We start from the raw sequence: 56,893 nt of genomic DNA on the forward strand, positions 1-56,893 counted from the left end.
CATCAGGCCGCACATTCCCCGGCAATATCACATCAAAAATCCGCTTTCAACACCACGCGGTAACGGGCTTTACCGTCACGAACGTGCTGGATAGCTTCATTGATTTTCGACATCGGATACAGCTCAGTGGTTGGTGCCACTTTGGTGCGTCCGGCAAACTTCATCAGCTTGCGCAACTCGAATGGTGTACCGGTGGCCGAGCCAGACACGCTACGATCCCCGCCGATCAGTGTAAACGCCGGAACCGGCAGTGGCTTCATCACGGCACCGACGGTGTGGAAGTTACCGCCGTAGGCCAGCGCTTCGAAGTACGGCTGCCAGTCAAGATCGACGTTGACGGTGTTGATGATCAAATCAAACTGACCCGCGAGCGCTTTCAGTGCCTCAGGATCGCGGCTGTTCACCACTTTGTCGGCACCCATCGCCAGCACTTCTTTCTCTTTCGCCGGGTTAGAGCTAAATGCCGTGACCTCGCAGCCCATCGCGTGCAGCAGCTTGATAGCAATATGGCCCAGACCGCCAATACCGATCACGCCGACGCGGCTGGTGGCGGTGATATGGTGCATCAGCAGTGGTTTGAACACCGTGATGCCGCCGCACAGCAGCGGGCCTGCGGATTCGATATCAATACTGTCCGGCAGTGGAATAACCCATTGCCAGTCGGCGCGCAGTTTATCGGCGAAACCGCCTTTGTTCAGGATGGTAGGCGTAGCGCCTTCGAGGCAGTTGATCTGATTGCCGCTGATACAGGCATCACAGTGACCACAGCTGCGTGCCGTCCAGCCAATGCCCACGCGCTGGCCGATCTTCAGGCCTTTATCCTGCGCAGCGGTTCCGAGGGCGACGACGCGTCCGATCACTTCGTGGCCGGCAACCAGCGGATAGCTGGAGAAGCCCCATTCATTGTCGATCATGGAGAGATCTGAATGGCAGACACCGCAGTAATCAACCTGCACTTCGACGTCTTCAGCTCTTAAATCGCCTGCATCATACTCGTACAGTTCAAGCTCAGCACCTGCCTGCGGTGCGGCGTAGCTTTTTATCTTCGACATCGTTTTTCCCCCGTTATGGTGTGAACTGAGAGTGTAGAGCATTCAGTTTACAGTCGCTTAACAGAAGACGGCCGGAACGAAATTTACAGAGCTTTCAGCATTCTGACTTCGCAATCAACATGGCCGGTGCAGCCAAGCGGCGCATCAATATGCTCAAAGCCCAGATGTTCATACAGGGCGATAGCTTCCTTGAGGAAGGCAGTTGTTTCGAGGTAGCAGCGTTTAAAACCCTGAGCACGCGCGTGTTCAAAGGCCATCAGCGCCAGTTTCTTTGCCAGGCCTTGTCCACGGACCGCAGGCAAAAAATACATTTTCTGTAGCTCACAGATATCCGGCTCACTACAGCTGAGTGGTGCAACTCCGCCACCGCCCACGACCTTGCCATCCTGCTCGATAACCCAGTAGGCATGGCCCGGCTGGCTGTATAGCTGGAACAACTCGTCCAGGTTGGGGTCGGCAACCGTATAGCCTTTATCGGCGGTCAGTCCGTACTCTGCCGAAACTTCACGGATAACCGAGGCGATGGCCGGGTTGTCCTGCTCAGTGATCCGACGCATGTTGGTCGCGACGGGGATAATCACGCTCATAGCATTACTCATGACAAAAATTGACACTCATCTGCTGTTAATAGCACCGCATAAAGGTGAGTGCAAGCGAGGATATTTCAGGAAGGAAACCCCTTACGCCCTGAAGCGTAAGGGGTAAAAGCATTACAGAGCTGCGATAACAGCCTGCTGCTCAATCAGCTTGGTCTTGGCATCAGCGAAGGCAACCAGACGCTCACGCTCTTTGGCAATGACCGCCTCCGGTGCGCGGGCAACAAAGCCTTCGTTCGCCAGTTTGCTTTCGATTTTGCCAATTTCCACATCGACCTTCGCCACTTCTTTCGCCAGACGAGCCAGCTCAGCGTCTTTGTCGATAAGGCCAGCCATCGGGATCAGCAGCTCTGCGCCGTCGATGATTTTGGTCACGGATACCGGACCTTTGTCATCAGCAGGCAGCACGGTGATGCTTTCCAGACGCGCCATGGTTTGCAGGAAGGTGTTGTTCTCGGTGACACGACGAACGGCAGCTTCGCTGCAACCGCGCAACAGCAGCTCAAGCGGTTTACCTGGCGCGATGTTCATTTCTGCACGGATGTTACGCACAGCAACGATCGCCTGTTTCAGCCATTCGGTATCGGCCGCTGCGGCTTCATCAACACGGGCTGCATCGAATTCCGGGAATGGCTGGAGCATGATGGTGTCTGCGTTGATGCCAGCAATAACCTTCACACGCTGCCAGATGGTTTCGGTGATGAATGGAATGACCGGATGCGCAAGACGCAGCAGACCTTCCAGTACGGTAATCAGCGTATTACGCGTACCGCGCAGTTCCGCCTCAGTACCGCCGTTCATGACCGGTTTCGCCAGCTCCAGATACCAGTCACAGAACTGGTTCCAGGTGAATTCGTACAGGATGCCCGCAGCGATATCGAAGCGGTAGCTGTCCAGCGCGTCGCGGAACGCTTTCACCGTCTGGTTGAACTCGGCCAGGATCCAGCGATCGGCCAGAGACAGGGTCATCTCGCCGCCGTTGAAGCCGCAATCCTGATCTTCGGTGTTCATCAGCACGAAGCGGCTGGCGTTCCACAGTTTGTTACAGAAGTTACGGTAACCTTCCAGACGCTTCATGTCCCAGTTGATGTCACGGCCAGTTGAAGCCAGTGCCGCCAGGGTGAAACGCAGGGCGTCGGTACCGTGAGGTTCAATCCCGTTCGGGAATTGCTTCTCGGTGCGCTTGCGGATTTTCTCAGCCAACTGCGGCTGCATCATGTTGCCGGTACGTTTTTCCAGCAGGTCTTCCAGAGAGATACCGTCAACCATATCCAGCGGGTCAATCACGTTACCCTTGGATTTAGACATCTTCTGGCCTTCGTCGTCACGAATCAGACCGGTCATGTAAACGGTATGGAACGGAACCTGCGGCTTACCGTCTTCGTCTTTGATGAAGTGCATGGTCATCATGATCATGCGGGCAATCCAGAAGAAGATGATGTCGAAGCCGGAAACCATCACGCTGGTTGGGTGGAACTGACGCAGCGCATCGGTGTTTTCTGGCCAGCCGAGCGTGGAGAAGGTCCACAGCGCGGAGGAGAACCAGGTATCCAGCACGTCTTCGTCCTGACGCAGGGCAACATCCGCGCTCAGGTTGTTTTCCTGACGCACTTCGTCTTCCGTGCGGCCAACGTAGACATTGCCTTCGTTGTCGTACCATGCCGGGATGCGGTGACCCCACCACAGCTGACGGGAGATACACCAGTCCTGAATATCACGCATCCAGGAGAAGTACATGTTTTCGTACTGCTTCGGCACGAACTGGATGTCACCATTTTCAACCGCTTCAACAGCCGGTTTCGCCAGCACGTCGGCACGCACGTACCACTGGTCGGTCAGCATCGGCTCGATAACCACGCCACCACGGTCGCCGTACGGCACGGTCAGATCGTGAGGTTTGATTTCTTCCAGCAGTCCCAGTGCGTCAACAGCAGCAACGATGGCTTTACGTGCAGCAAAACGTTCCAGCTTCTGGAATTCTGCCGGGATGTCACTTGAGTAAACGTCAGTTTCTTCGCCTTTGGTATCGTACACTTCTGCGCTTTCACGGATATCACCGTCGAAGGTCAGAATGTTGATCATTGGCAGGGCGTGACGACGACCCACTTCGTAGTCGTTAAAGTCGTGCGCCGGGGTGATTTTCACGCAGCCGGTGCCTTTTTCCATGTCGGCGTGTTCGTCGCCCAAAATCGGAATACGGCGGTTAACCAGTGGCAGCACCACGAATTTGCCGATCAGATCTTTATAGCGTGGATCTTCCGGGTTGACGGCCACACCGGTATCACCCAGCAGGGTTTCAGGACGGGTCGTTGCAACAACCAGGTAATCTTTACCGTCTGCGGTTTTCGCGCCGTCAGCCAGCGGATAGCGGATATGCCACATGGAGCCTTTAGACTCGCGGTTTTCCACTTCCAGGTCAGAGATAGCGGTGCGCAGTTTAGGGTCCCAGTTTACCAGGCGTTTGCCACGGTAAATCAGGTCTTCTTTGTACAGACGGACAAACACTTCTTTAACGGCGTTGGAAAGACCTTCGTCCATGGTGAAGCGCTCGCGCTCCCAGTCCACGGAGTTACCGAGACGGCGCATCTGACGGGTGATCGTGCCGCCGGATTCTGCTTTCCACTGCCAGATTTTGTCGATGAAGGCATCGCGACCGTAGTCATGACGAGTTTTACCTTCTTCCGCAGCAATTTTACGTTCAACGACCATCTGGGTCGCGATACCCGCGTGGTCAGTCCCCGCCTGCCACAGGGTGTTTTTACCCTGCATACGCTGGTAGCGGATCATGGTGTCCATGATGGTCTGCTGGAAAGCATGACCCATATGCAAACTGCCGGTGACGTTCGGCGGTGGGATCATGATGCAGAAGGACTCTTTGCTTTCATCGCCGTTAGGCTTGAAATAGCCCTGCTGTTCCCAGTGCTCGTAAAGCGGCTGTTCGATATCGCGTGGGTTATATGTCTTTTCCATTATTTCCAGGTTGCCGTATTCAGGTTAAAACCAGCCAGGCGGTACGCCTTGTAACGATCGCGTGCCAGTTGTTTTAAAGATTCTTCGTAAGGGACAAAGTCTACCACTTCTGTGAAAGCGGTGGCAAAATCTGCAAAATCGATGCGCAAGCTAATCAGCACATCACGCGCGCTACTGTTGCGCTTCTGCGGCCAGGCAATTTCGACCGGTGCGCCGCCGCGCGGCCCTTCGCCAGACAAATTATGCGGAACAAAACTCTCCGGCGGGCGCGCCCATAGCGCTTCATCCAGGCGAATCGCCTGTTGCTCATCTTCACAGGCAATCAGAACGCGTTTGCCTGCGCGCCAACGTTCTGCGGCAATTTCACACACCAGTTGTTCAACGGCGCTTAAGCCATCCTGATGGGTGTCGTTGTCCAGAAGGTAGAACGTTGCATTCTTCATATATGGGGCTTCTTGTGCTCACTTTAAATGCAAAGCCGGGTGGCGTTTTCGCCTTACCCGGCCTACGGTTTACTGCCGTTTTGACTTACTCTTCGCCATTAAACCCTGCGCGGTTCAGCAGGAACTGCGACAGCAGAGCGACCGGACGACCGGTTGCGCCTTTGGCTTTACCGGAGCGCCATGCGGTGCCCGCGATGTCGAGGTGTGCCCAGTTGTACTTGCGGGTAAAGCGCGACAGGAAGCAGCCCGCGGTGATAGCACCACCCGGACGGCCGCCGATGTTCGCCATATCCGCAAAGTTGGACTCCAGCTGTTCCTGGTACTCGTCGCCCAGCGGCAGACGCCACGCGCGGTCACCGGCTTGTTCGGACGCGCCGATAAGCTCGTGTGCCAGCGGGTTGTGGTTCGACATCAGGCCGGTAATGTGGTGACCCAGTGCAATCACGCAGGCACCGGTCAGTGTCGCGACGTCGATAACCGCTTCTGGCTCGAAGCGCTCAACGTAGGTCAGCACATCGCACAGCACCAGACGGCCTTCTGCGTCAGTGTTCAGCACTTCAACGGTCTGGCCGGACATGGTGGTCAGCACGTCACCCGGACGGTACGCGCGACCGCCAGGCATGTTTTCACAGCCAGCCAGCACGCCGATGACGTTAATTGGCAACTGAAGCTCTGCAACCATGCGCATCACGCCGTAAACAGCCGCCGCACCGCACATGTCGTACTTCATCTCATCCATGCCTTCGGCAGGTTTGATGGAGATACCACCGGAATCGAAGGTCAGGCCTTTACCGACCAGCACAACCGGACGCGCCTCTTCAGACGGGTTGCCCTTGTACTCAATGACCGACATCAGCGATTCGTTCTGAGAACCGTTGCCGACGGCCAGGTAAGAGTGCATCCCCAGCTCTTTCATCTGCTGTTCGCCAATCACGCGGGTGATGACGTTTTTGCTGTACGAGTCAGCCAACTGGCGTGCCTGGGAAGCCAGGTATGCCGCGTTACAGATGTTCGGTGGCATGTTGCCAAGATCTTTAGCGGCTTTAATCCCTGCGGCAATCGCCAGACCGTGCTGGATGGCGCGCTCGCCGCTGGTCAGTTCGCGACGGGTAGGGACGTTAAAGACCATTTTACGCAGCGGGCGACGTGGCTCACTCTTGTTGGTCTTTAGCTGATCAAAGCTGTACAGGCTCTCTTTTGCCGTCTCAACGGCCTGGCGCACTTTCCAGTAGGTGTTACGTCCTTTGACATGCAGTTCGGTCAGGAAGCATACCGCTTCCATTGAGCCGGTATCATTCAGCGTGTTAATGGTTTTCTGAATAACCTGCTTGTACTGGCGTTCATCCAGCTCGCGCTCTTTACCACAACCAATCAGCAAAATGCGCTCGGACAGCACGTTCGGAACATGGTGCAGTAACAGCGTCTGCCCAGGTTTGCCTTCCAGTTCGCCACGGCGCAGCAGGGCGCTGATATAGCCGTCACTGATTTTATCGAGTTGTTCGGCGATCGGGGAGAGTCGGCGTGGTTCAAAGACGCCCACAACGATGCAGGCACTCCGCTGTTTCTCCGGGCTACCGCTTTTTACACTGAACTCCATGCACTACGCTCCTGAATCTTAAAGACAACGGCGGCTGCTACGGATAGAATTGAAACCTTTCGTAACTCATGTCCGCTGTTGTGGTGACTTCGTGTTAATCTTACGTTATTACGGTTTCGACACGTCAGAAAATATCCTGAAGCGTGAATCCGCCGGGTTTTTTAATCTTAGCGATGATTTCGACGACTCAAGAGAATAAATGACGTTTAAGCCATGAAACAAGCGATTTTCCAGCAAAAAGACGGGTTTTTACGGGCGTATTTAAAGTGATAATCATAAGATATCTGGTGCGGGAAACGCTCAAAAGCCAACTGGCGATCCTGTTCATCCTGCTGCTGATCTTCTTCTGTCAGAAGCTGGTGAAGATCCTCGGTGCGGCCGTTGACGGCGAAATTCCAACGAATCTGGTGCTTTCCCTGCTTGGGCTGGGGATCCCGGAGATGGCGCAGCTCATTCTGCCGCTTAGCCTTTTCCTCGGTTTGCTCATGACGCTGGGTAGACTCTATACCGAAAGTGAAATCACGGTGATGCACGCCTGCGGCTTGAGTAAAGCCGTGCTGGTGAAGGCCGCCCTGGTACTGGCGCTGTTTACCGGGATTGTTGCCGCAGTGAATGTCATGTGGGCGGGCCCGATGTCCTCTCGTCATCAGGATGAAGTGCTGGCCGAAGCCAAAGCCAACCCAGGTATGGCGGCGTTAGCGCAAGGGCAGTTCCAGCAGGCCACCGACGGTAACTCTGTGTTGTTCATCGAAAGCGTTGATGGCAGCAAATTCAATGACGTATTCCTCGCGCAACTGCGCACGAAAGGCAATGCTCGCCCGTCAGTGGTTGTGGCCGATTCAGGCCAGCTGGCTCAGCGTAAAGATGGTTCTCAGATAGTTACGCTGAATAAAGGCACCCGTTTTGAAGGTACCGCGATGCTTCGCGATTTCCGTATTACGGATTTCCAGAACTATCAGGCCATTATTGGTCACCAGGCGGTTGCGCTTGATCCAGGCGATACCGAACAGATGGATATGCGCACGCTCTGGAATACCGATACCGACAGGGCTCGCGCAGAATTCCACTGGCGTATTACTCTCGTATTCACCGTGTTTATGATGGCGCTGATTGTCGTTCCGCTGAGCGTGGTTAACCCGCGTCAGGGCCGCGTGCTTTCTATGCTGCCGGCGATGCTGCTGTATCTGGTCTACTTCCTGTTGCAAACCTCGATTCGTTCGAATGGTGCGAAGGGTAAACTTGATCCAATGGTCTGGACGTGGGTGGTCAACAGTTTGTATATCCTGCTGGCACTGGGATTAAACCTGTGGGATACGGTGCCGGTGCGCCGCATTCGTGCCCGATTCTCGCGTAAAGGAGCGTTGTAATGCAGGCGTTTGGCGTTCTCGACCGCTACATCGGTAAAACGATTTTCTCCACCATCATGATGACCTTGTTCATGCTGGTGTCGCTCTCCGGCATTATTAAATTTGTCGACCAGCTGAAAAAAGCCGGGCAGGGTACTTACGACGCGTTGGGCGCGGGGATGTATACCCTTCTTAGCGTGCCAAAAGATGTCCAGATCTTCTTCCCAATGGCCGCTCTGTTAGGCGCACTGCTTGGCCTGGGGATGCTGGCGCAGCGCAGTGAGCTGGTAGTGATGCAAGCTTCCGGGTTTACCCGTTTGCAGGTTGCTCTCTCGGTGATGAAAACTGCTATCCCGCTGGTGCTGCTGACCATGGCGATCGGCGAGTGGGTGGCGCCGCAGGGTGAGCAGATGGCGCGCAACTATCGTGCGCAGGCCATGTACGGTGGCTCATTGCTCTCGACCCAGCAAGGGCTGTGGGCAAAAGATGGCAATAACTTTGTCTACATTGAACGCGTGAAAGGCGATGATGAACTGGGCGGTGTGAGTATTTACGCTTTCAACGACCAGCGTCGTTTGCAGTCTGTGCGTCACGCATCCTCCGCGAAGTTTGATCCCGAGCATAAGCAATGGCGCTTATCACAGGTTGATGAATCAGACCTCAAAGACCCGAAACAGATCACCGGCTCTCAGACGGTTTCTGATACGTGGAAGACCAACCTTACCCCGGACAAACTGGGTGTGGTGGCGTTGGATCCTGATGCGCTGTCCATTAGCGGTCTGCATAATTACGTGAAATACCTGAAATCGAGCGGCCAGGACGCCGGGCGTTATCAGCTCAATATGTGGAGCAAGATTTTCCAGCCGATGTCCGTTGCGGTTATGATGCTGATGGCGCTGTCGTTTATCTTCGGGCCGTTACGTAGCGTGCCGATGGGGGTTCGCGTCGTAACCGGTATCAGCTGCGGGTTCGTGTTCTACGTTCTCGACCAGATCTTTGGCCCGCTGACGCTGGTTTATGGCATCCCGCCAATTATCGGTGCGCTGTTGCCAAGCGCCAGTTTCCTGCTGATCAGCCTCTGGCTGCTTCTGAAACGTTCCTGATAAATGCTTCATCTCGCTCCCGGCCTGTCGGGAGCGAGGCTAATCTCCTGTTTCACCCCGCACTTTTTCTCACAACCTCCACCGCCCCGCCCTGAATTTGAGTATTATTGAGCGATAAAGTCGTGAAGGGATCCTCTATGAAGCAAATTCGAATGCTGGCCCAGTACTATGTCGATCTGATGATGAAGCTCGGCCTGGTGCGTTTCTCCATGCTGCTGGCTCTGGCGCTGGTTGTTCTGGCGATTGTTGTGCAGATGGCTGTCACCATGGTCTTGCATGGTCAGGTCGAAAGTATCGACGTAATCCGCTCTATCTTCTTCGGATTGCTGATTACGCCCTGGGCGGTCTATTTCCTCTCCGTGGTAGTGGAGCAGCTTGAGGAGTCCCGACAGCGTTTATCAAAACTGGTGGAGAAGCTGGAAGAGATGCGCGAGCGCGATCTCAAACTTAACGTCCAGCTCAAGGACAATATTGCCCAGCTCAACCAGGAGATTTCAGATCGCGAAAAAGCCGAAGCCGAACGTCAGGCCACGCTTGAGCAGCTGAAAATCGAAATGAAAGAGCGTGAGGTGACGCAAATTCAGCTTGAACAACAATCCTCTTTCCTGCGCTCTTTCCTTGATGCTTCACCGGATCTGGTTTTCTACCGTAACGAAGACAAAGAGTTTTCCGGCTGTAACCGGGCGATGGAGTTGCTCACCGGGAAAAGCGAGAAACAGCTCGTTAACCTCAAGCCGCAGGATGTCTATTCTGAAGAGGCGGCGGCGAAGGTGATGGAAACGGATGAAAAGGTCTTCCGCCATAATGTGTCTCTCACCTATGAGCAGTGGCTGGATTACCCGGACGGGCGGAAAGCCTGCTTCGAAATCCGTAAGGTGCCTTACTACGACCGCGTGGGGAAACGCCACGGCCTGATGGGCTTTGGCCGTGATATCACCGAACGTAAGCGTTATCAGGATGCCCTGGAGCGCGCCAGCCGCGACAAAACCACCTTTATCTCTACCATCAGCCATGAACTGCGTACGCCATTGAACGGGATTGTCGGCCTGAGCCGCATCCTGCTGGATACGGAGCTAACGGGTGAGCAGGAAAAATACCTGAAAACGATCCATGTCTCTGCGGTGACGCTGGGTAATATCTTTAACGATATTATTGACATGGATAAGATGGAGCGCCGTAAAGTTCAGCTCGATAACCAGCCGGTGGATTTCACCAGCTTCCTCGCCGACCTGGAAAACTTGTCCGGGTTACAGGCTCAGCAAAAGGGGTTGAGCTTTGTGATGGAGCCAGCGTTGCCGCTGCCGCATAAAGTGACCACGGACGGAACGCGTCTGCGCCAGATCCTGTGGAACCTGATCAGCAACGCGGTGAAATTTACCCAGAAGGGCCGGGTGGCTGTGCGTATCCGCTATGACGAAGGGGACATGCTGCATTTCGAAGTCGAAGATTCTGGTATCGGTATTCTGCAGGAAGAGCAGGATAAAATTTTCGCGATGTATTACCAGGTGAAAGACAGTCACGGCGGTAAACCTGCGACGGGCACCGGGATTGGCCTGGCCGTCTCTAAACGCCTGGCTAAAAGCATGGGTGGGGATATTACCGTCGCCAGCCAGCCGGGCAAAGGTTCTGTCTTTACGCTGACGGTTCATGCCCCGGCGGTCGCGGAAGAGGTAGAAGACACCTTTGATAACGACGAAATGCCGCTGCCTGCACTGCATGTCCTGCTGGTGGAAGACATTGAGCTGAACGTGATTGTGGCGCGCTCGGTACTGGAAAAATTGGGCAACAGCGTGGATGTGGCCATGACCGGCCAGGCCGCGCTGGATATGTTCACGCCAGGCGAGTATGACCTCGTGCTGCTGGATATTCAGCTACCAGACATGACCGGGCTGGATATCTCTCGTGAACTAACGCGTAAGTACGCCGCCGATGAGCTGCCGCCGCTGGTGGCATTGACGGCGAACGTACTGAAGGACAAAAAAGAGTATCTCGATGCCGGTATGGACGATGTGCTCAGCAAGCCGCTGGCGGTTCCTGCATTAACCGCCATGATTAAGAAGTTCTGGGATACCTGTGATGAAGAGGAGAGCACCATGACGTCTGTTGATAGCGCGAAGACACAAGCGATTCTGGATACTGCCATGCTTGAGCAATACATCGATTTGGTTGGTCCGAAACTGATTACCGATGGTCTGGCCGTGTTTGAAAAAATGATGCCGGGCTACCTGAGTGTGCTGGAATCGAACCTGACGGCGCGCGATCAAAAAGGAATCGTTGAAGAGGGCCACAAAATTAAAGGTGCCGCCGGTTCGGTTGGCTTACGCCACCTGCAACAGCTTGGACAACAGATTCAATCCCCGGATTTACCTGCATGGGAAGATAACGTGGGTGAATGGGTTGAAGAGATGAAACAAGAGTGGCTGAATGACGTGGCGGTACTGAAAGCCTGGGTGGACGCCAGAAAAAAATGACCCCGGATTAACCGGGGTGCGCGAATACTGCGCCAACACCAGGGAAATCGTGGCTGCGCCTGATTTTTTGTGTTGTTTTCGCATGGACGCCGCCTGAAAATTTAGGCCGCACGCAGTTAAGATAGCAAATCTTAAATAGTTTGTTACATGAATCAGTGAAATGTGTGAAGCATAGCGTTTTAATCAGAATTATTAATATGCTTCAGCGATTTGCAAAGAAGGAACGTCATGATGAAAAAGATTGGTGTCGTACTGAGTGGATGCGGAGTTTACGATGGTTCTGAGATACACGAATCGGTAATAACACTGCTGGCATTAGCCAGACGTGGCGCCGACGTTATCTGCTTCGCCCCGGATAAAAATCAGGTGGACGTGGTAAATCATCTGACTGGCGAAGCCATGCCGGAAACCCGCAACGTGCTGATTGAGGCGGCCCGAATTGCGCGGGGCGACATTCATCCCCTGGCGCAGGCTAATGCCGCTGAACTTGACGCGCTTATTGTCCCGGGGGGCTTTGGCGCGGCCAAAAATTTAAGCACCTTTGCAGCCATGGGCAGCGAATGCCAGGTCGACAGGGATCTTAGCGTGCTGGCACAGGCGATGCATTCCGCCGGTAAGCCGCTGGGCTTTATCTGTATTGCTCCTGCCATGCTGCCAAAAATTTTCGATTTCCCGCTTCGCCTGACCATCGGGACAGATATCGATACCGCAGAAATGATTGAAGATATGGGGGGCGAACATGTGCCTTGCCCTGTCGATGATATCGTGGTTGACGAGGACAATAAGATTGTCACAACACCTGCCTATATGCTGGCGCAAAACATCGCAGAGGCGGCAGCTGGTATCGAGAAGCTGGTAGACAGAGTGTTGGTTCTGACTGAATGATCCGAAAATTCACGGCTGGCGGGTGGGTCAAACGGATCCTGTTGCGTATTGTCATTGTCCTGGCGGTATTCTGGGGCGGCGGTATTGCTTTGTTTAGCATCATGCCTGTCCCCTTTTCTGCCGTGATGGTTGAGCGCCAGCTTGGCGCCTGGTTATCCGGTGATTTCGGCTACGTTGCGCACTCTGACTGGGTGAGCATGGATGAGATCTCTCCGTTTATGGGGCTTGCAGTGATTGCCGCTGAAGATCAGAAATTCCCGGATCACTGGGGGTTTGACGTAGCGGCTATCCAGAAAGCGCTGGCGCATAACGAGAGGCATGAAGATCGTGTGCGGGGTGCATCCACGCTTTCTCAGCAGACGGCAAAAAACCTGTTTTTATGGGATGGGCGCAGCTGGCTGCGAAAAGGTCTTGAGGCGGGTCTGACACTTGGTATGGAAACGGTCTGGAGCAAAAAGCGTATTCTGACCGTCTATCTGAATATCGCTGAATTTGGTGATGGGGTGTTTGGTGTCGAGGCCGCCGCGCAACGTTATTTCCATAAACCTGCCAGCCGTCTGACGATATCAGAAGCCGCGTTGTTAGCGGCCGTGTTGCCCAATCCCGTCCGCTTTAAGGCCAGTGCCCCGTCGGGGTATGTTCGTGGTCGTCAGGCGTGGATCATGCGGCAAATGCGCCAGTTAGGCGGGGAAGGATTTATGACGGGAAATAAGCTGTATTAGTGACCCTCTCCGTGAAGGAGAGGGCGGATGCATCAGTCTAGTCTTCATCAAACCCGGCATTAAACAGTGCTATCACTGCCGCCAGAGCTTCTTCTTCCTGTGGGCCTGTTGCCTCAACTTCAATTTGTCTGCCCTTGGCAGAATCCAGCATCAGTAGCGCGATAACGCTATTGGCTTCAGCCTCTGTACCTTCATCGTTACGCAGCAGAACCTCCGCATCAAAGCCCTGCATCAGTTCAAACAGTTTCATCGCCGGGCGGGCGTGCATACCCAGCTTATTAGTGATTTCAACAGTTTGTTTTACGGTCATGTTTTACGTTTTTCCAGCGTGCGATGACGGGACTGAACGTTCTTCCCGCGTGAACGGAAGTAGTCGGCCAGTTGTTCAGCAATGTAAACCGAACGATGTTTACCACCGGTACAGCCAATCGCCACCGTCAGATAGCTACGATTGTTTGTTTCCAGCATAGGTAACCATAGCTCAAGGTAGCTGCGCGTCTGGTAGATAAAATTGTGAACTTCTGTGTGCCTGTCGAGGAACGCGGCCACGGGTTTATCAAGGCCGGTCATTGGACGCAGTTTTGGATCCCAGTGGGGGTTAGGCAGGAAGCGCACGTCGAAAACATAATCCGCATCGATAGGAATGCCGTGCTTAAAGCCGAAGGATTCGAACACCATTGTCAGTTCGCGCTCGCGTTTACCCAGCAAACGGGTTCGGAGCATTTCAGCCAGCTCGTGAACGGACATTTCAGATGTATCGACAATGAGGTCTGCACGAGAGCGCAATGGCTCCAGCAGGTCGCTCTCTTCGTCGATGGCGCTTTCCAGAGAGAGATTCTTACTGGAGAGCGGATGCAAACGGCGGGTATCGCTGTAACGACGGATCAGCGTGTTACGGTCAGCATCAAGGAACAGCAACTGAGGCGAAAACGAGTCAGGCAGGTTGCTCATCGCCTGTTCAAAGACTTCCGGTGATTCTGGCATGTTACGGACGTCGATACTGACGGCAGCAGACGTTTGTCGGTCCGCGAGCGTCCGGGCCAGGTCGGGCAGCAGCACAACCGGCAGGTTATCGACACAGTAAAAACCCATATCTTCAAGCGCGCGGAGGGCGACGGATTTCCCCGACCCTGAACGACCGCTGACGATCATCAGCACCATGTTCCGTTTCTCCTCAGGACAACAGATGTAAAGGACATCTCCCGGTTATGCATCATCCTGATTGCCTTCTGCTTCAGTGATAATTTGATATAACTCTTCATCACTTTGGGCTGAGCGCAGTCTACGGCAAATAGTTTTATCAGCCAGACGTTTAGCGACCAGCGAAAGCGTATGCAGATGGGTTTTGGTCTGGTCAGCAGGAACCAGCAGCGCGAAGAGGAGATCGACTGGCTGATTATCGATGGCGTCGAAGGCGATAGGCGTTTCGAGCTGCACAAATACACCGACGGCACGCAGGGTGTCTTCTTCCAGCTTACCATGCGGGATAGCAATGCCGTTGCCAATGCCAGTACTGCCCATTTTTTCGCGGGTCAGAATAGCTTCGAACACCACCTGTGACGGCAGGCCCAGCTGTTTTGCGGCCAGTTCACTGATGATTTCCAGCGCACGTTTTTTGCTCTGGCAGTGAACGCCACTACGGGTACATTCCTGGTTAAGGACATTGCTCAGTTGAAGAGCGGAATCGTTGTTCATCATAATTTCACCTAAGCGCTAACTGTACAAATGGCCTGTTGTGTTTCACAACAGGCCTTCCTGCACCCGTTAACTGCCCGGACAATTAGTGTTGTTTCAGTTTATCTTTATGTTTATTGAGCTGTCGCGCGAGCTTGTCAATCAAGCCGTCGATAGCAGCATACATGTCTTGCCCTTCCGCACTGGCATGGAGTTCACCCCCGTTCACGTGCAGGGTTGCATCCGAGATATGAGTCACTTTCTCCACTTTCAACACAATATAGACCTGGTTGATCCTTTCGAAATACTGTTCAAGTTTCGCGAACTTAGTGTTCACAAAATCACGTAAAGCATCAGTAATTTCGACGTTGTGTCCTGTGATGTTGAGCTGCATAGTGTCTTCCTTATCGGTTGTGTCAGACCAGTTGTTTACGCTGGTTAGACGGCGGAATGGATAAAGACTCTCGATACTTTGCAACAGTACGGCGTGCCACCATGATACCCTGATCGGACAGCATGGTGGTTAACTTACTGTCACTCAGTGGCTTCGCGGGATTCTCCGCGGCGATCAACTTCTTCACCAGTGCACGAATTGCCGTCGACGAGGCTTCGCCGCCGCCTTCGGTATTCACATGGCTGGAGAAGAAATACTTAAGCTCAAAAATACCGCGTGGACTGTGCAGATATTTCTGCGTTGTCACGCGGGAAATAGTTGATTCATGCATTTCGACGGCCTGGGCAATATCTGCCAGCACCATCGGTTTCATATACTCTTCGCCCTGCTCAAAGAACGCCTGCTGCTGCTCGACAATACAGCGGCTTACACGGAGCAGCGTATCATTTCTGCTCTCCAGACTTTTGATCAGCCATCGCGCTTCCTGAAGATTGCTACGAATATATTGATTGTCGGAGTCGTTGCGTGCGCTGGTGCACATGGAGGCGTACTGCTGGTTGATTTGCAGGCGAGGAATGCTGTCTGAATTCAATTCTACAACCCAGCGGTCGTTATGTTTTCTGACCAGCACATCCGGGATAACGTATTCGGGTTCGCTGGTCTGGATGGATTGGCCGGGGCGAGGATCGAGCGACTGGATAAGATTGACGGCTTCTTTCAACACCTCTTCTTTCAGGCGGGTGACGCGCATCAGTGTACGGAAGTCATGGTTTGCCAGCAGATCCAGATGATCGCTGATGATTAACCTGGCTTCTTCAATCCAGGGGGTCTCTTTGGCAAACTGAGAAAGCTGGATCAGCAAGCAGTCGCGCAGATCTTTCGCGGCCACGCCAACCGGGTCGAAGCGCTGAATACGCTTCAGAACCGCTTCAATTTCCTCGAGTTCGATCTCATCATCGCCGATGCTTTCAAGAATATCGTCCAGAGAAACGGTCAAATATCCGGTGTCATCAACGGCATCGACAATGGATGTCGCAATCGCACGATCGGTGTCAGAGAAGGGCGTTAACTCCACCTGCCACATAAGGTAATCCTGAAGCGACTGGGTAGTTTCGCCCTGATAGACCGGTAGCTCATCATCCTGGTAGTCCGCACGCGTCCCGGACGGGGTTCCTGCGGTGTAAATTTCATCCCAACTGGCATCCAAAGGCAGCTCGTCCGGCATCTCTTTTTGTTCGAGAGCATCAACGGTATCGAGCGTTTCGGTGTCCTGCGTTTGCTGAGTATCTACCTCGTCATGAAGATCGGTTTGCTCCAGCAACGGGTTGCTGTCCAGTGCTTGCTGGAGTTCCTGCTGAAGTTCTAACGTGGACAGTTGCAACAGGCGAATCGCTTGTTGTAGCTGTGGCGTCATCGCCAGTTGTTGGCTGAGCCTTAATTGCAAACCTTGCTTCATGTTCAGAGCATTTTTCTCCGGTGCGGCGTTACGTTACCTCTACCCTATCAGAGTCTGAAGTCTTCCCCAAGGTACACGCGCTTAACATGCTCATCTTCGAGGATCTGCGTCGGCGTACCATGGGCAATCAGATGGCCCTGGCTCACAATATAAGCGCGTTCACAAACGGCCAGCGTTTCACGGACGTTGTGGTCAGTGATCAGTACGCCAAGCCCGCTGTCACGCAGATGTTCAATAATACGTTTGATATCGATGACGGAAATAGGGTCAACGCCCGCGAAGGGTTCATCCAGCAGGATGAATTTCGGGTTTGCAGCCAGTGCGCGCGCAATCTCGACACGACGACGTTCACCGCCTGACAGTGCCTGGCCTAAGCTATCGCGCAGGTGTTCAATATGAAACTCTTCCATCAGTTCGTTAGCGCGATCCTGACGCTGCTCGCTCGACAGATCGTCGCGGATCTGCAAGACGGCCATCAGGTTATCGAAGACGCTTAAACGGCGGAAAATGGACGCTTCCTGAGGAAGATAGCCGATACCACGGCGCGCACGGGCGTGCAGCGGCAGAAGGCTGATATCTTCATCATCAATGACAATGTTGCCTGCATCACGCGGCACAATGCCCACCACCATGTAGAAGGTAGTGGTTTTACCCGCACCGTTAGGACCTAAAAGGCCAACAATTTCGCCGGAGTTGACGGACAGACTGACATCTTCCACGACGCGGCGGCCCTTATAGGCCTTAGCGAGATTTTTTGCAGTTAATGTTGCCATAACGAATTAGTTACTCTTCTTCTGTGCCGGGGCCTGGCTTTTGCCTTTATCTTGCAGCTGTGAAGGAACAAGCACGGTGGTAACGCGTTTGCCTTTCTCGCTGGAAGCCTGCATTTTTTGCTCTTTCACCAGATAGGTGATCTGGTCGCCGGTGATATTGCTGTCCAGCTGTTCCAGATAGGCGTTACCGGTCAGAATGACAAGATCCTTCGCCAGTTCATAGTGCATATGTGTGGCGTGGCCCTTCACCGGTTTACCGTTGTCCTGCATCTGGTAGAAGGTTGCCGGGTTGCCATAACCATCAATAATTTCTTTGCCTTGCTCGCCGCCCGGACGGGTAACGACCACTTTGTCGGCATTAATTTTGATGGTGCCCTGAGTCATGACGACGTTGCCGGTAAAGGTGACGACATTACCCTGCATATCGAGAGACTGAGTGTCAGATTCAATATGAATCGGCTGTTCGGTATCACCAGTCACAGCAAGTGCGGGAAGACTGGCTGCCAGCAGCGCGCTGGCGATAACAAAATTAAGGCTGAGTTTGTTTGTTTTGAATTTCATAAGAGGATCTAACCTTTTCAATCAGCTCGGCGTTTTTGCTGCGTAAGTTCCCGCGCATTCTCAGACCGCTGGAATTAAATGTTGTGCCATACAGTGTAACCAGATCTTGCGAAGTCACATCCTGGGTCACCAGGTTAATCTGGGCATTATCTGTTGTAATTTTACGCAGTTGAGAGTCAGCGGTCAGGGCGTTGACCTCAACATGACCATACAGATAAAGCATACGGTCATTTGTTAATTTTGCTCTGTCAGACTTAATCGACCACGTTGGCACTTTATCGGCATCAAATGTGGTCATTACCGGTTGGGTAAACCACGAGATACCATCATCTGAAAAATACTCAACATGCGTTGCAATCAGGCGATAGTTCAGCGCACCTTCTGGACTGTAAACCACCGTGTCACTGTGATCGCTTTTGTATGTTGGATCGCTATTGTTGAACACTTCCGGTTGTGTATCGTCACGGTCAGCGAGGTTTACGCCAATCAGTACCAGTGCGACAAGCGTTAGCAGAATGATAACCCAACGTCTGGTTTTACTCATATTGATTGCCCTTTGGCCTCTTCAAGCTTGCCCTGCGCCAGCAGAAGCAGATCGCAGACTTCACGTACGGCACCGCGACCGCCGTTGATATGGGTGACATAGTCAGCACGCGGTATCAACAGCGGATGGGCATCGGCTACCGCGATGCTCAGCCCCACTTCGGCCATCACCGGCCAGTCGATCAGATCGTCGCCAACATAGGCAACATGCTCAGGCGCGATGGACAGTTTCGCAAGCAAATCGTTGAATGCCAACATCTTGTCGGATTGTCCCTGATACAGATGGGTAATGCCCAACGTTTCGCAGCGGTCTTCTACAAGTTTAGCTTTTCGCCCGGTGATGATAGCAACTTCGATCCCGGATGTGAGCGCGCAGCGAATGCCATAACCGTCGCGAACATTGAATGCTTTTAGCTCTTCGCCATTATTGCCCATATAAATCAGGCCATCGGAGAGTACGCCATCAACATCCAGGATCAGCAGACGGATGTTTTCCGCCTTCGCCATCATGTCTGTACTTACTGGACCATAACAGGTTGCAAGGGATGCACCCGCATTACTCATTGTCTTATCCTTCATTACACTACGCCTGCGCGTAGAAGATCATGCATATGTACCACACCCAGCAGTTGGTCGCCATCGGCAACCATCACCGAGGTTATGTGGCGGGACTGCATCAGGTTCAGCACATCCACCGCCAGGGTGCCAGGACGAACGCGGATCCCTCCTGGTGTCATGACATCGGCGATACCTAACGTGCGGACATCCACGCCCATATCGAACACGCGGCGTAAGTCACCGTCAGTGAAAATCCCCTGAATCTTCATGAGATCGTCGCAAACAACCGTCATGCCGAGATTTTTGCGGGTAATTTCCAGTAACGCATCACGCAGTGAAGCGGCTTTACTTACATGCGGGATCTCATCGCCCGTGTGCATAATGTCGTTTACCCGGAGCAGCAACTTGCGCCCCAGCGCGCCGCCTGGATGAGAGAGCGCGAAATCTTCTGGCGTAAAACCACGAGCTTCGAGTAATGCCACCGCAAGCGCATCTCCCATGACCAGTGCGGCAGTGGTGCTGGACGTCGGGGCAAGACCCAATGGGCACGCTTCTTTTGGCACTTTGACGCACAGGTGAATATCTGCAGCGCGGGCCATGCTGCTTTCCGGGCGGCTGGTCATGCAAATCAGCGGCACGTGCAGCCTTTTCAACACTGGAATAAGCGCCAGGATCTCGTTCGATTCACCGGAATTCGACAGTGCAATGACCACATCCTGCGGCGTGACCATGCCCAGGTCGCCGTGTGCTGCTTCCCCAGGGTGAACAAAGAATGAAGAAGTCCCGGTACTGGCAAAAGTTGCGGCCATTTTGCGCCCAATATGACCAGACTTGCCCATTCCCATGACCACGACTTTGCCGGCACAGTAGAACATCTTCTCACATGCCAGACTAAAATCCTGATTAATGTACTGATCTAACTGCGCCAGACCTTCACGTTCAATCTCCAGAACGTCTTTGCCTGCTTTCTGAAAGTCAAAATCCGGCTGCAATTCTATTTGCGACATAATGCGTTTCCGTTTACCCAGAGAGAAGAGGCGAAAGCCAGTACAGCATCGCCATCCATACGATAAATCCACCTGTCAGTAGCGCGCCTGCGCCTTTACCAATCTGACGTTTCCGCCGCCAGCAGAGCAGGGCAAAAATAACACTGACCAGCAACATCACACCGTAATCGCGCGAAAATGCCAGCGGATTAAACGGCCCTGGCGATATCAATGCCGGTAAGCCGGTCACGATCGCGATATTGAAAATGTTAGAGCCGATAATATTGCCAATCGCGATATCATCCTCACCTTTACGCGCGCCGGCAATGGCGGTTGCCAGTTCCGGCAGGCTGGTACCGATAGCAATCACGGTCAGGCCGATGGTTAATTCGCTCATGGCGAAGGCGTTTGCCAGTACGGTGGCATTATCCACCACCATGCGGGTGGCCATTGGCATAATAATGAGCGCCACGCCAAGCCAAAGCAGCGCGACCGGTAACGTTCCTTCCCGCGGCAGCTCTGCTACCTGCTCACGAGTGAGGCTATCATTACCCTGTTTTTCGGCCTGGCGGGCGATTTTAACGATAAACAGCAGCCAAATTACCGCCAGCGCCAGTAAGAAAATGCCATCGCTATAGCTCAGCACCCCATCATAGAGCACATAGCCCGCCAACAGGCTTACGATTAACATTAGCGGCAATTCACGGCGCAGAACATCAGAATGCACGCGAAATGGGTGCAGCAATGCAGCCAGACCAAGAATCAGCAGGATATTGACGATGTTAGAACCTATGGCCGTGCCGATAGCGAGATTGATCTGGCCATGCAGCGATGCCGAGACGGACACGATAATTTCAGGAAGAGAAGTCCCGACGCTGACGACCGTCATCCCGATGATAATAGGCGGCACGCCAATTAGTCGGCACAATATTGATGCAGCGAATACCAAACGGTCAGCACTGTAGACCACCAAAAGTAAACCAATTATTAACAGTGCTGTTGCTAAAAGCATCAAAAGTCCTTTCTTCAGGTATACTCGCCGGTCCACTGCGCGTGAATTTTGGTGCTGCATACAGTCTAAGACGTAACGAATTCCTAATTTTGACTTTATGCGCCGGAAAAGTAAAACAAATGCCAGCTTTCGCTAACCTCAACGGCTATTATTCTGTAAAAATGTTGAGTTTAGGGCTGATTTAAGCGTCATGCTTAATGTGAATCAGGGTAAGAAAGGAAACATAAATGAGCCCCAATTTGGCGAATTTAGTCGATGTCCGTGGTGTCAGCTTTTCTCGCGGCAACCGATTGATATTTGATGATATTTCACTGACTGTACCCCGTGGCAAGATCACCGCCATTATGGGGCCGTCGGGAATCGGTAAAACGACCCTGTTGCGTCTTATCGGTGGGCAAATCCCGCCGGATAGTGGCGAGATCCTCTTTGACGGAGAGAACGTCCCGGAGATGTCGCGTTCGCGCTTGTATACTGTCCGCAAGCGCATGAGTATGCTCTTTCAGTCAGGGGCATTATTCACCGATATGAATGTCTTTGATAACGTGGCCTACCCACTGCGCGAGCACACCAATCTGCCGTATGAATTACTGAAAAGTACGGTCATGATGAAACTCGAAGCCGTTGGCCTTCGCGGGGCTGCCAAATTGATGCCATCAGAGCTTTCTGGTGGTATGGCGCGCCGTGCCGCACTGGCGCGTGCCATTGCGTTAGAACCCGATTTAATCATGTTCGACGAACCTTTTGTCGGGCAGGACCCTATCACCATGGGCGTTCTGGTGAAGTTAATCTCTGAACTGAACAGTGCGCTTGGCGTCACCTGTATCGTGGTTTCTCACGATGTACCGGAAGTGCTGAGTATTGCTGATTACGCCTATATTGTGGCAGACAAAAGGATCGTCGCGCACGGTGGTGCTCAGGCACTACAGGATAATTGCGATCCGCGAGTACGGCAGTTCCTGGACGGTATCGCAGACGGCCCGGTGCCGTTCCGTTATCCATCGGGCGACTATCGTGACGATTTATTGGGAATAGGGAGTTAAGCCACTCATGCTGTTAAATGCGTTGGCCGCTCTGGGACACCGTGGCGTAAAAACCATCAGGACGTTCGGGCGTGCCGGATTGATGTTATTCAATGCGCTGGTTGGCAAACCGGAATTCCGTAAGCACGCGCCTTTGCTGGTGCGACAGCTCTACAATGTCGGCGTTTTGTCGATGGTCATTATTATCGTTTCTGGCCTGTTTATTGGCATGGTACTGGGGTTGCAGGGCTATCTTGTGCTCACAACCTACAGCGCAGAGACCAGCCTTGGGATGCTGGTGGCACTCTCGCTGCTGCGCGAACTGGGCCCGGTTGTTGCCGCGCTCCTGTTTGCCGGGCGTGCCGGGTCAGCGTTAACCGCTGAAATTGGCCTGATGCGTGCCACCGAGCAGTTATCCAGTATGGAGATGATGGCGGTCGATCCTCTGCGCCGTGTGATTTCCCCGCGTTTTTGGGCGGGCGTGATTTCACTGCCGCTGCTCACTATCCTGTTCGTTGCGGTCGGGATCTGGGGGGGCTCGCTGGTTGGCGTACACTGGAAAGGCATTGATGCCGGGTTCTTCTGGTCTGCCATGCAGGATGCTATCGACCTGCGGATGGACCTGGTTAACTGTCTGATTAAGAGCGTGGTATTTGCTATTACGGTCACCTGGATTGCGTTGTTCAACGGTTACGATGCCATCCCGACGTCGGCGGGCATTAGCCGTGCAACTACACGTACTGTCGTACATTCGTCGCTGGCCGTACTGGGTCTGGATTTTGTGCTCACCGCACTGATGTTTGGGAATTGAGTTCATGCAAACGAGAAAAAATGAAATTTGGGTCGGCGTGTTTCTGTTGCTGGCACTGTTGGCTGCGCTGTTCATCTGTCTGAGAGCTGCGGATATCACGTCTATTCGCACCGAACCGACATATCGCCTCTATGCAACGTTCGACAACATCGGCGGCCTGAAAGCGCGCTCACCGGTGCGTATTGGCGGCGTGGTTATTGGTCGCGTGGCGGACATCACGCTGGACGAGAAAACCTATCTGCCGCGTGTCGCGATGGATATCGAAGAGCGTTACAACCATCTTCCGGACACCAGTTCGCTGTCGATTCGTACCTCCGGCCTGTTGGGTGAACAATATCTGGCACTTAACGTTGGCTTTGAAGATCCTGAACTGGGAACGACTATCCTTAAAGACGGTAGCGTCATTCAGGATACGAAATCAGCCATGGTGCTGGAAGATATGATTGGTCAGTTCCTTTACAGCAGTAAAGGCGGTGACGACAAGAAAACTGACGGTGCGCCAGCACAAAGTGAAGGCCATACTGACGCCGCGCCAGCCCCAGACGCGACGAATTCATCTCAGGAGAAGTAATTCATGTTTAAACGACTGTTCATGGTTGCCATGCTGGTGATTGCCCCTCTGACCGCAGCACATGCTGCCGATTTGAGTAACCCGTACAAACAGATGGATGAGGCCGCGAAAAAGACCTTCGATCGCCTTAAAAACGAACAACCTAAAATTCGTGCTAACCCGGATTATCTGCGTGAAGTGGTTGATCAGGAACTGCTGCCTTATGTGCAGATTAAATACGCGGGTGCTCTTGTGCTGGGTCGTTACTACAAAGATGCGACGCCTGCACAGCGTGATGCTTACTTTGCTGCGTTCCGTGAATACCTGAAACAGGCTTACGGTCAGGCGCTGGCAATGTATCACGGTCAAACCTATCAAATTGCGCCTGAACAGCCTCTGGGCGATGCGACTATTGTGCCAATTCGTGTGACCATTCTTGACCCTAACGGTCGTCCGCCTGTTCGCCTGGACTTCCAGTGGCGTAAAAACTCCCAGACAGGTAACTGGCAGGCGTACGACATGATTGCAGAAGGGGTGAGCATGATTACCACCAAGCAAAATGAATGGAGCGACCTGCTGCGTACCAAAGGCATTGATGGCCTGACCGCGCAGTTGCAGTCCATCTCGCGTCAGAAAATTTCCCTGGACGAGAAAAAGTAATGCAACAGCAACTGAGCTGGTCGCGCGAAGGTGAGACGTTGTTGTTGTCTGGCGAGCTTGATCAGGATTTGCTGAACCCGTTATGGGATGCTCGCAACGATGCCATGAAAGGCGTTACGCTGATTGATTTGACCGGTGTTTCACGCGTGGATACGGCAGGAATCGCCCTGTTAGTGCATCTTGTTGCGGAAGGCAAAAAGCAGGGGCTCACGGTTACACTGGCGGGTGCCAGCGATAATGTGATGACTCTTGCGCAGCTCTACAATTTGCCGGAAGACGTACTACCTCGTTAATATTTTCAAAGCGTTAATTCTGAAAGCCCCGACTGTTTCATCGTTGGGGCTTTTTGCTTGTTTAAGACAACGCTACTTTGCTCTAAGATGTTGGGCTTGTTTTCACTATCTGATGATGTAGAACCCATGGAAAATAATGAAATCCAGGCAGTGCTGATGAATGCACTCTCCCTTCAGGAAGCCCACGTCTCTGGCGATGGCAGTCACTTCCAGGTTATTGCTGTGGGTGAGATCTTCGACGGAATGAGCCGCGTGAAGAAACAGCAGGCTGTGTACGCGCCGCTGATGGAATACATTGCGGATAACCGCATCCACGCCCTGTCGATTAAAGCGTTCACCCCGCAAGAGTGGGCTCGCGATCGCAAACTAAACGGTTTTTGAGCTGAGGGCTATAGGCCCGCAGCACGGTTGAATTTATAAGAGAGCAAAATCATGGATAAATTTCGTGTGCAGGGGCCTACGCGCCTCCAGGGCGAAGTCACAATTTCTGGCGCGAAAAACGCTGCACTGCCAATCCTTTTTGCGGCGCTGCTCGCAGAAGAGCCGGTAGAGATCCAGAACGTACCGAAGCTGAAAGATATCGACACGACCATGAAGCTGCTCGGCCAGCTGGGCACTAAAGTTGAGCGCAACGGTTCCGTCTGGCTCGATGCCAGCAACGTGAATAACTTTTCTGCACCATACGACCTGGTCAAAACCATGCGTGCTTCCATCTGGGCGCTAGGCCCGCTGGTGGCGCGTTTTGGTCAGGGTCAGGTTTCTCTGCCGGGTGGTTGTGCGATCGGCGCGCGTCCGGTTGACCTGCACATCTTTGGTCTGGAAAAACTGGGCGCTGAGATCAAGCTGGAAGAAGGTTACGTTAAAGCCTCTGTAAACGGTCGCCTGAAGGGCGCGCACATTGTCATGGACAAAGTGAGTGTGGGCGCAACGGTGACCATTATGTCTGCGGCTACGCTTGCAGAAGGCACCACTATCATCGAAAACGCCGCGCGTGAGCCGGAAATCGTTGATACCGCAAACTTCCTCGTTGCACTGGGTGCGAAAATCACGGGGCAGGGTACTGACCGCATCACCATCGAAGGCGTTGAGCGTCTGGGCGGCGGTGTTTACCGCGTGCTGCCAGACCGTATCGAAACCGGTACTTTCCTGGTCGCAGCAGCCATTTCTGGCGGCAAAATTATTTGCCGTAACGCTCAGCCTGATACGCTGGACGCTGTGCTGGCGAAACTGCGTGAAGCAGGTGCCGATATCGAAGTGGGTGAAGACTGGATTAGCCTGGACATGCATGGTAAGCGCCCTAAAGCCGTTACCGTTCGCACCTCGCCACATCCGGCATTCCCGACCGATATGCAGGCGCAGTTCACGCTGCTGAACCTGGTTGCTGAAGGGACGGGTGTTATCACCGAAACTATCTTCGAAAACCGCTTTATGCACGTACCGGAACTTATCCGTATGGGCGCACATGCAGAAATCGAAAGTAACACCGTGATTTGCCATGGCGTTGAGAAACTGTCTGGTGCACAGGTGATGGCAACCGATCTTCGCGCGTCTGCGAGTCTGGTTCTGGCGGGTTGTATTGCTGAAGGCACAACGGTGGTGGATCGTATTTATCACATCGATCGCGGCTATGAGTGTATTGAAGACAAACTGCGCGCGCTGGGTGCCAATATCGAGCGTGTGAAGGGCGAGTAATCGTTCCGGCAGCCCCCTGCCAGAGATGACCGGGGGGTTGCTGTTCCTGTCAAAACCTGAGGGTCAGTTTTGATCCTCTTGCTTACTCTTTTTCTGGCGCATCATGCGTGTTCTGTCGATAAATTCGTGAGTGATGGGATCGTGGTAACGCGATGGCCAGATTATCCACGGGTCGGTTTCCAGTGCAATTGCGATAATTAATTCGCCCTTTGGCCATGGGCGAGTGAGTGCATTTGCTAGCGTAGAGGAACTCAGTCCGCTGCGACGCGATTCTGCTGCCAGCGATGTCCCTTTTTTGCGGAGTGCCGCAATAATATCGGCCGAGTGCCAGTCGATAAATTTCATATCCATAGTGCTGTCCTTGTGTGCGTATACGTCCGAGCCAGTTCTCTTGAAATGACAGCGTTACTATACCTTCTTCGAACAGCCGTTCTAAAAAGTTCGCATTACTGGAAGCAATATTCAGAATAAGACATAGCTTTATTCATGCGGCCTGTAAGCTGATGTTTTAACGTGAATATGAAATTTACAGGCGCTTATTGGAAGCTCCCCGTGAAGCACACGGGGAGAAGATGGCGTGTTAACGATCACGCTGAACGGCGATGTGGGCAAGGCCGATCAGAGCATCCCGCCATGGGCTGTCTGGGATGACCTGGAGCGCTTCAATGGCTTTATCTGCCTCTTCCTCTGCACGCTGGCGCGTCCAGTCAAGGGAACCACAGATAGCCATTGTTTCCAGTACAGGTTCCAGAAGATGTCGACCATTTCCCTGCTCGATCGCTTCACGGATCATTTGTGCCTGCTCCGGGGTACCATTGCGCATGGCATGGAGCAGCGGTAGGGTCGGTTTGCCTTCGTTCAGGTCATCACCGACATTTTTACCGAGCGTTTCGCCATCCGCACTGTAATCCAGTAAATCGTCAATCAGCTGGAATGCGGTGCCAAGATAGCGACCATAGTCCTGTAATCCGCGCTCCTGAGCCTCTGAGCATCCCGCCAGGATACCAGAGCACTGCGCTGCAGCTTCAAACAGACGTGCCGTTTTGCTGTAAATTACGCGCATGTAGTTTTCTTCGGTGATGTCAGGGTCGTTGACGTTCATCAGTTGCAGCACTTCACCTTCGGCAATGACGTTCACGGCTTCAGACATCACTTCCAGTACTTTCAGCGAGCCCAGACGGGTCATCATCTGGAAGGCGCGGGTATAAATAAAATCCCCCACCAGAACGCTGGCAGCGTTGCCAAATGCGGCGTTTGCCGTGGCTTTACCACGACGCATGTCTGATTCATCCACTACGTCGTCATGAAGAAGAGTCGCAGTGTGGATAAATTCGATCAGTGCCGCGATGGAGACGTGCGCATTTCCCTGATAGCCAACAGCTCTCGCCGCCAGAATAGCTATCATCGGGCGAATACGTTTGCCGCCGCCACTGACGATGTAATAGCCCAACTGATTGATCAGCTGAACGTCAGAGTTGAGTTGCTCCAGGATTGCTGCATTTACACCCGCCATATCTTGCGCGGTTAACTCGTTGATTTTTTCTAAATTCATCGCAAAAGCCGGGCTTTTTATCCTGTTTATCCCACATCAAATGGGTTAACGAAGGGTTTCGGTTTATCAAAAGTATTGCTGATTGTACTGAAAAAACGGCTCAGATAAACGTTACCGTACGTGTTGTGTTTTTTTTCTTCATGTATTGATGGTAGCACTTGTCAAAGGCTCGCGTTTTGCGTAATATTCGCGCCCTATTGTGAATATTTATAGCGCACTCTGATTCATACGAGGACGTGCGCGGAAGCGGAGTTTATATGTACGCGGTTTTCCAAAGTGGTGGTAAACAACACCGAGTAAGCGAAGGTCAGACCGTTCGCCTGGAAAAGCTGGACATCGCAACTGGCGAATCTGTTGAGTTCGCTGAAGTTCTGATGATCGCAAACGGTGAAGAAGTCAAAATCGGCGTTCCTTTCGTTGATGGCGGCGTTATCAAAGCTGAAGTTGTTGCACACGGTCGTGGCGAGAAAGTTAAAATCGTTAAGTTTCGTCGTCGTAAGCACTACCGTAAGCAGCAGGGCCACCGTCAGTGGTTCACTGATGTGAAAATTACTGGCATCAGCGCCTAAGACCTGAGGAGAGATTTAAATGGCACATAAAAAGGCTGGCGGCTCCACACGTAACGGTCGCGATTCAGAAGCTAAACGCCTGGGCGTTAAGCGTTTCGGTGGCGAATCCGTTCTGGCGGGTAGCATCATTGTTCGTCAACGTGGTACCAAATTCCACGCTGGCAACAACGTAGGTTGCGGTCGTGACCACACTCTGTTTGCTAAAGCAGACGGTAAAGTGAAATTTGAAGTTAAAGGCCCGAACAACCGTAAATATATCAGCATCGTTGCTGAGTAAGGTTTTCTCGGTCCGGTAACGGATTAAAGCCCCGCACCCTGTTGCGGGGCTTTTTACATTGGAAACCCGGTAATTTTTTCTGTAGGGAAAACGGGCATGAAGCAGCAGGCCGGCATTGGTATTCTTTTGGCGCTCACTACCGCGATGTGCTGGGGTGCATTGCCAATTGCAATGAAGCAGGTACTGGAAGTGATGGAACCGCCTACGGTGGTGTTTTATCGCTTTCTGATGGCAAGCATTGGCCTCGGAGCCATCCTTGCTGTCAAAGGTAAGCTTCCGCCATTGCGACTCTTCCGCAAACCGCGTTGGCTGGTGTTGTTGGCTATCGCAACGGGCGGTCTGTTTGGCAACTTCATTCTGTTCAGTTCTTCCCTGCAATATCTTAGCCCCACGGCATCGCAGGTGATTGGCCAACTTTCACCGGTAGGCATGATGGTTGCCAGCGTCTTCATCCTGAAAGAGAAGATGCGTGGTACACAGGTCATTGGGGCAAGTATGCTGCTCTGCGGTCTGGTGATGTTCTTCAACACCAGCCTGATTGAGATTTTTACCAGACTGACGGATTACACCTGGGGTGTGATTTTCGGTGTGGGTGCAGCAACGGTCTGGGTGAGTTATGGCGTCGCGCAAAAGGTGTTATTGCGTCGTCTTGCCTCACAGCAGATCCTCCTTTTGCTGTACACTTTATGTACACTAGCATTAGTGCCGTTAGCTAAACCGGGTGTGATCACCCAGCTTAGTGACTGGCAACTGGCGTGCCTCATTTTTTGTGGCTTGAATACGCTGGTCGGTTATGGCGCGCTGGCCGAAGCAATGGCGCGCTGGCAGGCAGCGCAGGTGAGCGCGTTAATCACGCTGACTCCGCTGTTTACGCTGTTATTTTCAGATTTGTTATCAATGGCCTGGCCCGATGTCTTCGTCAGACCGATGCTCAACATGTTGGGTTATCTCGGTGCGTTTGTCGTGGTTGCGGGCGCGATGTATTCCGCCATTGGTCATCGTCTTTGGGGACGTTGGCGCAAAAATGAAGCGGTAGTAGTAGAAGTCCCCCGCTCAGGCGAATGATTTACGGAGAGTAAAATGAAGTTTGTTGATGAAGCAACGATCCTGGTCGTAGCAGGTGATGGCGGCAATGGTTGTGTAAGCTTCCGCCGTGAAAAATATATTCCACGTGGCGGCCCTGACGGCGGCGACGGTGGTGATGGTGGTGACGTGTGGTTAGAGGCGGATGAGAACCTCAACACGCTGATCGACTACCGTTTCGAAAAATCTTTCCGCGCAGAGCGTGGCCAGAATGGCCAGAGCCGTGACTGTACCGGTAAACGTGGTAAAGACGTCAACATCAAGGTTCCGGTCGGTACGCGTGTTATCGATCAGGGCACAGGTGAAACCATGGGCGATATGACCAAACACGGTCAGCGCCTGCTGGTTGCTAAAGGTGGTTGGCACGGTCTGGGTAACAGCCGTTTTAAATCATCCGTTAACCGTGCTCCACGTCAGAAAACCATGGGTACACCGGGTGATACGCGTGAGCTGCAGCTGGAACTGATGCTGCTGGCAGACGTGGGGATGCTGGGGATGCCAAACGCCGGTAAATCGACCTTTATCCGCGCGGTATCTGCAGCCAAGCCAAAAGTGGCGGATTATCCGTTTACCACGCTGGTACCAAGCCTGGGCGTTGTCCGTATGGACCACGAGAAGAGCTTTGTCGTCGCTGATATTCCAGGTTTGATCGAGGGTGCAGCAGAAGGCGCAGGACTGGGTATTCGCTTCCTGAAACACCTTGAGCGCTGCCGTGTACTGCTGCACATTATTGATATTAACCCTATCGATGAATCCGATCCGGTTGAAAACGCCCGTATCATTATTGGCGAACTGGAAAAATACAGCGAAAAACTCGCAGGTAAACCGCGCTGGCTGGTCTTCAACAAGATCGACCTGATGGATAAAGCAGAAGCCGAAGCAAAAGCCAAAGCGATTGCCGAAGCGATGGGTTGGGAAGAGAAATACTACCTGATCTCTGCTGCGAGCCAGGTTGGCGTGAAAGATCTCTGCTGGGATGTGATGACCTTTATCATCGAGAACCCAATTGTTCAGGCGGAAGAAGCGAAGCAGCCTGAAAAAGTTGAGTTCATGTGGGATGACTACCATCGTCAACAGCTCGAAGAGCTGGAAGCGGAAGACGATGATGAAGACTGGGACGATGACTGGGATGAAGACGACGAAGAAGGTGTCGAGTTCATCTACAAGCACTAATCTCTGTATAAGCCCCCTGCACAGGGGGCTTTTTTTTAGCTCAGCATTGAAGGTAACCAGCAGCTGGCGATTAAGCCACCTTCCGGGCCGTTCTCAAGCGTCAGCCTGCCGTGGTGGAGCTGGACAATACGCTGGACGATACTCAGCCCCAGACCGCTTCCTCCGTAACGCTGATCAAGGCGCCGGAAAGGTTCGGTGATCGATTGCCGGTGTGCCTCATCAATACCAGGCCCCTGATCGATAACACTTACCTGAGTACCATCGTCTTGCTGTGTGATTCTGACAGTAATCGTCGTTCCTGTTGGGCTGTAGCGTGCAGCATTCTCCAGCAGGTTCCTGAGCATCAGACGCAACAGAACGGCATCGCCCTGTACGGTCAGGGGACTTTTCTCCGGCCAAATCACCTTATGTTCTTTGGCTTCATGCTCAAGCCCGAGTGGCGCGATAATATTCTCCGTCCAGACCAGAGTATCGTAGTGTCCACTGGCCAACGCCTGCCCGGCTCGGGCCAGCATCAGCAATTGCTCTACCGTGTGCATCAGCTGATCGATGCGGCTAATTAAAGTCTTCGCCTGTGCAGAGCCCGCCTGTGCCATCAGCTCCAGGTGCAGCCTTATCCCTGCAAGCGGTGTACGCAACTCATGGGCCGCGTCTGCGGTGAACAGCCGCTCCTGCTGGATGGTATGATCCAGACGGGCGAGCAGTTGATTGAGTGATGTGGTGACCGCGCCAATCTCTTCCATATCGGAATACATCGGCAGGGGGGTGAGATTATCCGCCGAGCGATTGGCAAGGCTATCTCGCAGTTGATTAAGCGGCCGTGTTATCCAGGTCACTGCCCAGAAAGAGAAAAGCAGGGTAAAGCTGACCATGACCAGAGACGGCACCAGCAGCGAGGCAATGGCTTCACGGATCTCTTTTTCAACATGGTTGTTTCGCGCTTTCGCAGACAACGTCTCACTGACCAGAAAGCTGATCTGTTCACGGCTTTCATGCCACAGCCAGACAACGCTTATCAGCTGGAAAAACAACAGAATAACCGCCAGCAGAACCATCAGTCGCCGACGCATACTGTTCATTTCTGGCTCTCCAGGCGATAACCCACGCCGCGAACGGTTTTAATCCTGTCTTTGCCAAGCTTACGGCGCAAATTATGGATATGCACTTCAAGTGTGTTTGAACCAGGGTCATCCTGCCAGGAGTAGATGTCTTGCTGGAGCGTTTCCCGGTGTACTGTCTGGCCGCTTCGCATAATAAGGCGCGTCAGCAGCGCAAACTCTTTAGGGGTGACTTCAACGGGCTGTAAATTACGCAGCACCTGCTGTGTTTGTAGATTCAGCGTGATATCGCCATCCGTCAGCAGGTTATCGCTATGGCCCTGATAGCGGCGGATAAGCGCCCGCGCACGCGCCTGAAGCTCAGCGAGAGCAAAAGGTTTAACCAGATAATCATCTGCGCCAGAGTCGAGACCGTTGATCCGGTCTTCGAGTGAATCACGTGCGGTGAGGATCAGGACCGGGTTTGAAATACCGCGACGGCGCCACTGACTTAGCAACGTTGCGCCGTCTTTATCGGGTAAACCTAAATCGAGGATCACCAGGCTATATTCACCGCTTTGGATCAAGGAATCTGCTTCAGCAGCGGTCGCTGCACAGTCCAGCGCATAGCCTTCGTTAGCCAGCGCCAGTGACAGTCCTTCCTGCAATAACAGATCGTCTTCAACAATAAGTAATTTCATCACTAATTATTCTGATAGATGTCTTTGTAAAGCCGGCTCTCAAACCGAACCAGCGGAATACGGCGATTGCGCTGATCGGTCGGTTCAACAGCATAGCCTGAGAGGTACTGCACGAATGCCATGCGTTGCCCGCTGGCGGTGGTGATAAAACCGGCAAGGTTGTATACCCCTTGCAATGAACCTGTTTTGGCTGAGACTTTGCCGTCTACGCCAGCAGCGTGAAGCCCGGCGCGGTACTGAAGTGAACCATCATGCCCGGCGAGGGGCAGCATCGAAATAAAGTTTAGCTCAGAGTCATGTTGTGCAATGTACTGAAGTACTTGCATCATGGTTGCAGGGGAGATCAAGTTATGACGTGATAACCCGGAACCATCAACGGCGATGGTATTACCAAGATCAACTCCGGCTTGCTGACGTAAAATCTGACGAACCGCATCGGAACCCGCGCGCCAGGTGCCGGGAACGCCGAAACGAGCATGACCAATCATTCTGAAGACGGTATCGGCAATCATGTTGTCTGATTTTTTCAGCATGATTTTCAGCAGGTCGTGAAGCGGTGCAGACTGCTTGCTGGCGATCACCGTGCCGGGTTGATTGACTTGTGTCTGGCGCAGCAGCGTTCCGGTGTAGGTAATCCCGGCCTGCTTAAGCTCGTCTTTAATAATGGCTCCGGCATAACTTGCGCCATCCTGAATAGCGAAAGCCAGCGGAAGAGGGTCTGCGCGTTGCGTCAGGCAGCCGGTAAGCGTGAAGCGGTTAAGATCGCCTGGTACAACGTCGAGCTCGCAATACTGTGCATCTGGCGAGCCTTTTGCCAGTGTGCGAACCTGGCTAAACATTGTCACCGGGTAATATGACGCCACACGGATAAACGCTAAATCATCTGGTTTTGGGGCGCTATAGAGCGACACTGAGAAGCAGTTACGATCAACAATGGCTGCAGCTGGTGGGGCGCTAAAACACTGAGTCATGTCGTTCCAGGGCCAGCCAGGTGCTTTATCATGGCTGGCAAAAATGGAGGTGTCTATGAGGACATTGCCTTCAATCTTCTGGACACCAGATTTTTTCAGTACCGCAACCATGTTGCGAATATCCTGGCGTTTTAACGTCGGATCGCCGCCAAATCGGGCGATCAAGTCACCTTTCAGCACGCCGCTATCGACATTACCTTTGCTTTCAAGCGTAGTGGTAAAGCGGAAGTCTGGGCCAAGCTGAAGCAGGGCGGCAAGTCCAGTGATAACCTTCTGGGTACTGGCTGGCAGTGCCATTTGCTGACTGTGATAGTCAATATCAGGCGTCTGAGCCCCGACCTTTTGCACGATCAGTGCAAGGTTGGCACCTGCGGGCAGCTGATTAATGTACTCATCAACATTCGCGGCCTGGACGGTGAACGTTAAACTGGTAGTCAATCCGATGATAAATCTGGAAAATCGCATAATCTCGCGCTAACAACCCGGAAACAAACCGCCATACTACGGCGCAACCCCCTGCAAAGTAAACGATGACCCATAGTGAACTTCGCGGTAAAATGCGTATCAAATTGAAAAATTGCTGCTGACCTGGGCTTTGCTTCCGGGTCGGTTTTCTTTTTGCTTCTGGCCCGCACATGGTTATGACTTACGTGGGCACAGGGGTGGGGCGGGTCATGTCGCTCCCAACAGGAATGTTTAAGAGGTATAACAAATGCAAGCTATTCCGATGACCTTACGTGGTGCCGAAAAACTGCGCGAAGAACTGGATTTCCTGAAATCCGTCCGTCGTCCTGAAATCATCGCCGCTATTGCGGATGCGCGTGAGCATGGCGACCTGAAAGAGAATGCCGAATACCACGCCGCGCGTGAGCAGCAGGGCTTCTGTGAAGGACGTATTAAAGATATCGAAGCGAAGCTGTCTAATGCGCAGGTTATCGATATCACTAAAATGCCGAACAATGGCCGCGTTATCTTTGGTGCTACCGTCAATGTACTGAACCTGGATACCGAAGAAGAACAGACTTATCGCATCGTGGGTGACGATGAGGCTGATTTTAAACAGAACCTGATCTCTGTGAATTCACCGATTGCGCGTGGCCTGATCGGTAAAGAGCAGGATGATGTTGTTAACATCCGTACGCCAGGTGGCGAAGTGGAATACGAAATTATCAAGGTCGAGTACCTGTAATTCGCATCTCCGCTAAGATGTTGATACATTGTAAAGAAAGGAAAAAGGCCGCATAGCGGCCTTTTATCAACTCAAGGAGCGTGGCATTTTGCTCACCTGCTGAAAGAAATCCCTCGTTTTACACAGAAAATGTGTTTGATTCAGGATATTCTTAGCGTGGCAGCGAGATTTTACGCTCTTTAGATGGGCGATAGAGCACCAGCGTTTTACCGATGACCTGTACATTACAGGCGCCGGTTTCGCGCACGATGGCTTCCACGATCAGGTTTTTAGTGTCTCGGTCTTCAGAGGCGATTTTCACCTTGATCAGCTCGTGGTGTTCCAGCGCTTGTTCAATCTCGGCAAGCACCCCTTCGGTCAAACCATTGTTGCCAAGCATGACTACAGGCTTGAGCGGATGTGCCAGACCTTTAAGGTGCTGTTTTTGTTTAGTACTCAGATTCATCGTATATTTTTGCTTACGTTGGGATTGAAAACGGTTCATTCTACCGCCATCTCCCTAATATCGCCAAATAGCTGCGTAGAAATTTACGTCGCAGGCAAGCAACGATGAACCAGGACGGAAATGTTAAATGACAGGTAAAAAGCGTTCTGCCAGTTCCAGCCGCTGGCTTCAGGAACACTTTAGCGATAAATATGTTCTTCAGGCGCAGAAAAAAGGGTTGCGTTCCCGCGCCTGGTTTAAACTTGATGAAATACAGCAAAGTGACAAACTTTTTAAGCCGGGAATGACTGTTGTCGACCTCGGTGCGGCACCTGGCGGATGGTCGCAGTATGCGGTAACGCAGATTGGCGGCGCGGGCCGAATCATCGCATGTGATCTTTTACCAATGGATCCCATCGTCGGTGTGGACTTCCTTCAGGGCGATTTTCGTGATGAATTAGTGCTGAAAGCGTTACTTGATCGTGTAGGTGATAGTAAGGTCCAGGTTGTCATGTCTGATATGGCGCCAAATATGTGCGGAACACCGGCGGTGGATATCCCCCGTGCCATGTATCTGGTGGAGCTAGCGTTAGAAATGTGTCGTGATGTTCTAGCGCCTGGTGGTAGTTTTGTTGTGAAGGTGTTTCAGGGCGAAGGTTTCGAGGAGTACCTTAAGGAAATTCGCTCCCTGTTTGCGAAGGTCAAAGTTCGTAAGCCGGACTCTTCCCGGGCTCGTTCCCGAGAAGTGTATATTGTAGCGACCGGGCGAAAATGATAACCGGTGGATTTCAAACGAAAGTTTGAATGAAACTGAATATTGAGTATCCTGACGCTGTTTTTAACACAGTTGTAATGTGAGGTTAATCCCTTGAGTGACATGGCGAAAAACCTAATACTCTGGCTGGTCATTGCCGTTGTGCTGATGTCAGTATTCCAGAGCTTTGGGCCCAGCGAGTCGAATGGCCGCAAGGTGGATTATTCTACCTTCCTGCAAGAGGTCAATCAGGACCAGGTTCGCGAAGCGCGTATCAACGGACGTGAGATCAACGTTACCAAGAAAGATAGTAACCGTTACACGACCTACATCCCGGTGAACGATCCTAAGCTGCTTGATAACCTCCTGACCAAAAACGTCAAGGTGGTAGGCGAGCCGCCAGAAGAACCAAGCCTGCTGGCTTCTATCTTCATCTCCTGGTTCCCGATGCTGCTTCTTATTGGCGTCTGGATCTTCTTTATGCGCCAGATGCAGGGCGGCGGTGGCAAAGGTGCCATGTCGTTCGGTAAGAGTAAGGCGCGTATGCTGACGGAAGACCAGATCAAAACCACTTTTGCTGATGTCGCAGGTTGTGACGAAGCGAAAGAAGAGGTGGGTGAACTGGTAGAATACCTGCGTGAGCCGAGCCGTTTCCAGAAACTGGGCGGTAAGATCCCGAAAGGCGTTCTGATGGTGGGGCCTCCGGGTACCGGTAAAACCCTGCTGGCAAAAGCCATTGCGGGTGAAGCAAAGGTGCCGTTCTTTACTATTTCAGGTTCTGACTTCGTTGAAATGTTTGTGGGTGTCGGTGCATCTCGTGTGCGTGACATGTTCGAGCAGGCCAAGAAGGCAGCACCGTGCATTATCTTCATCGATGAAATCGACGCCGTAGGCCGCCAGCGTGGCGCGGGTCTGGGTGGCGGTCACGATGAACGTGAACAGACGCTGAACCAGATGCTGGTTGAGATGGACGGCTTTGAAGGTAACGAAGGTATCATCGTTATCGCGGCAACTAACCGTCCAGACGTACTTGACCCAGCGCTGCTGCGTCCAGGCCGTTTCGACCGTCAGGTTGTGGTTGGTCTGCCGGATGTTCGTGGCCGTGAACAGATTCTGAAAGTTCACATGCGTCGCGTACCGTTGGCACCAGATATCGATGCGGCAATCATTGCGCGTGGTACTCCGGGCTTCTCCGGTGCGGATCTGGCGAACCTGGTCAACGAAGCTGCACTGTTTGCTGCTCGTGGTAACAAGCGCGTGGTGTCCATGGTGGAATTCGAAAAAGCGAAGGACAAAATCATGATGGGTGCGGAACGCCGCTCCATGGTGATGACGGAAGCGCAAAAAGAGTCCACGGCTTACCACGAAGCAGGTCACGCGATTATCGGTCGCCTGGTGCCGGAACACGACCCGGTACATAAAGTGACGATTATTCCTCGTGGTCGTGCTCTGGGGGTAACATTCTTCCTGCCGGAAGGTGATGCAATCAGCGCCAGCCGTCGGAAACTGGAAAGTCAGATTTCTACCCTGTACGGCGGTCGTCTGGCTGAAGAGATTATCTACGGTGTGGAGCATGTTTCTACCGGTGCGTCCAACGACATTAAAGTCGCGACTAACCTGGCGCGTAACATGGTGACTCAGTGGGGCTTCTCCGACAAACTCGGTCCACTGCTGTATGCAGAGGAAGAGGGTGAAGTGTTCCTGGGCCGTTCTGTTGCGAAAGCGAAACATATGTCCGATGAGACTGCACGTATCATCGATCAGGAAGTGAAAGCACTGATTGAACGTAACTACGGTCGCGCTCGTGAAATCCTGAACGACAATCTGGATATTCTGCATTCGATGAAAGATGCGCTCATGAAATATGAGACTATCGATGCTCCACAGATTGACGACCTGATGGCACGCCGCGAAGTGCGTCCTCCAGCAGGCTGGGAAGATCCAGGCGCTTCCAACAATTCTGACAATAATGGCACCCCACGTGCTCCGCGTCCGGTTGATGAACCGCATACGCAGAACCCGGGCAACACCATGTCAGAACAGTTGGGCGACAAGTAAGCCTCTGCTGTTGATGATATTGTCTGTACCTGAAACCCTGGAGCTTGCTCCGGGGTTTTTCTTTTTTGTTAACCCACTTTAATACCAGGGATTTCGCCATGAAACTTTTCGCCCAGGACTCGCATCTCGATCTTTCACATCCGCATGTGATGGGGATCCTGAATGTCACCCCTGACTCCTTCTCTGACGGTGGCACGCATAACACGCTTATCGAGGCTGTTAAGCACGCAAATTTGATGATTAACGCAGGTGCTACCATCATTGATGTCGGTGGGGAATCAACACGCCCTGGTGCGGCGGATGTTTCAGTGGAAGAAGAACTGGCGCGCGTAGTCCCTGTGGTCGAAGCCATTGCGCGGCGTTTTGAGGTTTGGATCTCTGTCGATACCTCCAAACCGGAAGTTATCCGCGAAGTGGCGAGAGTGGGTGCTCACATTATCAATGACATTCGTTCGCTCACTGAACCGGGTGCTCTGGACGCCGCCGCGGAAACCGGCTTACCGGTTTGCCTGATGCATATGCAAGGGCAACCGAAAACGATGCAGGAAGCACCTAAGTACGACGATGTATTTGCTGATGTGAATCGCTTTTTTATTGAACATATCGAACGGTGCGAACGTGCGGGTATCGCAAAAGAGAAATTGATACTCGACCCGGGCTTCGGTTTCGGTAAAAATCTCTCCCATAATTATGAGCTGCTCACGCGCTTATCAGCATTTCATCGGTACGGCCTGCCGCTGCTGGTGGGGATGTCGAGAAAGTCGATGATTGGGCAGTTACTGAATGTGGGGCCGAGCGAACGTCTGAGCGGCAGCCTGGCTTGCGCGGTCATTGCGGCGATGCAAGGCGCGCACATTATTCGTGTCCATGACGTCAAAGAGACAGTAGAAGCCATGCGTGTGGTTGAAGCCACACTGGCGGCGAAGGGAAATAAACGCTATGAGTAATCGTAAATATTTTGGTACCGATGGTATCCGTGGGCGCGTAGGCGATGCACCAATCACCCCTGACTTTGTCCTGAAACTGGGCTGGGCGGCAGGTAAAGTGCTGGCACGTCATGGTTCTCGTAAAATCATTATCGGTAAAGATACCCGTATTTCAGGCTACATGCTGGAATCTGCCCTGGAAGCCGGTCTGGCTGCTGCGGGGTTATCCGCTTCTTTCACGGGCCCAATGCCAACGCCTGCGGTTGCTTACCTGACACGCGCCTTCCGTGCTGAAGCTGGAATTGTTATTTCTGCGTCCCACAATCCATTTTATGACAACGGTATCAAATTCTTCTCGATCGACGGCACTAAGCTCCCGGACGAAGTCGAAGAAGCCATCGAAGCTGAAATGGAAAAAGAGATCACCTGTGTCGATTCTGCTGAGTTGGGTAAAGCCAGCCGCATCGTCGATGCTGCCGGTCGTTATATTGAGTTCTGCAAAGGCACATTCCCGAATGAACTGAGCCTGGGGCACCTTAAGATTGTGGTGGATTGTGCAAACGGCGCGACTTACCACATTGCTCCGAATGTTTTCCGCGAGTTGGGTGCGAAAGTGATCACTATTGGTTGTGAACCCGATGGTCTGAATATCAACGAAGAAGTCGGGGCAACGGATGTTCGTGCCTTGCAGGCCCGTGTTCTGGCAGAAAAAGCGGATCTTGGTATTGCACTGGACGGCGATGGCGACCGTGTCATTATGGTCGACCACGAAGGGAATAAGGTCGATGGCGATCAGATCCTTTATATCATTGCGCGTGAAGCGCTGCGTCAGGGCCAGCTGCGCGGTGGCGCAGTGGGCACGCTGATGAGCAATATGGGTCTTGAACTGGCACTGAAACAGCTGGGTATTCCGTTTGTCCGCGCCAAAGTTGGCGACCGCTATGTGCTGGAAAAACTCCAGGAGAAAGGCTGGCGTATTGGCGCTGAAAATTCAGGTCACGTTATCCTGCTCGACAAAACAACTACCGGTGACGGTATTGTTGCGGGGCTCCAGGTCGTTGCGGCAATGGTGCGCAACCATATGAGCCTGCATGACTTGTGCAGCGGTATGAAAATGTTCCCGCAACTGCTGGTTAACGTTCGTTTCACTGACGGACATGGCGATCCGCTGGAAAATGCAAATGTGAAAGCGGTGATGGCGGATGTTGAAGCGGCACTGGGTAACCGTGGTCGCGTATTACTTCGCAAATCAGGTACTGAACCTTTAATCCGCGTCATGGTGGAAGGTGAAGATGAAGCGCAGGTAACGGAGTTTGCTCACCGTATTGCTGATGCCGTGAAAGCTGCATAATTTTTCATGTTAAGTGTTTAAAAAGGCGGCGCTTGCCGCCTTTGTTTTGTGCAATTAATGGCGTTTTGCTGTTTTTTTCCGCAGTTGATACAATGCACTGAAAATGCCCTTGCGAAGGTCATCCGCATTGGTTAGTATTCACACCCGCTTCAGTGGGAAACAAAAATCCTGCTAATTGGTCGAAGCATTGGTATGCGGCAAATCCGCAAGGAACAGGTTGATTATGTACGAAGCTCTTTTAGTTATTTTCCTTATTGTAGCCATCGCTCTCGTAGCGCTGATCATGCTGCAACAAGGTAAAGGCGCTGATATGGGAGCCTCCTTCGGAGCAGGCGCTTCCGGTACGCTGTTTGGTTCAAGTGGTTCTGCGAACTTCATGACCCGTACAACTGCGATTCTGGCCACGCTGTTCTTCATCATCAGTCTGGCGCTGGGCAATATCAACAGCAACAAGACCAGTAAAGGAAGCGAGTGGGAAAACCTGAGTGCGCCAGCAAAAACTGAGCAGACTACTCAGCCAGCTGAACCGGCTAAGCCGACCAGCGATATCCCGCACTAAAAGCAGTATCTGTACCGAGGTGGTGGAATTGGTAGACACGCTACCTTGAGGTGGTAGTGCCCTAACGGGCTTGTGGGTTCGAGTCCCATCCTCGGTACCAATATTCCAGAAAAAAGACGTCGAAAGACGTCTTTTTTTTCGTCTGTAGTTTTGTCTTTTGTAGGGCGGGTAAGCGCAGCGCCACCCGCCATGTTGCCCTGCGCTTACCGGGCCTACGAAAATCCAAATAAAAAAGGCGCCCATCAGGCGCCTTTTTCCATTCTGATTAGCGATTACTTCTTATCGCTATGTTCCAGATTCTCAACCTGCGGCAGGCCATTACCGGAGTTTGCGGAAAGCAGGCCATTTTCAATGTAATTGAACAGCTTCTCGCGGGTATCTGTAATGTCCAGATTACGCATGGTCAACTGGCCAATACGGTCATCAGGAGAGAACACAGACTCGCCTTTTTCCATAGTCAGACGTTCAGCTTTGTAAGTCAGGTTGTCAGACACGGTGTTCAGAATTGAGTAGTCGTTACCGCGACGCAGTTCCAGCGTAACTTCACCAGTGATTGCGCTTGCCACCCAACGTTGCAGAGAATCACGCAGCATCAGCGCCTGTGGATCGAACCAGCGACCCTGATACAGCAGTTTACCCAACTGACGGCCATGAGAGTGATACTGCTCGATGGTGTCTTCGTTGTGAATACCGGTCAGCAGTCGTTCGTAAGCGATATGCAGCAGCGCCATCCCCGGGGCTTCGTAGATGCCACGGCTTTTCGCTTCAATGATACGGTTTTCAATCTGATCGCTCATACCCAGCCCATGACGGCCGCCAATGCGGTTAGCTTCCAGCATCAGTTCCACATCATCAGCAAAAGTCTGGCCGTTCAGGGCTACCGGGTGGCCGCGCTCAAAGCGAACGGTCACTTCTTCAGCCTGGATTTTTACATTCTCATCCCAGAACTTCACGCCCATGATTGGGTTAACAATTTTTACGCTGGAGTTCAGGAATTCCAGGTCTTTTGCTTCGTGTGTTGCGCCCAGCATGTTGGAGTCGGTGGAGTAGGCTTTCTCGACAGACATTTTGTAGTCAAAACCGCAGGCGATCATAAACTCGGACATTTCATGACGACCGCCCAGTTCATCGATAAAGTCAGTATCCAGCCACGGCTTATAAATTTGCAGTTCGGCGTTCGTCAGCAGGCCATAACGATAGAAACGTTCAATATCGTTACCTTTATAGGTGCTGCCATCGCCCCAGATATTCACACCATCTTCTTTCATCGCAGCAACCAGCATGGTGCCGGTAACAGCACGACCCAGTGGGGTGGTGTTGAAATAGGTCAGGCCGCCAGTGGTGTTATGGAATGCGCCGCACTGAATAGCTGCAATACCTTCAGCTACCAGCTGCTTGCGGCAGTCAATCAGACGTGCGTTCTCTGCGCCATACTCCATGGCACGACGAGGGATCGCATCATAATCTTCCTCATCTGGCTGACCGAGGTTCGCAGTATATGCATAAGGAACCGCTCCCTTTTGGCGCATCCACAGCAGTGCAGCGCTGGTATCCAGACCGCCGGAGAAGGCGATGCCTATACGTTGTCCTACCGGAAGATGCTTGAGAATCGTCGTCATAAAATAAAACCCTGCTTGATTGACTGATTAGAGACCGCTTTCGCTCTCACTGCATGATTATGCAAAATAAGTGAGTTTTCATTTAATCATCTTTTGCCGGTGACCGGAAGAGATTCATGTGCTTTTTGTAAAAATTTCCCTCGCTGCAAGCCAGTTGTTGCAAGGATGCCTGAACAGAATAGTGCGCAATGGCGTATTCAGCAAAACGCATAGGCTGCAGGGTTGACAGGCAGGGTTAACTATCAATATACTGAACGCCGATTTTACGTCCCGTCTTCGGTACCAAATCCCAGCATTATTTGCATTTTCTACCCAAAAGGCGTAGAATTTGCCACGTTTCAGGCGCGGGGTGGAGCAGCCTGGTAGCTCGTCGGGCTCATAACCCGAAGGTCGTCGGTTCAAATCCGGCCCCCGCAACCACTTTCCCATAAAGTTCTTTTTCAAATATACTGTGAAGACTTAGAGCCTTCGTAGCTGGATTTGAAAAAATTCTTTCAGAAAGTGCTCCAGGCCGCAGTTGCGGCTATAGGGTTCAGTTATCTAAAGCCCCGATTTATCGGGGTTTTTTGTTATCTGACTACAGAATAACTGGGCTTTATGCCCTTTTTTTATGTCTTGGGGGTGGGCTTGTCCACATTAGAGCAAAAATTAACAGAGATGATTACTGCACCGGTCGAAGCACTGGGCTACGAACTGGTCGGCATCGAATTCGTTCGCGGCCGTACATCGACGCTGCGCATCTATATTGATAGTGAAGATGGCATCAATGTTGATGATTGTGCTGATGTTAGCCACCAGGTGAGCGCGGTAATGGATGTCGAAGATCCGATCACCGTTGCCTATAACCTGGAAGTTTCCTCACCTGGCCTCGATCGCCCGATGTTCACGGCCGAGCACTATGTGCGCTTTACCGGTGAAGAAGTGGCTCTCGTTCTGCGTATGGCCGTACAGAACCGCCGCAAATGGCAGGGTATTATCAAAGCCGTTGATGGTGAAATGATCACGGTGACAGTCGAAGGCAAAGATGAAGTGTTCGCGCTGAGTAATATCCAGAAGGCGAACCTGGTTCCCCACTTTTAACAGTCTGGATTGAGGTGAAAAGCCCGCGATGAACAAAGAAATTTTGGCTGTTGTTGAAGCCGTTTCCAACGAGAAATCACTGCCGCGTGAGAAAATTTTCGAAGCGCTGGAAAGTGCACTGGCTACAGCAACCAAGAAAAAATACGAACAAGAGATCGATGTTCGCGTAGAAATCGATCGTAAAAGCGGTGACTTCGATACATTCCGTCGTTGGGTGATTGTTGAAGAAGTGACTCAGCCAACCAAAGAAATCACGCTGGAAGCAGCGCGTTTCGAAGACGAAAGTCTGAACGTTGGCGAGTACGTTGAAGATCAGATCGAATCTGTGACCTTTGACCGTATCACCACTCAGACGGCGAAACAGGTTATCGTACAGAAAGTACGTGAAGCTGAGCGCGCAATGGTTGTCGATCAGTTCCGCGACCAGGAAGGCGAAATCGTTACTGGCGTGGTGAAGAAAGTTAACCGCGACAACATCTCTCTGGAAGTCAAATCCGAAGGGCTGGCGGGTAACGCTGAAGCCGTTATCCTGCGCGAAGACATGCTGCCGCGTGAAAACTTCCGTCCTGGCGACCGTATCCGTGGTGTTCTGTATGCCGTTCGCCCTGAAGCACGTGGTGCGCAGCTGTTCGTGACCCGTTCTAAACCAGAAATGCTGGTTGAACTGTTCCGTATCGAAGTGCCGGAAATCGGCGAAGAAGTTATCGAAATTAAAGCCGCTGCCCGTGATCCTGGTTCTCGCGCGAAAATCGCTGTGAAAACCAACGACAAGCGTATCGATCCAGTGGGTGCATGTGTAGGTATGCGCGGTGCGCGTGTTCAGGCTGTTTCTACTGAACTGGGCGGCGAGCGTATCGATATCGTCCTGTGGGACGACAACCCAGCGCAGTTCGTTATCAACGCAATGGCGCCGGCTGATGTCGCATCTATTGTGGTTGACGAAGACAAGCACACCATGGATATCGCCGTTGAAGCGGGTAACCTGGCGCAGGCTATCGGCCGTAATGGCCAGAACGTTCGTCTGGCTTCACAGCTGAGCGGTTGGGAACTCAACGTGATGACCGTTGATGACCTGCAGGCTAAGCATCAGGCTGAAGCCCATGCAGCGATTGATACCTTCACTAAATACCTGGATATTGACGAAGATTTCGCCACCGTCCTGGTTGAAGAAGGCTTCTCCTCGCTGGAAGAACTGGCCTATGTGCCAATGAAAGAGCTGCTGGAAATTGACGGTCTGGATGAGCCAACCGTTGAAGCCCTGCGTGAACGCGCTAAAAACGCACTGACCACCCTGGCACTGGCTCAGGAAGAAAGCCTTGGCGATAATAAGCCGGCTGATGACCTGCTGAATCTGGAAGGTCTTGATCGTGCGATTGCGTTCAAGCTGGCTGCCCGTGGTGTTTGTACGCTGGAAGATCTCGCTGAGCAAGGCGTTGATGACCTGGCTGATATCGAAGGTTTAACCGACGAGAAAGCCGGCGAACTCATCATGGCCGCACGTAATATTTGCTGGTTCGGCGACGAAGCGTAATAAACTGTAGCAGGAAGGAACAGCATGACTGATGTAACTGTAAAATCGCTGGCTGCCGAGATTCAGACCTCTGTGGACCGCCTGGTACAGCAATTTGCTGATGCAGGGATCCCAAAGTCCGCTGATGACTCGGTGACTGCGACTGAAAAACAAACCTTGTTAGCGCATTTGAACCGTGAACACGGTTCAACGCCTGACAAGCTGACGTTGCAGCGAAAAACCCGCAGCACGTTGAATATCCCAGGTACCGGTGGTAAAAGCAAATCGGTACAAATTGAAGTCCGCAAGACGCGCACCTTTGTAAAACGTGATCCGCAAGAGGCAGAACGCCTTGCCGCGGAAGAGCAGGCACAGCGTGAAGCGGAAGAACAAGCTCAGCGTGAGGCAGAAGCAACTGCCAAACGCGAGGCAGAATTAAAAGCTGAACGTGAGGCCGCAGAAAAAGCGAAACGCGACACAAGTGATAAAGTGAAGCGTGACGCTGCGGAAAAAGACAAAGTGAGCAATCAACAGACCGACGAAATGACCAAAACTGCCCAGGCTGAAAAAGCCCGCCGTGAAAATGAAGCAGCCGATCTGAAGCGTAAAGCGGAAGAAGAAGCACGCCGTAAGCTGGAAGAAGAAGCTCGCCGCGTGGCTGAAGAAGCGCGCCGCATGGCAGAAGAAAATGAGAAGAATGGTGTGAATACCGCTGAGCCGACTGAAGACACCAGCGATTATCACGTGACCACTTCTCAGCACGCGCGTCAGGCTGAAGACGACAACGACCGTGAAGTTGAAGGCGGTCGTGGCCGTGGCCGTAATACTAAAGCTGCGCGCCCAGCGAAAAAAGGCAACAAACACGCCGAGTCTAAAGCTGACCGTGAAGAAGCCCGTGCGGCCATTCGCGGTGGTAAAGGCGGCAAACAACGTAAAGGTTCTTCACTGCAACAGGGCTTCCAGAAGCCAGCTCAGGCTGTTAACCGTGACGTTGTGATTGGCGAAACCATCACTGTTGGCGATCTGGCTAACAAAATGGCGGTTAAAGGCTCTCAGGTCATCAAAGCGATGATGAAACTGGGCGCAATGGCTACCATCAACCAGGTTATCGACCAGGAAACTGCACAGCTGGTTGCAGAAGAGATGGGCCATAAAGTTATCCTGCGCCGTGAAAACGAGCTGGAAGAAGCAGTAATGAGCGACCGTGACACTGGCGCTGCGGCAGAACCGCGTGCACCAGTAGTGACCATCATGGGTCACGTTGACCACGGTAAAACCTCTCTGCTTGACTACATTCGTTCGACGAAAGTGGCATCCGGTGAAGCGGGTGGTATTACCCAGCACATCGGTGCATACCACGTAGAAACTGATAACGGCATGATCACCTTCCTGGATACCCCAGGCCACGCCGCGTTTACCTCAATGCGTGCTCGTGGTGCTCAGGCAACGGATATCGTTGTTCTGGTTGTTGCAGCAGACGATGGCGTGATGCCACAGACCATTGAAGCTATCCAGCACGCGAAAGCGGCGCAGGTGCCTCTGGTTGTTGCAGTGAACAAAATTGATAAGCCAGAAGCTGACCTGGATCGCGTTAAGAACGAACTGTCTCAGTACGGCGTTATGCCGGAAGAGTGGGGCGGCGAAGCGCAGTTCATTCCTGTATCGGCAAAAGCGGGTACCGGTATCGACGACCTGCTGAACGCTATCCTGCTCCAGGCTGAAGTTCTGGAACTGAAAGCGATCCGTAATGGTATGGCGAGCGGCGCGGTAATCGAATCCTTCCTGGATAAAGGTCGTGGTCCGGTTGCAACGGTTCTGGTTCGTGAAGGTACGCTGAACAAAGGCGACATCGTTCTGTGTGGTTTCGAATACGGCCGCGTGCGTGCGATGCGTAACGAACTGGGTCAGGAAGTGCTGGAAGCGGGTCCATCCATTCCAGTGGAAATCCTGGGTCTGTCCGGTGTACCGGCTGCGGGTGATGAAGTCACCGTAGTTCGTGACGAGAAGAAAGCGCGTGAAGTTGCACTGTATCGTCAGGGCAAATTCCGTGAAGTTAAACTGGCTCGTCAGCAGAAATCTAAACTCGAGAACATGTTTGCCAACATGACCGAAGGCGAAGTTCACGAAGTGAACATCGTTCTGAAAGCAGACGTTCAGGGTTCTGTGGAAGCGATCTCCGACTCCTTGCTGAAACTGTCTACTGACGAAGTGAAAGTGAAGATCATCGGTTCTGGTGTAGGTGGTATCACCGAAACTGACGCAACCCTGGCTGCTGCATCTAACGCAATTCTGGTTGGTTTCAACGTTCGTGCTGACGCGTCTGCGCGTAAAGTTATTGAATCCGAAAGCCTGGATCTGCGCTACTACTCCGTCATCTATAACCTGATCGACGAAGTGAAAGCCGCAATGAGCGGGATGCTGTCTCCTGAGCTGAAACAGCAGATCATCGGTCTGGCTGAAGTTCGTGACGTGTTCAAATCACCGAAATTCGGTGCGATCGCGGGCTGTATGGTTACCGAAGGTAACATCAAGCGTCACAACCCAATCCGCGTTCTGCGTGACAACGTGGTTATCTACGAAGGCGAGCTGGAATCCCTGCGCCGCTTCAAAGATGACGTTAACGAAGTCCGTAACGGCATGGAATGTGGTATCGGCGTGAAGAACTACAACGACGTTCGCGTTGGCGATATGATCGAAGTGTTCGAGATCATCGAAATTCAGCGTACCATTGCGTAACGATCGAGAGTAAGCCGGGATCGCCTCGCGCCACCCGGCAATAATTTTAAAAAGGGGCTTTAGCCCCTTTTTTGTCTGGAGAATTTATTATGGCGAAAGAATTTGGTCGCCCACAGCGCGTCGCGCAGGAAATGCAGAAAGAGATCGCACTCATTCTGCAACGTGAAATTAAAGACCCACGCGTGGGTATGATGACCACCGTGTCTGGTGTGGAAATGTCCCGCGACCTGGCCTACGCCAAGGTATTCGTGACTTTCCTGAACGATCAGGACGAAGCCGCAGTTAAAAACGGCATCAAAGCATTGCAGGAAGCCTCTGGCTTCATCCGCTCTCTGCTGGGTAAGGCAATGCGCCTGCGCATCGTGCCAGAACTGACCTTCTTCTACGACAACTCACTGGTCGAAGGTATGCGTATGTCCAACCTGGTGACCAGCGTGGTGAAGCATGACGATGAACGTCGTGTGAACCCTGCGGACGACAGCAAGGAGGACTGATGAGTCGTCCTCGTCGTCGCGGTCGCGATGTGCATGGTGTGTTACTGCTGGATAAACCGCAAGGCGCCTCCAGCAACGACGTATTGCAAAAGGTTAAGCGTATTTTTAACGCTAACCGCGCGGGGCACACTGGTGCATTGGATCCTCTGGCGACCGGAATGTTGCCGGTTTGCCTGGGGGAAGCAACCAAGTTTTCCCAGTATCTGCTTGATTCCGATAAGCGCTATCGCGTGATCGCAAAGCTTGGCCAGCGTACGGACACATCCGATGCGGATGGTCAGGTTGTTGAAGAGCGCCCTGTAACTTTCAGTGCAGAGCAACTCGATGCCGCGCTGGAAAGTTTCCGTGGCGACACGATGCAGGTGCCGTCGATGTATTCGGCGCTGAAGTATCAGGGCAAGAAGCTCTACGAATATGCACGCCAGGGCATTGATGTCCCGCGTGAAGCTCGTCCGATTACCGTGTATGAACTGCTTTTCATTCGTCACGAAGGCGACGAACTGGAGCTGGAAGTTCACTGCTCGAAAGGCACTTATATTCGTACCATCATCGACGATCTGGGCGAAAAGCTGGGCTGTGGTGCGCATGTGATTTACCTGCGTCGCCTTGCTGTCAGCAAATACCCTGTTGAACGTATGGTGACCCTTGAGCATCTTCGCGCATTGGTTGAGCAGGCGGAAGCACAGGGAGTTTCTCCTGCGGATTTGCTTGATCCACTGTTAATGCCGATGGACAGCCCGGCTGCAGATTTCCCGGTTGTAAATCTGCCGTTAACCTCTTCCGTTTATTTTAAAAATGGTAACCCTGTTCGCACCACCGAGGCACCACTGGAAGGCCTGGTCCGTGTAACTGAAGGCGATGACGGTAAGTTTATCGGCATGGGTGAAATGGATGGCGAAGGGCGTGTCGCGCCGCGCCGTCTGGTGGTTGAATACCCGGTTGAAGGCTAACGGTGATAACGTCTCACCTTGCGATAAACAGGGGAGACGAGTAGAATATCGCCGCTTAACGATCTGCAAATTGTTTAACAATCTGCTGGTCGTACACTGGGATTGCTGAATTAGAGATCGGCATCCTTACATTCTTTATATTTTGGAGTTTGAAAATGTCTCTAAGCGTTGAAGCTAAAGCTAAAATCGTTTCTGAGTTTGGTCGTGGTACTAACGACAGCGGTTCTACCGAAGTTCAGGTTGCACTGCTGACTGCACAGATTAACCACCTGCAGGGTCACTTTGCAGAGCACAAAAAAGATCACCACAGCCGTCGTGGTCTGCTGCGCATGGTTTCTCAGCGTCGTAAACTGCTCGACTACCTGAAACGTAAAGATGTTGCACGCTACACCGCGCTGATCGAGCGTCTGGGTCTGCGTCGCTAAGTCTTGCGAGTTTCAGAAAAGGGGGCCTGATGGCCCCTTTTTTCAACCAGACGGCAGCAATTCACTGGAAACTATTGTATTGTTGCTATAAATGATCTTCATTGCAGAGGTTCGCGCGGCTAATGAGAGGCTTCACCCATGGGGGTGTCGGTTGTCATTAGTCGCGAGGATGCGAAGAAGATCGGGTTAAATCGTCAGCACGCCGGTGGTGTGCTGTCAAACATCTAAGAAAGGACAGAACTTTGCTGAATCCGATCGTTCGTAAATTCCAGTATGGCCAACACACCGTCACGCTGGAAACCGGCATGATGGCGCGTCAGGCTACTGCTGCCGTAATGGTAAGCATGGATGACACCGCAGTCTTCGTGACTGTTGTTGGCCAGAAAAAAGCAAAACCAGGTCAGGACTTCTTCCCGCTGACCGTTAACTACCAGGAGCGTACTTACGCTGCCGGTAAAATTCCAGGCGGCTTCTTCCGTCGCGAAGGCCGTCCAAGCGAAGGCGAAACCCTGATTGCGCGTCTGATTGACCGCCCGGTTCGTCCGCTGTTCCCGGAAGGCTTCGTAAACGAAGTTCAGGTTATTGCGACCGTTGTTTCCGTTAACCCGCAGGTTAACCCGGATATCGTGGCAATGATCGGTGCATCCGCTGCCCTGTCTCTGTCTGGTATTCCATTCAATGGCCCAATCGGTTCCGCGCGCGTTGGCTACATCAACGACCAGTACGTACTGAACCCAACCCAGGAAGAGCTGAAAGAGAGTAAGCTGGACCTGGTTGTTGCGGGTACTGAAGCCGCTGTTCTGATGGTTGAGTCCGAAGCAGAATTGCTGAGCGAAGACCAGATGCTGGGTGCCGTGGTATTTGGCCACGAGCAGCAGCAGATTGTTATCCAGAACATCAACGACCTGGTGAAAGAAGCCGGTAAACCACGTTGGGACTGGCAGCCAGAAGCCGTAAACGACGCGCTGAATGCACGCGTTGCTGCACTGGCGGGCGCACGTCTGAGCGATGCATACCGCATCACCGACAAACAAGAGCGTTACGCGCAGATTGATGTCATCAAATCTGAAACCATTGCTACGCTGGTTGCTGAAGATGAATCTCTGGACGCTAACGAGCTGAGCGAAATTCTGCACGCAATCGAGAAAAATGCTGTTCGTAGCCGCGTACTGGCAGGCGAGCCGCGTATCGATGGTCGTGAGAAAGACATGATCCGCGGTCTGGACGTTCGTACTGGCGTACTGCCACGTACTCACGGTTCTGCACTGTTCACCCGTGGCGAAACTCAGGCGCTGGTTACTGCGACCCTGGGTACTGCGCGTGACGCACAGAACATCGACGAACTGATGGGCGAGCGTACTGACAGCTTCCTGTTCCACTATAACTTCCCTCCGTACTCCGTAGGTGAAACCGGTATGGTTGGTTCGCCGAAGCGTCGTGAAATTGGTCACGGTCGTCTGGCGAAGCGCGGCGTGCTGGCTGTGATGCCAGAAGCGGATAAATTCCCATACACCGTGCGTGTGGTTTCTGAAATCACCGAATCCAACGGTTCTTCATCCATGGCTTCCGTGTGTGGTGCATCTCTGGCGTTGATGGATGCAGGCGTGCCAATCAAAGCTGCTGTTGCGGGTATCGCAATGGGTCTGGTGAAAGAAGGCGACAACTTTGTTGTACTGTCTGACATTCTGGGCGACGAAGACCACCTGGGCGATATGGACTTCAAAGTTGCGGGTTCCCGCGACGGTATCTCTGCACTGCAGATGGATATCAAAATTGAAGGTATCACCAAAGAGATCATGCAGGTTGCTCTGAATCAGGCTAAAGGTGCGCGTCTGCACATCCTGGGCGTGATGGAACAGGCGATTAACGCGCCGCGTGGCGACATTTCTCAGTTCGCTCCACGTATCCACACCATCAAGATCAATCCAGACAAGATCAAAGATGTTATCGGTAAGGGCGGTTCTGTTATCCGTGCTCTGACCGAAGAAACTGGCACCACCATCGAAATCGAAGATGACGGTACCGTGAAGATTGCTGCAACCGATGGCGAGAAAGCGAAATTCGCTATTCGTCGTATCGAAGAAATTACTGCAGAAATCGAAGTGGGCCGTATCTACGCTGGTAAAGTGACCCGTATCGTTGACTTTGGCGCATTCGTTGCCATCGGTGGCGGTAAAGAAGGTCTGGTTCACATCTCTCAGATCGCTGACAAGCGCGTAGAGAAAGTGACGGATTACCTGCAAATGGGTCAGGAAGTACCGGTTAAAGTTCTGGAAGTTGACCGCCAGGGCCGTATCCGTCTGAGCATTAAAGAAGCCACCGAGCAGTCTCAGCCTGCAGCTGCGCCAGAAGCGCCGGCAGCAGAACAGCAAGGCGAGTAAGGTTGCCATTTGCCCTCCGCTTTGCGGAGGGCTTATTATCAGGCAGGACGCCTTGTTAAGCCGCCGGGGGACAGGACGTTCATCCAATAGTTGTCTTCGGGAGTGGGAAATGAAGCCTTTTTTGCGCTGGTGTTTCGTTGCGACAGCTTTAACGCTGGCAGGATGCAGCAACTCTTCCTGGCGTAAGAGCGAAGTCCTCGCAGTGCCATTGCAACCGACTTTGCAACAGGAAGTGATTCTGGCACGCATGGAACAAATTCTTGCCAGTCGGGCTTTAACCGATGATGAACGCGCACAGCTTTTATATGAGCGCGGAGTGTTGTATGATAGTCTCGGTCTGAGGGCATTAGCGCGAAATGATTTTTCACAAGCGCTGGCAATTCGACCTGATATGCCTGAAGTTTTCAATTATTTAGGCATATATTTAACGCAGGCAGGCAATTTTGATGCTGCCTATGAAGCGTTTGATTCTGTACTTGAGCTTGATCCAACTTATAACTACGCGCACTTGAATCGCGGTATCGCATTGTACTACGGCGGTCGTGATAAGTTAGCGCAAGATGATCTGCTGGCGTTTTATCATGACGATCCTAATGATCCTTTCCGTAGCCTGTGGCTTTATATCGTTGAGCAGAAGCTCAATGAAAAACAGGCAAAAGACGCGTTACAACAACGCTTCGACAAGTCGGACAAGGAACAATGGGGATGGAATATTGTCGAGTTCTACCTGGGTAACATTAGCGAAGCAACGCTGATGGAAAGACTCAAGGCAGACGCAACGGATAACACCTCGCTCGCTGAGCATCTCAGTGAAACCAACTTCTATTTAGGTAAGTACTACCTAAGTCTGGGGGATAAGGACAGCGCTACGGCACTGTTCAAATTAGCGGTTGCTAACAACGTACACAACTTCGTTGAGCACCGTTATGCATTGTTGGAATTATCGCTCTTGGGCCAGGAGCAAGACGACCTGGCAGAATCGGACCAGCAATAGCTGACGACATAAACATCAGCCCGTAATCTTTTGATTGCCATCACCTTAACTGGTGAGGGCGTTGTTGTTCGTCAATACACCTACTTTGAGCCGGTTCACACTTTTCAATGAAAATTGCTAATCATTTTCACGATGAGCTAAGTAGACTGGCCGCCATTAATATCGAGGCACTTGTACTACATGGCTGAATTCGAAACCACTTTTGCAGATCTGGGCCTGAAGGCTCCTATCCTTGAAGCCCTTAACGATCTGGGTTACGAAAAACCATCTCCGATCCAGGCAGAATGTATCCCACATCTGCTCTCTGGTCGTGACGTGCTGGGCATGGCCCAGACTGGTAGCGGTAAAACTGCGGCATTCTCGCTGCCGCTGCTGAACAACATCGATCCGGACCTGCGCGCACCGCAGATCCTCGTCCTGGCTCCGACCCGTGAACTGGCTGTTCAGGTTGCTGAAGCAATGACGGAATTCTCTAAACATATGCGCGGCGTAAACGTGGTAGCCCTGTACGGCGGCCAGCGTTATGACGTGCAGTTACGCGCCCTGCGCCAGGGTCCTCAGATTGTCGTCGGTACGCCGGGTCGTCTGCTGGATCACCTGAAGCGCGGTACTCTGGACCTCTCTAAACTGAGTGGTCTGGTACTGGATGAAGCAGATGAAATGCTGCGTATGGGCTTCATCGAAGACGTAGAAACCATTATGGCGCAGATCCCGGAAGGTCATCAGACCGCTCTGTTCTCTGCAACAATGCCAGAAGCAATCCGTCGCATTACCCGTCGTTTCATGAAAGATCCGCAGGAAGTGCGTATTCAGTCCAGCGTAACCACTCGCCCGGACATCAGCCAGAGCTACTGGTCTGTGTACGGTATGCGCAAAAACGAAGCGCTGGTACGCTTCCTGGAAGCAGAAGATTTTGATGCGGCGATCATCTTCGTTCGTACCAAAAACGCGACTCTGGAAGTGGCTGAAGCTCTGGAACGTAGCGGCTACAACAGCGCAGCGCTGAACGGCGACATGAACCAGGCCCTGCGTGAGCAGACTCTGGAGCGTCTGAAAGACGGTCGTCTGGATATCCTGATTGCAACCGACGTGGCAGCACGTGGTCTGGACGTTGAACGTATCAGCCTGGTTGTTAACTATGATATCCCAATGGATTCCGAGTCTTACGTTCACCGTATCGGTCGTACCGGTCGTGCGGGTCGTGCGGGTCGTGCGCTGCTGTTCGTTGAGAACCGTGAACGCCGTCTGCTGCGTAACATTGAACGCACCATGAAGCTGACTATTCCAGAAGCTGAGCTGCCAAACGCAGACCTGCTGGGCAAACGCCGTCTGGAAAAATTCGCCGCGAAAGTACAGCAGCAGCTGGAAAGCAGCGATCTGGACCAGTACCGTGCACTGCTGGCGCAGATTCAGCCAACCGCTGAAGGCGAAGAGCTGGATATCGAGTCACTGGCTGCTGCGCTGCTGAAAATGGCACAGGGCGAGCGTTCTCTGATTGTTCCACCAGATGCACCGATGCGTCCTAAGCGTGAATTCCGCGACCGTGACGAGCGTTTCGAACGTCGTGGCGACCGTAACGATCGTAATGACCGTGGTCCGCGTGCTGACCGCCCAGAGCGTGGTGGCGAAGACCGTCCACGTCGTGAGCGTCGTGACGCAGGCGAAATGGAACTGTATCGCATTGAAGTGGGTCGTGATGATGGCGTTGAAGTACGTCATATCGTTGGCGCGATCGCTAACGAAGGCGACATCAGCAGCCGTTACATCGGTAACATCAAGCTGTTCGGTTCTCACTCTACTATCGAGCTGCCAAAAGGTATGCCGGGCGAAGTATTGCAGCACTTTACTCGTACTCGCATCCTGAACAAGCCGATGAACATGCAGTTGATGGGTGATGCTCAGCCGCGTGAGCGTAGCGAACGTCGTGGTGGTGATCGTCCATCTGGCGAACGTCGTAGCTTCGGTGGCGGTGAGCGTCGTGAAGGCGGTCGTCCTCCTCGTCGTGAAGGTGGTGCGCCAGGCGCAGGTCGCTTCAGCGGCGAACGTCGTGAAAGCCGTGGTCCACGTCGCGATGAAGGTTCCAGCCGTCGCCGTGACGCGTAAACCTTACGCTTCTGACGTAAAGTAAAATATACAGCCCCGATAGCATCTATCGGGGCTTTTTTTATTTCCTTTGTACTCTTGTACTGGTACAGTGCAGCGCATTAAAATGCAGGACCAACATTTTTAACTGGAGACATGGCTGTATGGCGACACTAACCACCACACAAACATCACCTTCGCTGTTAGGCGGCGTAGTGATTATCGGCGGAACCATCATTGGTGCGGGGATGTTCTCGCTGCCGGTGGTCATGTCCGGTGCGTGGTTCTTCTGGTCGCTGGCGGCGCTGGTCTTCACCTGGTTCTGTATGCTGCATTCCGGGCTGATGATCCTCGAAGCGAACCTGAATTACCGTATTGGTTCCAGTTTCGACACCATCACTAAAGATCTGCTCGGGAAAGGCTGGAACATTGTGAATGGTATTTCCATCGCGTTCGTGCTCTATATTCTGACCTACGCATACATTTCTGCGAGCGGTTCGATTTTGCATCACACCTTCTCGGAGATGTCCCTGAACGTCCCGGCACGTCTGGCAGGGCTGTGCTTTGCGCTGGGCGTGGCGTTTATTGTCTGGTTAAGCACCAAAGCAGTAAGTCGCATGACGGCGATTGTGCTGGGCGCAAAGGTGATTACCTTCTTCCTGACCTTCGGCAGCCTGCTCGGGCACGTTACCCCGACTACGCTCTTTAACGTGGCAGAAGCCAATACTTCCTATACGCCGTACCTGTTGATGACCCTGCCGTTCTGTCTGGCGTCATTTGGCTACCACGGTAACGTACCGAGCCTGATGAAGTACTACGGTAAAGATCCGCGCACCATTGTGAAGTGCCTGGTCTACGGCACGTTGCTGGCGCTGGGGTTGTATGTGATTTGGCTGCTGGGAACGATGGGGAATATCCCGCGTCAGGAATTTATTGGGATTGCTCAGAAGGGCGGAAACATTGATGTGCTGGTTCAGGCACTGAGCGGTGTGCTGAACAGCCGAAGCCTGGATCTCCTGCTGGTAGTGTTCTCCAACTTTGCGGTAGCGAGCTCGTTCCTTGGCGTGACGTTAGGCCTGTTCGATTATCTGGCGGATTTGTTTGGCTTTGATGATTCTGCGATGGGGCGCTTCAAAACCGCGTTGCTGACCTTCCTGCCGCCGATTGTGGGCGGCCTGCTGTGGCCGAACGGTTTCCTGTACGCCATTGGCTATGCGGGGCTGGCGGCGACCATCTGGGCGGCAATTGTTCCCGCGCTGTTGGCGCGTAAATCACGTAAGCGCTTCGGTAGCCCAACATTCCGCGTCTGGGGCGGCAAGCCGATGATTGCGCTGATTCTGGTGTTTGGTGTCGGCAACGCGCTGGTGCATGTGCTGTCGAGCTTTAACCTGTTGCCGGTGTATCAGTAAACGCCTCTTTTCACCCTCTCCTGTGGGAGAGGGCTGGGGTGAGGGCAACGAAACGCACTCCTCTACATTTCCTCTTTCACCTGCATTGCCAGCTCAAACGAGTGCAAACGCGCCTGGTGATCGAAAATCTGCCCGTTAACCATAATCTCATCCGCCTGTGTCTCGCGCAGCACCGCTTCCAGCCCGTGACGCACCTTCGCTTTATCACCCACCAGAGACATACTCAGCGCCTGCTGTACGCCATACTGCTCGGAAGCAGACCACAACTGGTGCATATTCTCCACCGGTGGTGGCAGCTGGCCCGTTTCACCGCGACGCAGTTTCACAAATGCCTGCTGCATAGAGGTAAACAGGAATTCTGCATCGCGGTTACTGTCGGCCGCAATGATGTTGATACACACCATCGCGTACGGTTTTTCCAG

57 protein-coding genes and 2 tRNA genes (1 of these 59 cut by a window edge) are annotated in these 56,893 nt (G+C 52.7%); 35 read left to right on the forward strand and 24 right to left on the reverse strand.

Features of this window, described 5'->3' with window-relative positions; translation table 11 throughout:
- Window positions 1-32 precede the first annotated feature (32 nt).
- The 5 genes from ahr to pepA all read right to left on the reverse strand — a co-directional run bounded on the left by ahr (window position 33) and on the right by pepA (window position 6,658).
- The gene (gene ahr, locus ACS603_RS09885; RefSeq protein WP_446491593.1) at window positions 33-1,052 is read right to left on the reverse strand and encodes an NADPH-dependent aldehyde reductase Ahr; all 1,020 of its coding nucleotides are present in this window, start codon (window positions 1,050-1,052) and stop codon (window positions 33-35) included.
- 83 nt (window positions 1,053-1,135) lie between these two features.
- Window positions 1,136-1,639, reverse strand: coding sequence for a GNAT family N-acetyltransferase (locus ACS603_RS09890; protein WP_315686955.1), 504 nt, complete (start codon window positions 1,637-1,639; stop codon window positions 1,136-1,138).
- 123 nt (window positions 1,640-1,762) lie between these two features.
- A complete protein-coding gene (locus ACS603_RS09895) occupies window positions 1,763-4,618 on the reverse strand; it encodes a valine--tRNA ligase (RefSeq protein ID WP_182062688.1) in 2,856 nt (951 codons plus the stop codon).
- Complete coding sequence (gene holC, locus ACS603_RS09900; RefSeq protein ID WP_182062687.1) at window positions 4,618-5,061, reverse strand: DNA polymerase III subunit chi; 444 nt, start codon at window positions 5,059-5,061, stop codon at window positions 4,618-4,620. Before holC ends, ACS603_RS09895 begins: the two co-directional genes overlap by 1 nt.
- Window positions 5,062-5,146: 85 nt before the next feature.
- Window positions 5,147-6,658, reverse strand: a complete 1,512-nt coding sequence (gene pepA, locus ACS603_RS09905) for a leucyl aminopeptidase (RefSeq protein ID WP_182062686.1) — start codon at window positions 6,656-6,658, stop codon at window positions 5,147-5,149.
- 266 nt (window positions 6,659-6,924) lie between these two features.
- On the opposite strand from pepA, the gene lptF reads away from it, so the two are divergent.
- The 5 genes from lptF (at window position 6,925) to mtgA (ending at window position 13,185) form a co-directional block, all read left to right on the forward strand.
- Entirely contained in the window at window positions 6,925-8,025 is a 1,101-nt protein-coding gene (gene lptF / locus ACS603_RS09910; RefSeq protein ID WP_182062685.1) for an LPS export ABC transporter permease LptF, read from the forward strand.
- Entirely contained in the window at window positions 8,025-9,107 is a 1,083-nt protein-coding gene (gene lptG, locus ACS603_RS09915) for an LPS export ABC transporter permease LptG (protein WP_315686951.1), read from the forward strand. The genes lptF and lptG overlap by 1 nt, the downstream gene beginning before the upstream one ends.
- Before the next feature lie 137 nt (window positions 9,108-9,244).
- Window positions 9,245-11,578 carry an aerobic respiration two-component sensor histidine kinase ArcB gene (gene arcB / locus ACS603_RS09920; protein ID WP_446491592.1) on the forward strand — a complete coding sequence of 778 codons (2,334 nt, stop codon included), beginning with the start codon at window positions 9,245-9,247 and terminating at the stop codon, window positions 11,576-11,578.
- Window positions 11,579-11,809: 231 nt separating this feature from the next.
- Entirely contained in the window at window positions 11,810-12,463 is a 654-nt protein-coding gene (gene elbB, locus ACS603_RS09925) for an isoprenoid biosynthesis glyoxalase ElbB (RefSeq protein ID WP_474944218.1), read from the forward strand.
- On the forward strand, window positions 12,460-13,185 hold the full coding sequence (mtgA, locus tag ACS603_RS09930) for a monofunctional biosynthetic peptidoglycan transglycosylase (RefSeq protein WP_474944172.1): 726 nt from the start codon (window positions 12,460-12,462) through the stop codon (window positions 13,183-13,185). Before elbB ends, mtgA begins: the two co-directional genes overlap by 4 nt.
- Window positions 13,186-13,222: 37 nt before the next feature.
- Here mtgA and npr read toward each other — a convergent pair whose 3' ends face one another.
- The 11 genes from npr to ACS603_RS09985 form a co-directional block, all read right to left on the reverse strand.
- Window positions 13,223-13,495, reverse strand: a complete 273-nt coding sequence (gene npr, locus ACS603_RS09935) for a PTS phosphocarrier protein NPr (RefSeq protein WP_003861872.1) — start codon at window positions 13,493-13,495, stop codon at window positions 13,223-13,225.
- Window positions 13,492-14,346, reverse strand: coding sequence for an RNase adapter RapZ (rapZ, locus tag ACS603_RS09940; RefSeq protein WP_182062681.1), 855 nt, complete (start codon window positions 14,344-14,346; stop codon window positions 13,492-13,494). The genes npr and rapZ overlap by 4 nt, the downstream gene beginning before the upstream one ends.
- Before the next feature lie 45 nt (window positions 14,347-14,391).
- Window positions 14,392-14,883, reverse strand: coding sequence for a PTS IIA-like nitrogen regulatory protein PtsN (gene ptsN, locus ACS603_RS09945; RefSeq protein ID WP_014071955.1), 492 nt, complete (start codon window positions 14,881-14,883; stop codon window positions 14,392-14,394).
- 82 nt (window positions 14,884-14,965) lie between these two features.
- Entirely contained in the window at window positions 14,966-15,253 is a 288-nt protein-coding gene (hpf, locus tag ACS603_RS09950; protein ID WP_182062680.1) for a ribosome hibernation promoting factor, read from the reverse strand.
- A 22-nt stretch (window positions 15,254-15,275) separates the two neighbouring features.
- Window positions 15,276-16,709 (reverse strand): RNA polymerase factor sigma-54, encoded by a 1,434-nt coding sequence (gene rpoN, locus ACS603_RS09955; RefSeq protein ID WP_182062678.1) that lies wholly within the window; start codon window positions 16,707-16,709, stop codon window positions 15,276-15,278.
- A gap of 47 nt (window positions 16,710-16,756) precedes the next feature.
- A complete protein-coding gene (gene lptB / locus ACS603_RS09960) occupies window positions 16,757-17,482 on the reverse strand; it encodes an LPS export ABC transporter ATP-binding protein (RefSeq protein ID WP_182062676.1) in 726 nt (241 codons plus the stop codon).
- Window positions 17,483-17,488: 6 nt separating this feature from the next.
- A complete protein-coding gene (gene lptA / locus ACS603_RS09965; RefSeq protein WP_182062674.1) occupies window positions 17,489-18,043 on the reverse strand; it encodes a lipopolysaccharide ABC transporter substrate-binding protein LptA in 555 nt (184 codons plus the stop codon).
- A complete protein-coding gene (gene lptC, locus ACS603_RS09970; protein ID WP_182062672.1) occupies window positions 18,012-18,587 on the reverse strand; it encodes an LPS export ABC transporter periplasmic protein LptC in 576 nt (191 codons plus the stop codon). The genes lptA and lptC overlap by 32 nt, the downstream gene beginning before the upstream one ends.
- On the reverse strand, window positions 18,584-19,150 hold the full coding sequence (kdsC, locus tag ACS603_RS09975; protein ID WP_182063475.1) for a 3-deoxy-manno-octulosonate-8-phosphatase KdsC: 567 nt from the start codon (window positions 19,148-19,150) through the stop codon (window positions 18,584-18,586). The genes lptC and kdsC overlap by 4 nt, the downstream gene beginning before the upstream one ends.
- Window positions 19,151-19,164: 14 nt before the next feature.
- Complete coding sequence (gene kdsD, locus ACS603_RS09980) at window positions 19,165-20,151, reverse strand: arabinose-5-phosphate isomerase KdsD (protein WP_182062670.1); 987 nt, start codon at window positions 20,149-20,151, stop codon at window positions 19,165-19,167.
- Between the two features lie 13 nt (window positions 20,152-20,164).
- Window positions 20,165-21,142 carry a calcium/sodium antiporter gene (locus ACS603_RS09985; RefSeq protein WP_474944173.1) on the reverse strand — a complete coding sequence of 326 codons (978 nt, stop codon included), beginning with the start codon at window positions 21,140-21,142 and terminating at the stop codon, window positions 20,165-20,167.
- Between the two features lie 227 nt (window positions 21,143-21,369).
- On the opposite strand from ACS603_RS09985, the gene mlaF reads away from it, so the two are divergent.
- The 7 genes from mlaF (at window position 21,370) to murA (ending at window position 26,167) form a co-directional block, all read left to right on the forward strand.
- Window positions 21,370-22,182 carry a phospholipid ABC transporter ATP-binding protein MlaF gene (gene mlaF / locus ACS603_RS09990; RefSeq protein WP_182062667.1) on the forward strand — a complete coding sequence of 271 codons (813 nt, stop codon included), beginning with the start codon at window positions 21,370-21,372 and terminating at the stop codon, window positions 22,180-22,182.
- Between the two features lie 7 nt (window positions 22,183-22,189).
- Complete coding sequence (gene mlaE, locus ACS603_RS09995) at window positions 22,190-22,972, forward strand: lipid asymmetry maintenance ABC transporter permease subunit MlaE (RefSeq protein ID WP_014071945.1); 783 nt, start codon at window positions 22,190-22,192, stop codon at window positions 22,970-22,972.
- A gap of 4 nt (window positions 22,973-22,976) precedes the next feature.
- Entirely contained in the window at window positions 22,977-23,543 is a 567-nt protein-coding gene (gene mlaD, locus ACS603_RS10000; RefSeq protein WP_182062665.1) for an outer membrane lipid asymmetry maintenance protein MlaD, read from the forward strand.
- Window positions 23,544-23,546: 3 nt separating this feature from the next.
- A complete protein-coding gene (mlaC, locus tag ACS603_RS10005; RefSeq protein WP_182062663.1) occupies window positions 23,547-24,182 on the forward strand; it encodes a phospholipid-binding protein MlaC in 636 nt (211 codons plus the stop codon).
- A complete protein-coding gene (mlaB, locus tag ACS603_RS10010; RefSeq protein WP_474944174.1) occupies window positions 24,182-24,475 on the forward strand; it encodes a lipid asymmetry maintenance protein MlaB in 294 nt (97 codons plus the stop codon). The genes mlaC and mlaB overlap by 1 nt, the downstream gene beginning before the upstream one ends.
- A 126-nt stretch (window positions 24,476-24,601) precedes the next feature.
- On the forward strand, window positions 24,602-24,856 hold the full coding sequence (ibaG, locus tag ACS603_RS10015) for a BolA family iron metabolism protein IbaG (protein WP_014071941.1): 255 nt from the start codon (window positions 24,602-24,604) through the stop codon (window positions 24,854-24,856).
- Between the two features lie 51 nt (window positions 24,857-24,907).
- A complete protein-coding gene (gene murA, locus ACS603_RS10020) occupies window positions 24,908-26,167 on the forward strand; it encodes a UDP-N-acetylglucosamine 1-carboxyvinyltransferase (RefSeq protein ID WP_182062659.1) in 1,260 nt (419 codons plus the stop codon).
- Between the two features lie 63 nt (window positions 26,168-26,230).
- On the opposite strand, the gene sfsB is transcribed toward murA, so the two are convergent.
- Both sfsB and ispB read right to left on the reverse strand, forming a co-directional pair.
- Window positions 26,231-26,518 (reverse strand): DNA-binding transcriptional regulator SfsB, encoded by a 288-nt coding sequence (gene sfsB / locus ACS603_RS10025; RefSeq protein ID WP_182062657.1) that lies wholly within the window; start codon window positions 26,516-26,518, stop codon window positions 26,231-26,233.
- A 229-nt stretch (window positions 26,519-26,747) separates the two neighbouring features.
- Entirely contained in the window at window positions 26,748-27,719 is a 972-nt protein-coding gene (gene ispB, locus ACS603_RS10030) for an octaprenyl diphosphate synthase (RefSeq protein WP_182062655.1), read from the reverse strand.
- Window positions 27,720-27,976: 257 nt separating this feature from the next.
- On the opposite strand from ispB, the gene rplU reads away from it, so the two are divergent.
- The 4 genes from rplU (at window position 27,977) to cgtA (ending at window position 30,821) form a co-directional block, all read left to right on the forward strand.
- On the forward strand, window positions 27,977-28,288 hold the full coding sequence (gene rplU / locus ACS603_RS10035) for a 50S ribosomal protein L21 (protein ID WP_003025032.1): 312 nt from the start codon (window positions 27,977-27,979) through the stop codon (window positions 28,286-28,288).
- A 19-nt stretch (window positions 28,289-28,307) separates the two neighbouring features.
- On the forward strand, window positions 28,308-28,565 hold the full coding sequence (rpmA, locus tag ACS603_RS10040) for a 50S ribosomal protein L27 (protein WP_004385076.1): 258 nt from the start codon (window positions 28,308-28,310) through the stop codon (window positions 28,563-28,565).
- A 96-nt stretch (window positions 28,566-28,661) separates the two neighbouring features.
- Window positions 28,662-29,630 carry a DMT family transporter gene (locus ACS603_RS10045; protein ID WP_182062653.1) on the forward strand — a complete coding sequence of 323 codons (969 nt, stop codon included), beginning with the start codon at window positions 28,662-28,664 and terminating at the stop codon, window positions 29,628-29,630.
- 15 nt (window positions 29,631-29,645) lie between these two features.
- Window positions 29,646-30,821 (forward strand): Obg family GTPase CgtA, encoded by a 1,176-nt coding sequence (cgtA, locus tag ACS603_RS10050; protein WP_182062651.1) that lies wholly within the window; start codon window positions 29,646-29,648, stop codon window positions 30,819-30,821.
- Window positions 30,822-30,856: 35 nt separating this feature from the next.
- Here cgtA and pmrB read toward each other — a convergent pair whose 3' ends face one another.
- The 3 genes from pmrB to dacB are packed head-to-tail and all read right to left on the reverse strand — an operon-like array spanning window position 30,857 to window position 33,995.
- Window positions 30,857-31,900 carry a two-component system sensor histidine kinase PmrB gene (gene pmrB / locus ACS603_RS10055; protein ID WP_315686944.1) on the reverse strand — a complete coding sequence of 348 codons (1,044 nt, stop codon included), beginning with the start codon at window positions 31,898-31,900 and terminating at the stop codon, window positions 30,857-30,859.
- A complete protein-coding gene (pmrA, locus tag ACS603_RS10060; protein ID WP_182062642.1) occupies window positions 31,897-32,559 on the reverse strand; it encodes a two-component system response regulator PmrA in 663 nt (220 codons plus the stop codon). Before pmrA ends, pmrB begins: the two co-directional genes overlap by 4 nt.
- 2 nt (window positions 32,560-32,561) lie before the next feature.
- Complete coding sequence (gene dacB, locus ACS603_RS10065; protein ID WP_182062641.1) at window positions 32,562-33,995, reverse strand: serine-type D-Ala-D-Ala carboxypeptidase; 1,434 nt, start codon at window positions 33,993-33,995, stop codon at window positions 32,562-32,564.
- A 247-nt stretch (window positions 33,996-34,242) separates the two neighbouring features.
- On the opposite strand from dacB, the gene greA reads away from it, so the two are divergent.
- Window positions 34,243-34,719 carry a transcription elongation factor GreA gene (gene greA, locus ACS603_RS10070; RefSeq protein WP_014071932.1) on the forward strand — a complete coding sequence of 159 codons (477 nt, stop codon included), beginning with the start codon at window positions 34,243-34,245 and terminating at the stop codon, window positions 34,717-34,719.
- Window positions 34,720-34,870: 151 nt separating this feature from the next.
- Here greA and yhbY read toward each other — a convergent pair whose 3' ends face one another.
- Window positions 34,871-35,164, reverse strand: coding sequence for a ribosome assembly RNA-binding protein YhbY (gene yhbY / locus ACS603_RS10075; protein ID WP_003861814.1), 294 nt, complete (start codon window positions 35,162-35,164; stop codon window positions 34,871-34,873).
- Window positions 35,165-35,291: 127 nt separating this feature from the next.
- On the opposite strand from yhbY, the gene rlmE reads away from it, so the two are divergent.
- From rlmE to ACS603_RS10105, 6 genes are all read left to right on the forward strand, one after another.
- Window positions 35,292-35,918: a 23S rRNA (uridine(2552)-2'-O)-methyltransferase RlmE gene (rlmE, locus tag ACS603_RS10080; protein ID WP_182062639.1), complete on the forward strand. Its 627-nt coding sequence runs from the start codon at window positions 35,292-35,294 to the stop codon at window positions 35,916-35,918.
- A gap of 102 nt (window positions 35,919-36,020) precedes the next feature.
- Window positions 36,021-37,955: an ATP-dependent zinc metalloprotease FtsH gene (gene ftsH, locus ACS603_RS10085; protein WP_182062637.1), complete on the forward strand. Its 1,935-nt coding sequence runs from the start codon at window positions 36,021-36,023 to the stop codon at window positions 37,953-37,955.
- A gap of 98 nt (window positions 37,956-38,053) precedes the next feature.
- The gene (gene folP, locus ACS603_RS10090) at window positions 38,054-38,902 is read left to right on the forward strand and encodes a dihydropteroate synthase (RefSeq protein ID WP_474944175.1); all 849 of its coding nucleotides are present in this window, start codon (window positions 38,054-38,056) and stop codon (window positions 38,900-38,902) included.
- Entirely contained in the window at window positions 38,895-40,232 is a 1,338-nt protein-coding gene (gene glmM / locus ACS603_RS10095) for a phosphoglucosamine mutase (RefSeq protein ID WP_315686937.1), read from the forward strand. Before folP ends, glmM begins: the two co-directional genes overlap by 8 nt.
- 223 nt (window positions 40,233-40,455) lie before the next feature.
- Window positions 40,456-40,791 carry a preprotein translocase subunit SecG gene (gene secG, locus ACS603_RS10100; protein WP_014071905.1) on the forward strand — a complete coding sequence of 112 codons (336 nt, stop codon included), beginning with the start codon at window positions 40,456-40,458 and terminating at the stop codon, window positions 40,789-40,791.
- 13 nt (window positions 40,792-40,804) lie between these two features.
- Window positions 40,805-40,891 (forward strand) — tRNA-Leu (locus ACS603_RS10105).
- 172 nt (window positions 40,892-41,063) lie between these two features.
- Here ACS603_RS10105 and argG read toward each other — a convergent pair.
- Window positions 41,064-42,410 carry an argininosuccinate synthase gene (gene argG, locus ACS603_RS10110; RefSeq protein ID WP_014071904.1) on the reverse strand — a complete coding sequence of 449 codons (1,347 nt, stop codon included), beginning with the start codon at window positions 42,408-42,410 and terminating at the stop codon, window positions 41,064-41,066.
- Between the two features lie 343 nt (window positions 42,411-42,753).
- Between argG and ACS603_RS10115 the strand changes: the two genes are divergently transcribed.
- The 12 genes from ACS603_RS10115 (at window position 42,754) to mtr (ending at window position 56,471) form a co-directional block, all read left to right on the forward strand.
- Window positions 42,754-42,830, forward strand: a tRNA-Met gene (locus ACS603_RS10115).
- Window positions 42,831-43,037: 207 nt separating this feature from the next.
- Window positions 43,038-43,490 carry a ribosome maturation factor RimP gene (gene rimP, locus ACS603_RS10120; protein ID WP_014071903.1) on the forward strand — a complete coding sequence of 151 codons (453 nt, stop codon included), beginning with the start codon at window positions 43,038-43,040 and terminating at the stop codon, window positions 43,488-43,490.
- A gap of 28 nt (window positions 43,491-43,518) precedes the next feature.
- On the forward strand, window positions 43,519-45,021 hold the full coding sequence (gene nusA, locus ACS603_RS10125) for a transcription termination factor NusA (protein WP_182062631.1): 1,503 nt from the start codon (window positions 43,519-43,521) through the stop codon (window positions 45,019-45,021).
- Between the two features lie 24 nt (window positions 45,022-45,045).
- A complete protein-coding gene (infB, locus tag ACS603_RS10130) occupies window positions 45,046-47,736 on the forward strand; it encodes a translation initiation factor IF-2 (RefSeq protein ID WP_182062630.1) in 2,691 nt (896 codons plus the stop codon).
- 89 nt (window positions 47,737-47,825) lie between these two features.
- Complete coding sequence (gene rbfA, locus ACS603_RS10135) at window positions 47,826-48,230, forward strand: 30S ribosome-binding factor RbfA (RefSeq protein ID WP_003024988.1); 405 nt, start codon at window positions 47,826-47,828, stop codon at window positions 48,228-48,230.
- A complete protein-coding gene (gene truB, locus ACS603_RS10140) occupies window positions 48,230-49,180 on the forward strand; it encodes a tRNA pseudouridine(55) synthase TruB (protein WP_315686931.1) in 951 nt (316 codons plus the stop codon). The genes rbfA and truB overlap by 1 nt, the downstream gene beginning before the upstream one ends.
- 155 nt (window positions 49,181-49,335) lie before the next feature.
- A complete protein-coding gene (rpsO, locus tag ACS603_RS10145) occupies window positions 49,336-49,605 on the forward strand; it encodes a 30S ribosomal protein S15 (protein ID WP_003861789.1) in 270 nt (89 codons plus the stop codon).
- A gap of 242 nt (window positions 49,606-49,847) precedes the next feature.
- A complete protein-coding gene (gene pnp / locus ACS603_RS10150; RefSeq protein ID WP_182062628.1) occupies window positions 49,848-51,986 on the forward strand; it encodes a polyribonucleotide nucleotidyltransferase in 2,139 nt (712 codons plus the stop codon).
- A 109-nt stretch (window positions 51,987-52,095) separates the two neighbouring features.
- A complete protein-coding gene (nlpI, locus tag ACS603_RS10155) occupies window positions 52,096-52,980 on the forward strand; it encodes a lipoprotein NlpI (RefSeq protein WP_315686930.1) in 885 nt (294 codons plus the stop codon).
- A 107-nt stretch (window positions 52,981-53,087) separates the two neighbouring features.
- Window positions 53,088-53,168, forward strand: coding sequence for a protein YrbN (gene yrbN, locus ACS603_RS10160; protein WP_097397692.1), 81 nt, complete (start codon window positions 53,088-53,090; stop codon window positions 53,166-53,168).
- Complete coding sequence (locus ACS603_RS10165; RefSeq protein WP_315686929.1) at window positions 53,161-55,083, forward strand: DEAD/DEAH family ATP-dependent RNA helicase; 1,923 nt, start codon at window positions 53,161-53,163, stop codon at window positions 55,081-55,083. The genes yrbN and ACS603_RS10165 overlap by 8 nt, the downstream gene beginning before the upstream one ends.
- A gap of 143 nt (window positions 55,084-55,226) precedes the next feature.
- On the forward strand, window positions 55,227-56,471 hold the full coding sequence (gene mtr / locus ACS603_RS10170; RefSeq protein WP_474944176.1) for a tryptophan permease: 1,245 nt from the start codon (window positions 55,227-55,229) through the stop codon (window positions 56,469-56,471).
- 62 nt (window positions 56,472-56,533) lie between these two features.
- On the opposite strand, the gene ACS603_RS10175 is transcribed toward mtr, so the two are convergent.
- A protein-coding gene (locus tag ACS603_RS10175; RefSeq protein ID WP_446491577.1) for a luciferase-like monooxygenase crosses the window boundary here: on the reverse strand, window positions 56,534-56,893 show its end. Its footprint extends 642 nt past the window's final position; 360 of the gene's 1,002 nt are visible here — the last part of the coding sequence; the start codon falls outside the window, past its right edge; its stop codon occupies window positions 56,534-56,536.

The sequence above is a fragment of the Enterobacter sp. Li2LvB3 genome, from assembly GCF_056156645.1.

Coding starts and splice junctions, on each gene's coding strand:
- ahr (WP_446491593.1), bottom strand. CDS start 1,052: ATGTCGAAGATAAAAAGCTACGCCGCACCGCAGGCAGGTGCTGAGCTT.
- ACS603_RS09890 (WP_315686955.1), bottom strand. CDS start 1,639: ATGAGCGTGATTATCCCCGTCGCGACCAACATGCGTCGGATCACTGAG.
- ACS603_RS09895 (WP_182062688.1), bottom strand. CDS start 4,618: ATGGAAAAGACATATAACCCACGCGATATCGAACAGCCGCTTTACGAG.
- holC (WP_182062687.1), bottom strand. CDS start 5,061: ATGAAGAATGCAACGTTCTACCTTCTGGACAACGACACCCATCAGGAT.
- pepA (WP_182062686.1), bottom strand. CDS start 6,658: ATGGAGTTCAGTGTAAAAAGCGGTAGCCCGGAGAAACAGCGGAGTGCC.
- lptG (WP_315686951.1), top strand. CDS start 8,025: ATGCAGGCGTTTGGCGTTCTCGACCGCTACATCGGTAAAACGATTTTC.
- arcB (WP_446491592.1), top strand. CDS start 9,245: ATGAAGCAAATTCGAATGCTGGCCCAGTACTATGTCGATCTGATGATG.
- elbB (WP_474944218.1), top strand. CDS start 11,810: ATGAAAAAGATTGGTGTCGTACTGAGTGGATGCGGAGTTTACGATGGT.
- mtgA (WP_474944172.1), top strand. CDS start 12,460: ATGATCCGAAAATTCACGGCTGGCGGGTGGGTCAAACGGATCCTGTTG.
- npr (WP_003861872.1), bottom strand. CDS start 13,495: ATGACCGTAAAACAAACTGTTGAAATCACTAATAAGCTGGGTATGCAC.
- rapZ (WP_182062681.1), bottom strand. CDS start 14,346: ATGGTGCTGATGATCGTCAGCGGTCGTTCAGGGTCGGGGAAATCCGTC.
- ptsN (WP_014071955.1), bottom strand. CDS start 14,883: ATGATGAACAACGATTCCGCTCTTCAACTGAGCAATGTCCTTAACCAG.
- hpf (WP_182062680.1), bottom strand. CDS start 15,253: ATGCAGCTCAACATCACAGGACACAACGTCGAAATTACTGATGCTTTA.
- rpoN (WP_182062678.1), bottom strand. CDS start 16,709: ATGAAGCAAGGTTTGCAATTAAGGCTCAGCCAACAACTGGCGATGACG.
- lptB (WP_182062676.1), bottom strand. CDS start 17,482: ATGGCAACATTAACTGCAAAAAATCTCGCTAAGGCCTATAAGGGCCGC.
- lptA (WP_182062674.1), bottom strand. CDS start 18,043: ATGAAATTCAAAACAAACAAACTCAGCCTTAATTTTGTTATCGCCAGC.
- lptC (WP_182062672.1), bottom strand. CDS start 18,587: ATGAGTAAAACCAGACGTTGGGTTATCATTCTGCTAACGCTTGTCGCA.
- kdsC (WP_182063475.1), bottom strand. CDS start 19,150: ATGAGTAATGCGGGTGCATCCCTTGCAACCTGTTATGGTCCAGTAAGT.
- kdsD (WP_182062670.1), bottom strand. CDS start 20,151: ATGTCGCAAATAGAATTGCAGCCGGATTTTGACTTTCAGAAAGCAGGC.
- ACS603_RS09985 (WP_474944173.1), bottom strand. CDS start 21,142: ATGCTTTTAGCAACAGCACTGTTAATAATTGGTTTACTTTTGGTGGTC.
- mlaF (WP_182062667.1), top strand. CDS start 21,370: ATGAGCCCCAATTTGGCGAATTTAGTCGATGTCCGTGGTGTCAGCTTT.
- mlaE (WP_014071945.1), top strand. CDS start 22,190: ATGCTGTTAAATGCGTTGGCCGCTCTGGGACACCGTGGCGTAAAAACC.
- mlaD (WP_182062665.1), top strand. CDS start 22,977: ATGCAAACGAGAAAAAATGAAATTTGGGTCGGCGTGTTTCTGTTGCTG.
- mlaC (WP_182062663.1), top strand. CDS start 23,547: ATGTTTAAACGACTGTTCATGGTTGCCATGCTGGTGATTGCCCCTCTG.
- mlaB (WP_474944174.1), top strand. CDS start 24,182: ATGCAACAGCAACTGAGCTGGTCGCGCGAAGGTGAGACGTTGTTGTTG.
- ibaG (WP_014071941.1), top strand. CDS start 24,602: ATGGAAAATAATGAAATCCAGGCAGTGCTGATGAATGCACTCTCCCTT.
- murA (WP_182062659.1), top strand. CDS start 24,908: ATGGATAAATTTCGTGTGCAGGGGCCTACGCGCCTCCAGGGCGAAGTC.
- sfsB (WP_182062657.1), bottom strand. CDS start 26,518: ATGGATATGAAATTTATCGACTGGCACTCGGCCGATATTATTGCGGCA.
- ispB (WP_182062655.1), bottom strand. CDS start 27,719: ATGAATTTAGAAAAAATCAACGAGTTAACCGCGCAAGATATGGCGGGT.
- rplU (WP_003025032.1), top strand. CDS start 27,977: ATGTACGCGGTTTTCCAAAGTGGTGGTAAACAACACCGAGTAAGCGAA.
- rpmA (WP_004385076.1), top strand. CDS start 28,308: ATGGCACATAAAAAGGCTGGCGGCTCCACACGTAACGGTCGCGATTCA.
- ACS603_RS10045 (WP_182062653.1), top strand. CDS start 28,662: ATGAAGCAGCAGGCCGGCATTGGTATTCTTTTGGCGCTCACTACCGCG.
- cgtA (WP_182062651.1), top strand. CDS start 29,646: ATGAAGTTTGTTGATGAAGCAACGATCCTGGTCGTAGCAGGTGATGGC.
- pmrB (WP_315686944.1), bottom strand. CDS start 31,900: ATGAACAGTATGCGTCGGCGACTGATGGTTCTGCTGGCGGTTATTCTG.
- pmrA (WP_182062642.1), bottom strand. CDS start 32,559: ATGAAATTACTTATTGTTGAAGACGATCTGTTATTGCAGGAAGGACTG.
- dacB (WP_182062641.1), bottom strand. CDS start 33,995: ATGCGATTTTCCAGATTTATCATCGGATTGACTACCAGTTTAACGTTC.
- greA (WP_014071932.1), top strand. CDS start 34,243: ATGCAAGCTATTCCGATGACCTTACGTGGTGCCGAAAAACTGCGCGAA.
- yhbY (WP_003861814.1), bottom strand. CDS start 35,164: ATGAATCTGAGTACTAAACAAAAACAGCACCTTAAAGGTCTGGCACAT.
- rlmE (WP_182062639.1), top strand. CDS start 35,292: ATGACAGGTAAAAAGCGTTCTGCCAGTTCCAGCCGCTGGCTTCAGGAA.
- ftsH (WP_182062637.1), top strand. CDS start 36,021: ATGGCGAAAAACCTAATACTCTGGCTGGTCATTGCCGTTGTGCTGATG.
- folP (WP_474944175.1), top strand. CDS start 38,054: ATGAAACTTTTCGCCCAGGACTCGCATCTCGATCTTTCACATCCGCAT.
- glmM (WP_315686937.1), top strand. CDS start 38,895: ATGAGTAATCGTAAATATTTTGGTACCGATGGTATCCGTGGGCGCGTA.
- secG (WP_014071905.1), top strand. CDS start 40,456: ATGTACGAAGCTCTTTTAGTTATTTTCCTTATTGTAGCCATCGCTCTC.
- argG (WP_014071904.1), bottom strand. CDS start 42,410: ATGACGACGATTCTCAAGCATCTTCCGGTAGGACAACGTATAGGCATC.
- nusA (WP_182062631.1), top strand. CDS start 43,519: ATGAACAAAGAAATTTTGGCTGTTGTTGAAGCCGTTTCCAACGAGAAA.
- infB (WP_182062630.1), top strand. CDS start 45,046: ATGACTGATGTAACTGTAAAATCGCTGGCTGCCGAGATTCAGACCTCT.
- rbfA (WP_003024988.1), top strand. CDS start 47,826: ATGGCGAAAGAATTTGGTCGCCCACAGCGCGTCGCGCAGGAAATGCAG.
- truB (WP_315686931.1), top strand. CDS start 48,230: ATGAGTCGTCCTCGTCGTCGCGGTCGCGATGTGCATGGTGTGTTACTG.
- rpsO (WP_003861789.1), top strand. CDS start 49,336: ATGTCTCTAAGCGTTGAAGCTAAAGCTAAAATCGTTTCTGAGTTTGGT.
- nlpI (WP_315686930.1), top strand. CDS start 52,096: ATGAAGCCTTTTTTGCGCTGGTGTTTCGTTGCGACAGCTTTAACGCTG.
- yrbN (WP_097397692.1), top strand. CDS start 53,088: ATGAAAATTGCTAATCATTTTCACGATGAGCTAAGTAGACTGGCCGCC.
- ACS603_RS10165 (WP_315686929.1), top strand. CDS start 53,161: ATGGCTGAATTCGAAACCACTTTTGCAGATCTGGGCCTGAAGGCTCCT.
- mtr (WP_474944176.1), top strand. CDS start 55,227: ATGGCGACACTAACCACCACACAAACATCACCTTCGCTGTTAGGCGGC.